40 protein-coding genes, 1 tRNA gene and 14 pseudogenes (1 of these 55 running past the window's edge) are annotated in these 57,671 nt (G+C 54.4%); 42 read left to right on the top strand and 13 right to left on the bottom strand.

The genetic code is table 11. The features are described 5' to 3' along the window. The 6 genes and pseudogenes from GM30_RS04855 to dinB form a co-directional block, all read left to right on the top strand. On the top strand, positions 1–557 hold the 3' portion of the coding sequence (locus tag GM30_RS04855; RefSeq protein ID WP_049847712.1) for a Na(+)-translocating NADH-quinone reductase subunit C. The gene continues 238 nt to the left of window position 1, outside the view; the window shows 557 of its 795 coding nt (coding positions 239–795); its start codon lies beyond the left edge, outside the window; the stop codon is at positions 555–557. After that, the gene (locus GM30_RS04850; protein WP_049847711.1) at positions 550–1,188 is read left to right on the top strand and encodes an NADH:ubiquinone reductase (Na(+)-transporting) subunit D; all 639 of its coding nucleotides are present in this window, start codon (positions 550–552) and stop codon (positions 1,186–1,188) included. Before GM30_RS04855 ends, GM30_RS04850 begins: the two co-directional genes overlap by 8 nt. 6 nt (positions 1,189–1,194) lie before the next feature. Continuing rightward, positions 1,195–1,791, top strand: coding sequence for an NADH:ubiquinone reductase (Na(+)-transporting) subunit E (gene nqrE, locus GM30_RS04845; RefSeq protein WP_049847710.1), 597 nt, complete (start codon positions 1,195–1,197; stop codon positions 1,789–1,791). A 12-nt stretch (positions 1,792–1,803) separates the two neighbouring features. Next, positions 1,804–2,993, top strand: a pseudogene (gene nqrF / locus GM30_RS04840) (NADH:ubiquinone reductase (Na(+)-transporting) subunit F). Between the two features lie 2 nt (positions 2,994–2,995). Next, positions 2,996–3,211: a (Na+)-NQR maturation NqrM gene (gene nqrM / locus GM30_RS04835; protein ID WP_049847731.1), complete on the top strand. Its 216-nt coding sequence runs from the start codon at positions 2,996–2,998 to the stop codon at positions 3,209–3,211. 90 nt (positions 3,212–3,301) lie between these two features. Further along, positions 3,302–4,357 (top strand): DNA polymerase IV, encoded by a 1,056-nt coding sequence (gene dinB, locus GM30_RS04830; RefSeq protein ID WP_049847709.1) that lies wholly within the window; start codon positions 3,302–3,304, stop codon positions 4,355–4,357. Between the two features lie 60 nt (positions 4,358–4,417). Here dinB and GM30_RS04825 read toward each other — a convergent pair. Next, a pseudogene (locus GM30_RS04825) lies at positions 4,418–5,801 on the bottom strand (M20/M25/M40 family metallo-hydrolase). A 238-nt stretch (positions 5,802–6,039) separates the two neighbouring features. Between GM30_RS04825 and gpt the strand changes: the two are divergent. The 3 genes from gpt (at position 6,040) to crl (ending at position 8,300) form a co-directional block, all read left to right on the top strand. After that, the gene (gene gpt / locus GM30_RS04820; RefSeq protein WP_038155455.1) at positions 6,040–6,498 is read left to right on the top strand and encodes a xanthine phosphoribosyltransferase; all 459 of its coding nucleotides are present in this window, start codon (positions 6,040–6,042) and stop codon (positions 6,496–6,498) included. Between the two features lie 98 nt (positions 6,499–6,596). Then, positions 6,597–7,841, top strand: a complete 1,245-nt coding sequence (frsA, locus tag GM30_RS04815) for an esterase FrsA (RefSeq protein ID WP_049847708.1) — start codon at positions 6,597–6,599, stop codon at positions 7,839–7,841. 57 nt (positions 7,842–7,898) lie between these two features. After that, positions 7,899–8,300 (top strand): sigma factor-binding protein Crl, encoded by a 402-nt coding sequence (gene crl, locus GM30_RS04810; RefSeq protein WP_049847707.1) that lies wholly within the window; start codon positions 7,899–7,901, stop codon positions 8,298–8,300. A 55-nt stretch (positions 8,301–8,355) separates the two neighbouring features. On the opposite strand, the gene GM30_RS04805 is transcribed toward crl, so the two are convergent. Then, the gene (locus tag GM30_RS04805) at positions 8,356–9,453 is read right to left on the bottom strand and encodes a porin (protein ID WP_049847706.1); all 1,098 of its coding nucleotides are present in this window, start codon (positions 9,451–9,453) and stop codon (positions 8,356–8,358) included. 292 nt (positions 9,454–9,745) lie between these two features. Here GM30_RS04805 and proB point away from each other — a divergent pair, with 292 nt between their 5' ends. The 3 genes from proB (at position 9,746) to GM30_RS04790 (ending at position 12,301) form a co-directional block, all read left to right on the top strand. Next, on the top strand, positions 9,746–10,849 hold the full coding sequence (gene proB, locus GM30_RS04800) for a glutamate 5-kinase (RefSeq protein ID WP_049847705.1): 1,104 nt from the start codon (positions 9,746–9,748) through the stop codon (positions 10,847–10,849). A 10-nt stretch (positions 10,850–10,859) separates the two neighbouring features. Continuing rightward, positions 10,860–12,113 carry a glutamate-5-semialdehyde dehydrogenase gene (proA, locus tag GM30_RS04795; protein ID WP_049847704.1) on the top strand — a complete coding sequence of 418 codons (1,254 nt, stop codon included), beginning with the start codon at positions 10,860–10,862 and terminating at the stop codon, positions 12,111–12,113. Between the two features lie 112 nt (positions 12,114–12,225). After that, positions 12,226–12,301, top strand: a tRNA-Thr gene (locus GM30_RS04790). 84 nt (positions 12,302–12,385) lie between these two features. Here GM30_RS04790 and GM30_RS23765 read toward each other — a convergent pair. Beyond that, positions 12,386–12,771 (bottom strand): annotated as a pseudogene (locus GM30_RS23765) (tyrosine-type recombinase/integrase). Between the two features lie 48 nt (positions 12,772–12,819). On the opposite strand from GM30_RS23765, the pseudogene GM30_RS04780 reads away from it, so the two are divergent. The 4 genes and pseudogenes from GM30_RS04780 to GM30_RS04770 all read left to right on the top strand — a co-directional run. Further along, positions 12,820–13,317 (top strand): annotated as a pseudogene (locus GM30_RS04780) (alkaline-shock protein); the annotation flags it as partial. Between the two features lie 277 nt (positions 13,318–13,594). After that, positions 13,595–13,867, top strand: a pseudogene (locus tag GM30_RS27020) (Ogr/Delta-like zinc finger protein). 553 nt (positions 13,868–14,420) lie between these two features. After that, positions 14,421–14,990 (top strand): SLATT domain-containing protein, encoded by a 570-nt coding sequence (locus GM30_RS04775; protein ID WP_154123171.1) that lies wholly within the window; start codon positions 14,421–14,423, stop codon positions 14,988–14,990. Between the two features lie 2 nt (positions 14,991–14,992). Beyond that, positions 14,993–16,333, top strand: coding sequence for a reverse transcriptase domain-containing protein (locus GM30_RS04770; RefSeq protein ID WP_049847701.1), 1,341 nt, complete (start codon positions 14,993–14,995; stop codon positions 16,331–16,333). A gap of 479 nt (positions 16,334–16,812) precedes the next feature. Here the strand turns inward: GM30_RS04770 and GM30_RS04760 are convergent. Beyond that, positions 16,813–17,773, bottom strand: a pseudogene (locus tag GM30_RS04760) (autotransporter outer membrane beta-barrel domain-containing protein); the annotation flags it as partial. 570 nt (positions 17,774–18,343) lie between these two features. On the opposite strand from GM30_RS04760, the gene GM30_RS04755 reads away from it, so the two are divergent. The 5 genes and pseudogenes from GM30_RS04755 (at position 18,344) to GM30_RS04735 (ending at position 22,935) form a co-directional block, all read left to right on the top strand. Continuing rightward, positions 18,344–19,300, top strand: coding sequence for an arsenic resistance protein (locus GM30_RS04755; protein ID WP_049847699.1), 957 nt, complete (start codon positions 18,344–18,346; stop codon positions 19,298–19,300). 402 nt (positions 19,301–19,702) lie between these two features. Continuing rightward, positions 19,703–20,606, top strand: a pseudogene (gene tauA, locus GM30_RS04750) (taurine ABC transporter substrate-binding protein). A 10-nt stretch (positions 20,607–20,616) separates the two neighbouring features. Further along, positions 20,617–21,384 (top strand): taurine ABC transporter ATP-binding subunit, encoded by a 768-nt coding sequence (gene tauB / locus GM30_RS04745; RefSeq protein WP_049847698.1) that lies wholly within the window; start codon positions 20,617–20,619, stop codon positions 21,382–21,384. Then, the gene (gene tauC / locus GM30_RS04740) at positions 21,381–22,208 is read left to right on the top strand and encodes a taurine ABC transporter permease TauC (RefSeq protein ID WP_049847697.1); all 828 of its coding nucleotides are present in this window, start codon (positions 21,381–21,383) and stop codon (positions 22,206–22,208) included. Before tauB ends, tauC begins: the two co-directional genes overlap by 4 nt. Further along, a pseudogene (locus GM30_RS04735) lies at positions 22,205–22,935 on the top strand (TauD/TfdA family dioxygenase). Before tauC ends, GM30_RS04735 begins: the two are co-directional and overlap by 4 nt. Positions 22,936–22,969: 34 nt before the next feature. Here the strand turns inward: GM30_RS04735 and GM30_RS04730 are convergent. After that, positions 22,970–24,557, bottom strand: a pseudogene (locus GM30_RS04730) (lysophospholipid acyltransferase family protein). Between the two features lie 123 nt (positions 24,558–24,680). Then, on the bottom strand, positions 24,681–25,655 hold the full coding sequence (hemB, locus tag GM30_RS04725) for a porphobilinogen synthase (protein WP_049847696.1): 975 nt from the start codon (positions 25,653–25,655) through the stop codon (positions 24,681–24,683). A 407-nt stretch (positions 25,656–26,062) separates the two neighbouring features. Here hemB and GM30_RS04720 point away from each other — a divergent pair, with 407 nt between their 5' ends. Together GM30_RS04720 and GM30_RS04715 are read left to right on the top strand one after the other, a co-directional pair. Then, positions 26,063–28,870 (top strand): autotransporter outer membrane beta-barrel domain-containing protein, encoded by a 2,808-nt coding sequence (locus tag GM30_RS04720; RefSeq protein ID WP_049847695.1) that lies wholly within the window; start codon positions 26,063–26,065, stop codon positions 28,868–28,870. A gap of 92 nt (positions 28,871–28,962) precedes the next feature. Next, complete coding sequence (locus GM30_RS04715; protein ID WP_049847730.1) at positions 28,963–29,589, top strand: helix-turn-helix domain-containing protein; 627 nt, start codon at positions 28,963–28,965, stop codon at positions 29,587–29,589. Between the two features lie 2 nt (positions 29,590–29,591). On the opposite strand, the pseudogene ampH reads toward GM30_RS04715, so the two are convergent. Continuing rightward, positions 29,592–30,681, bottom strand: a pseudogene (ampH, locus tag GM30_RS04710) (D-alanyl-D-alanine-carboxypeptidase/endopeptidase AmpH). Positions 30,682–30,883: 202 nt separating this feature from the next. Between ampH and GM30_RS04705 the strand changes: the two are divergent. The 3 genes from GM30_RS04705 (at position 30,884) to GM30_RS04695 (ending at position 33,885) form a co-directional block, all read left to right on the top strand. Then, positions 30,884–31,417, top strand: a complete 534-nt coding sequence (locus GM30_RS04705) for an isochorismatase family protein (RefSeq protein WP_049847694.1) — start codon at positions 30,884–30,886, stop codon at positions 31,415–31,417. Positions 31,418–31,547: 130 nt separating this feature from the next. Continuing rightward, positions 31,548–32,768: a peptide antibiotic transporter SbmA gene (gene sbmA, locus GM30_RS04700; protein WP_049847693.1), complete on the top strand. Its 1,221-nt coding sequence runs from the start codon at positions 31,548–31,550 to the stop codon at positions 32,766–32,768. Positions 32,769–32,781: 13 nt separating this feature from the next. Further along, positions 32,782–33,885 carry a DUF1615 domain-containing protein gene (locus GM30_RS04695; protein ID WP_049847692.1) on the top strand — a complete coding sequence of 368 codons (1,104 nt, stop codon included), beginning with the start codon at positions 32,782–32,784 and terminating at the stop codon, positions 33,883–33,885. On the opposite strand, the gene GM30_RS04690 is transcribed toward GM30_RS04695, so the two are convergent. Continuing rightward, positions 33,882–34,184 carry a YaiY family protein gene (locus tag GM30_RS04690; protein ID WP_049847691.1) on the bottom strand — a complete coding sequence of 101 codons (303 nt, stop codon included), beginning with the start codon at positions 34,182–34,184 and terminating at the stop codon, positions 33,882–33,884. The two genes, GM30_RS04695 and GM30_RS04690, sit on opposite strands and share 4 nt — an antisense overlap. A 252-nt stretch (positions 34,185–34,436) precedes the next feature. Here GM30_RS04690 and GM30_RS04685 point away from each other — a divergent pair, with 252 nt between their 5' ends. After that, entirely contained in the window at positions 34,437–34,649 is a 213-nt protein-coding gene (locus GM30_RS04685) for a DUF2754 domain-containing protein (RefSeq protein ID WP_049847690.1), read from the top strand. A gap of 39 nt (positions 34,650–34,688) precedes the next feature. On the opposite strand, the gene ddlA is transcribed toward GM30_RS04685, so the two are convergent. Next, the gene (gene ddlA, locus GM30_RS04680) at positions 34,689–35,783 is read right to left on the bottom strand and encodes a D-alanine--D-alanine ligase (protein WP_049847689.1); all 1,095 of its coding nucleotides are present in this window, start codon (positions 35,781–35,783) and stop codon (positions 34,689–34,691) included. Positions 35,784–36,055: 272 nt separating this feature from the next. Between ddlA and GM30_RS04675 the strand changes: the two genes are divergently transcribed. The 4 genes from GM30_RS04675 to psiF all read left to right on the top strand — a co-directional run bounded on the left by GM30_RS04675 (position 36,056) and on the right by psiF (position 39,641). Next, entirely contained in the window at positions 36,056–37,255 is a 1,200-nt protein-coding gene (locus GM30_RS04675; protein ID WP_049847688.1) for a multidrug efflux MFS transporter, read from the top strand. Positions 37,256–37,449: 194 nt separating this feature from the next. Next, on the top strand, positions 37,450–37,710 hold the full coding sequence (gene iraP / locus GM30_RS04670) for an anti-adapter protein IraP (protein WP_049847687.1): 261 nt from the start codon (positions 37,450–37,452) through the stop codon (positions 37,708–37,710). An 87-nt stretch (positions 37,711–37,797) separates the two neighbouring features. Next, positions 37,798–39,228 (top strand): alkaline phosphatase, encoded by a 1,431-nt coding sequence (gene phoA / locus GM30_RS04665; RefSeq protein WP_049847686.1) that lies wholly within the window; start codon positions 37,798–37,800, stop codon positions 39,226–39,228. Between the two features lie 92 nt (positions 39,229–39,320). Continuing rightward, complete coding sequence (gene psiF / locus GM30_RS04660) at positions 39,321–39,641, top strand: phosphate starvation-inducible protein PsiF (RefSeq protein WP_049847685.1); 321 nt, start codon at positions 39,321–39,323, stop codon at positions 39,639–39,641. Positions 39,642–39,675: 34 nt separating this feature from the next. On the opposite strand, the pseudogene proC reads toward psiF, so the two are convergent. Next, positions 39,676–40,408 (bottom strand): annotated as a pseudogene (gene proC, locus GM30_RS04655) (pyrroline-5-carboxylate reductase). A gap of 110 nt (positions 40,409–40,518) precedes the next feature. Between proC and GM30_RS04650 the strand changes: the two are divergent. The 4 genes from GM30_RS04650 to ppnP all read left to right on the top strand — a co-directional run bounded on the left by GM30_RS04650 (position 40,519) and on the right by ppnP (position 43,144). Beyond that, entirely contained in the window at positions 40,519–40,977 is a 459-nt protein-coding gene (locus GM30_RS04650; protein ID WP_049847684.1) for a YaiI/YqxD family protein, read from the top strand. A gap of 240 nt (positions 40,978–41,217) precedes the next feature. After that, positions 41,218–41,742 (top strand): shikimate kinase AroL, encoded by a 525-nt coding sequence (gene aroL / locus GM30_RS04645; protein WP_049847683.1) that lies wholly within the window; start codon positions 41,218–41,220, stop codon positions 41,740–41,742. 385 nt (positions 41,743–42,127) lie between these two features. Next, positions 42,128–42,778 carry an AroM family protein gene (locus GM30_RS04640; RefSeq protein WP_049847682.1) on the top strand — a complete coding sequence of 217 codons (651 nt, stop codon included), beginning with the start codon at positions 42,128–42,130 and terminating at the stop codon, positions 42,776–42,778. A gap of 78 nt (positions 42,779–42,856) precedes the next feature. After that, positions 42,857–43,144: a pyrimidine/purine nucleoside phosphorylase gene (gene ppnP, locus GM30_RS04635; RefSeq protein ID WP_049847681.1), complete on the top strand. Its 288-nt coding sequence runs from the start codon at positions 42,857–42,859 to the stop codon at positions 43,142–43,144. 29 nt (positions 43,145–43,173) lie between these two features. On the opposite strand, the gene rdgC is transcribed toward ppnP, so the two are convergent. After that, complete coding sequence (gene rdgC / locus GM30_RS04630) at positions 43,174–44,088, bottom strand: recombination-associated protein RdgC (protein ID WP_049847729.1); 915 nt, start codon at positions 44,086–44,088, stop codon at positions 43,174–43,176. Positions 44,089–44,181: 93 nt separating this feature from the next. On the opposite strand from rdgC, the gene mak reads away from it, so the two are divergent. After that, positions 44,182–45,087 (top strand): fructokinase, encoded by a 906-nt coding sequence (gene mak / locus GM30_RS04625; RefSeq protein WP_049847680.1) that lies wholly within the window; start codon positions 44,182–44,184, stop codon positions 45,085–45,087. A gap of 36 nt (positions 45,088–45,123) precedes the next feature. Here mak and sbcC read toward each other — a convergent pair. Continuing rightward, a pseudogene (sbcC, locus tag GM30_RS04620) lies at positions 45,124–48,136 on the bottom strand (exonuclease subunit SbcC). Beyond that, the gene (sbcD, locus tag GM30_RS04615) at positions 48,133–49,335 is read right to left on the bottom strand and encodes an exonuclease subunit SbcD (protein ID WP_049847679.1); all 1,203 of its coding nucleotides are present in this window, start codon (positions 49,333–49,335) and stop codon (positions 48,133–48,135) included. The pseudogene sbcC and the gene sbcD overlap by 4 nt, the downstream one beginning before the upstream one ends. A gap of 183 nt (positions 49,336–49,518) precedes the next feature. On the opposite strand from sbcD, the gene phoB reads away from it, so the two are divergent. From phoB to GM30_RS04585, 6 genes and pseudogenes are all read left to right on the top strand, one after another. Further along, a complete protein-coding gene (gene phoB, locus GM30_RS04610; protein ID WP_049847678.1) occupies positions 49,519–50,208 on the top strand; it encodes a phosphate response regulator transcription factor PhoB in 690 nt (229 codons plus the stop codon). 21 nt (positions 50,209–50,229) lie between these two features. After that, positions 50,230–51,525, top strand: a complete 1,296-nt coding sequence (gene phoR, locus GM30_RS04605; protein WP_049847677.1) for a phosphate regulon sensor histidine kinase PhoR — start codon at positions 50,230–50,232, stop codon at positions 51,523–51,525. A 410-nt stretch (positions 51,526–51,935) separates the two neighbouring features. Next, a complete protein-coding gene (brnQ, locus tag GM30_RS04600) occupies positions 51,936–53,255 on the top strand; it encodes a branched-chain amino acid transporter carrier protein BrnQ (protein ID WP_049847676.1) in 1,320 nt (439 codons plus the stop codon). 160 nt (positions 53,256–53,415) lie between these two features. Further along, positions 53,416–54,715 (top strand): annotated as a pseudogene (gene proY / locus GM30_RS04595) (proline-specific permease ProY). A 141-nt stretch (positions 54,716–54,856) separates the two neighbouring features. Beyond that, positions 54,857–56,511 (top strand): annotated as a pseudogene (locus GM30_RS04590) (alpha amylase N-terminal ig-like domain-containing protein). Between the two features lie 116 nt (positions 56,512–56,627). Continuing rightward, a partial coding sequence (locus tag GM30_RS04585; protein WP_155483923.1) for a DUF2339 domain-containing protein occupies positions 56,628–57,671 on the top strand: 1,044 nt, incomplete at its 3' end.

Below are 57,671 nucleotides of genomic sequence, written 5' to 3'. Positions count from 1 at the left end.
TGGATCTAAAAACCGGCACTTTGCTGGAGAAAGATCCCGCGTCGTTTAACCAGGCGCAGGCGCTGAAGGATGCCGAACAGAGCATCACGCTCGACGCCAGCCAGGATCTGGCCGGTATCAAACGCCGCAGCAACATTGTTGAAATTTATCTGGTGCGCGATGAACAACAGCAGGTGCAGGAGATCGTCCTGCCGGTATACGGCAATGGGCTGTGGTCAATGATGTACGCCTTTGTCGCGCTGGATACCGACGGACGCACGGTGAAAGGCATCACGTATTACGATCAGGGCGAAACGCCGGGGCTGGGGGGCGAAATCGAAAACCCCAACTGGCGCGCGCAGTTTATCGGTAAAAAAGTGGTGGATGACAACGGCATGCCGGCGCTGAAAGTGGTGAAAGGCAGCGCGCGTCAGGGCGATGAGTACGCGGTGGACGGCCTGTCCGGTGCCACGCTGACGTCCAATGGCGTGCAGCACAGTTTTGATTTCTGGATGGGCTCACTCGGTTTTGGCCCCTTCCTGAAGCAGGTTCGTGATGGAGGGCTGAACAATGGCTGAACTCGGTGATATGAAAGAAGTGAAACGGGTGCTGGTGGGGCCGTTTATCGCCAACAACCCGATCGCGTTACAGGTGCTGGGCGTCTGTTCGGCGCTGGCCGTGACCACCAAACTGGAAACCGCGTTCGTGATGACCATTGCGGTAACGCTGGTGACGGCGTTTTCCAGCATGTTTATCTCCATGATCCGTCATCATATTCCCAACAGCGTGCGCATCATCGTCCAGATGGCGATCATCGCGTCGCTGGTGATTGTCGTGGATCAGCTGCTGCGCGCCTTCGCGTATGAAGTGTCGAAACAGCTCTCAGTTTTTGTCGGGCTGATCATCACCAACTGCATCGTGATGGGTCGCGCGGAAGCCTACGCCATGAAGTCGCCGCCGCTGGCGAGTTTTATGGACGGGATCGGCAACGGTCTGGGCTATGGCGCGATCCTGCTGATTGTCGGTTTCCTGCGTGAGCTGATTGGCAGCGGCAAGCTGTTTGGCATCACGGTGCTGGATACGGTGCAGAACGGCGGCTGGTATCTGCCGAATGGCCTGTTCCTTCTGGCACCGAGCGCGTTTTTCATTATCGGTCTGCTGATCTGGGCGCTGCGTACGTGGAAGCCGGAACAGCAGGAGAAGGAGTAACCGATCATGGCTCATTACATCAGTCTGTTTGTACGCGCGGTGTTTGTCGAAAACATGGCGCTGGCGTTCTTCCTCGGCATGTGTACGTTCCTGGCGGTGTCGAAAAAGGTTTCCACCGCTTTTGGTCTGGGCGTGGCGGTCACCGTGGTGCTGGGAATTTCCGTGCCGGTGAATAACCTGGTCTACAACCTGGTGCTGCGCGATGGCGCGCTGGTAGACGGCGTGGATCTCAGCTTCCTCAACTTCATCACCTTTATTGGGGTGATTGCCGCGCTGGTGCAGATCCTTGAGATGATCCTCGATAAATACTTCCCGGCCCTCTATAACGCGCTGGGGATTTTCCTGCCGCTTATCACCGTTAACTGCGCCATCTTTGGCGGCGTCTCGTTTATGGTGCAGCGTGATTATAACTTTAGTGAATCTGTCGTTTACGGTTTCGGTTCCGGCATTGGCTGGCTGCTGGCGATCGTCGCCATGGCCGGTATTCGCGAAAAGATGAAATACGCCAACGTGCCGGCCGGTCTGCGCGGCCTTGGGATCACCTTCATTACCACCGGTTTGATGGCGCTGGGCTTTATGTCCTTCTCCGGTGTGCAGCTGTAAGGGCGGGATTATATGGAAATCTTACTTGGCGTAGGCATGTTTACGGCGATCGTACTGGCGCTGTCGGTGCTGATCCTATTTGCCAAATCGAAGCTGGTGAACGCCGGCGATGTACTGATTGAAATCAACGATGACGTGGATAAGCAGATCCGCACCCCGGCGGGCGACAAGCTGCTGAACACGCTGTCGGNGGTGGCTCCTGCGGTCAGTGCCGGGTAACGGTGAAAGCGGGCGGCGGCGATATCCTGCCAACGGAACTGTCGCACATCACCAAACGCGAAGCCAAAGCAGGTTGCCGTCTTGCGTGCCAGGTGGCGGTAAAGCAGGACATGAAAATCGAGCTGCCGGAAGACGTGTTTGGCGTGAAGAAGTGGGAATGCGAAGTTATTTCCAACGATAACAAAGCCACGTTTATCAAAGAGCTGAAGCTGGCGATTCCGCAGGGTGAAAGCGTGCCGTTCCGCGCGGGCGGCTATATTCAGATTGAGTGCCCGGCGCACACCGTGGCGTATGCCGATTTTGACGTCCCGGCGGAATACCGCGGCGACTGGGATAGATTCAACCTGTTCCGCTATGTCTCTGAGGTTAAAGAGCCGACGCTGCGCGCTTACTCGATGGCGAACTACCCGGACGAGAAGGGCATCATTATGCTCAATGTGCGTATCGCCACGCCGCCACCGTCGTTGCCAGACGTGCCGCCGGGGATCATGTCTTCCTACATCTGGTCGCTGAAGCCGGGCGATAAAGTGACGATTTCCGGGCCATTTGGCGAGTTCTTTGCCAAAGAGACTGACGCGGAAATGGTGTTCATCGGCGGTGGTGCCGGGATGGCGCCGATGCGTTCGCACATCTTTGATCAACTCAAACGCCTGAACAGCAAGCGTAAGATCAGCTTCTGGTACGGGGCGCGTTCCCTGCGTGAAATGTTCTATGACGACGAGTTTGAACAACTGGCGCGTGAAAACCCGAACTTTACCTTCCACGTCGCGCTGTCAGATGCGCAGCCGGAAGATAACTGGACGGGCTACACCGGCTTTATTCATAACGTGTTATATGAAAACTATTTGCGTGATCACCCGGCGCCTGAGGATTGTGAATTCTACATGTGCGGGCCGCCGGTAATGAACGCGGCGGTTATCAAAATGCTGAAGGATCTCGGCGTGGAAGATGAAAATATCCTGCTGGATGATTTCGGAGGCTGATGATGATTGTCGTTTTTCTGTCCACGTTCGCCATCTTTGCGCTGGTTTTCCTGGCGCTGTCGCTGGGGTATCTGATCAAGCGTAAAAGCATTCAGGGCAGTTGCGGCGGCATTTCGTCGCTCGGTCTTGAGAAGGTCTGCGACTGCCCTGAACCGTGCGACGCGCGGAAAAAACGCATGGCGCGGGACGCGCAGCGCCAGAACAACCGCATCCTCTGATTTTTCCCTCTCCCGTCGGGAGAGGGTTCTCCGCTTCTCTTTATCGATTATTTTGCTGTATACTTATCCAGTAGTGAGTGAGGGCTAACTATGCGCAAAATAATCCATGTCGATATGGACTGCTTTTTCGCTGCGGTCGAGATGCGAGACAATCCAGCGCTGCGTGATATCCCGATTGCCATTGGCGGCAGCCGGGAGCGCAGAGGCGTTATCAGTACCGCAAATTATCCGGCGCGGAAATACGGCGTGCGCAGTGCCATGCCAACGGCGATGGCGCTCAAACTCTGCCCGCACCTCACGCTGCTGCCGGGCCGCGGCGAAGCGTATAAAGAAGCCTCGCTGCACATCCGTGAAATATTCTCCCGTTACACCTCGCTGATTGAGCCGCTGTCCCTCGATGAGGCCTATCTGGATGTGACCGACAGCGTCCACTGTCATGGATCGGCAACGCTGATGGCGCAGGAGATCCGCCAGACCATCTTCAACGAGCTGCAACTGACCGCCTCGGCGGGCATCGCGCCGGTAAAGTTTCTCGCCAAGATCGCCTCCGATCTCAATAAACCCGACGGCCAGTATGTGATTACCCCGGCGGACGTGCCTGAGTTTCTGCGCACGCTGCCGCTCGGGAAAATCCCCGGTGTCGGCAAAGTCTCCGCCGCAAAGCTGGAAAGCATGGGGCTGCGCACCTGTGAGGACGTACAGAAAAGTGATCTTGCCGGGTTATTAAAACGGTTCGGGAAATTTGGCCGGGTGCTGTGGGAACGCAGCCAGGGCATCGACGAACGTAGCGTGAATAATGAACGGTTGCGGAAATCAGTCGGCGTTGAACGTACGCTGGCGGAAGATATTCATGACTGGTCAGATTGTGAAGCGATTATTGAACACCTCTATCCTGAGCTGGAGCGGCGTCTGGCGAAGGTGAAACCGGATCTGCTGATCGCGCGTCAGGGCGTCAAACTCAAGTTTAACGATTTCCAGCTCACCACCCAGGAACACGTCTGGCCGCAGCTGAACAAAGACGATCTCATCGCCACGGCCTATAAAACCTGGCATGACAGGCGGGCAGGGCGCGGTGTACGGCTGGTGGGGTTACACGTGACGTTGTTGGATCCGCAAATCGAGCGGCAGTTGGTGCTGGGATTGTAGGTCGGGTAAGCGAAGCGCCACCCGACAAAACAGGCAGCGCCACGCTTAATGCGGCAAAACTTACTTCGCCGGAATCGCTTTCAGCAGTTCCGTCAGCAGCGTCCAGTACTGGCCCACGCTTTCGATATGTACCTGTTCATCCGGGGAATGTGGACCGGTGATGGTTGGCCCGATGGAAACCATGTCCATATCCGGATACGGTTTTTTGAACAGACCGCATTCCAGACCGGCGTGAATGATCTGAATGTTCGGCGTCTTGTTGAACAGACGCTGGTAGGTTTCACGCACCAGATGCATAACCGGGGAATTGGCATCCGGCTGCCAGCCTGGGTACGCGCCTTTAGCTTCGGTTTTCGCACCCGCCAGTTTGCCCAGGGAATCCAGCATGCTGACCACATAGTCTTTGCCGCTGTCGATGAGGGAACGCACCAGGCAGTGGATCTGCACATTGTCGTCGGTCATGGTGACAACCCCGACGTTCAGGGAGGTTTCCACCACGCCTTTCGCAACGTCAGAATTGCGGATCACGCCGTTCGGGGTGGCATTCAGCAGGCGAATAAATCCGTCGCGGGATTGGGCGGTCAGCGCGGCTTTATCATTGCTGGCCGCGTCCAGCAGCACGACCAAATTCTTCTCTTTTGCTGCCAGTTCGTTTTTCAGGATCTCCTGATATTTACTGACCAGCGCTTTCAGTGCATCGACTTTATCTGCCGCCACCGCGACCGTCGCGAATGCCGGCCAGGAAGCGCGCCAGCAGCTTGTTGGCATTACCCAGACCGACGTGGATTTCACCGCCGGAGTGCCCGCCTTTCAGCCCTTTCAGGGTCAGTTTGAAGCTCTGGAAGCCCGCCGGCACCGCTTCACGGGTCAGCGGCAGGTTCGAGGTGAAGTCGATCCCACCGGCGCAACCCATGTAGATTTCGCCTTCTTCTTCGGAGTCGGTGTTGATCAGGATATCGGCCTGCAGCCAGTTCGCCTGAAGACCAAACGCGCCGTCCATACCGGCTTCTTCCGTCATGGTCAGCAGCACTTCCAGCGGCCCGTGCTGAACGGAATCGTCTGCCAGCACCGCCAGCGCGGAAGCCATACCGATGCCGTTGTCCGCGCCGAGCGTAGTGCCGCGCGCTTTGACCCACTCGCCATCGATGTACGGCTGAATCGGATCTTTGGTGAAATCATGCACGGTGTCGTTGTTTTTCTGCGGGACCATGTCGAGGTGCGCCTGCAGAACCACCGGCTTGCGATTTTCCATCCCGGCGGTGGCGCCTTTGCGAATCAGAATATTGCCAACCTGATCGCGTTCAGCGTGCAGGCCTTTTTCCTTCGCCCAGCCCATGATGTGTTCGGCCAGTTTTTCTTCGTGATAGGACGGGTGCGGAATGGAACAAATTTTGGCAAAAATATCCCACAGCGGTTGCGGGGATAATTGAGACAATTCAGACACGGTAAGTCTCCTTACGGCTTACTGCAAAAGTCGCTTGCAGGTAAAGGGTTAGCATAGTGCGATACAGGGGTGAGAATACCACTTTCTTCCTGTTCTGGTAGAACAAACCGGCTAAAAAGGCACTCGTGTTCCGCTTAACACTGGTTTTTAGTGCGTCAGATCTCTATAATCTCGCGCAACCTTTTCCCCCTCGAACACTTATTAAGCCGTAAATATACAGGCTGGGACTTCTTATATCATGAGCGAAAAATACGTCGTCACCTGGGACATGTTGCAGATCCACGCCCGTAAACTGGCCAGCCGTTTGCTGCCAGCTGAGCAATGGAAAGGCATCATTGCCGTTAGCCGTGGTGGTCTGGTACCGGGTGCGCTGCTGGCGCGTGAATTGGGCATTCGCTATGTTGATACCGTTTGCATTTCCAGCTATGACCATGACAACCAGCGCGAGCTGACCGTGGTGAAACGTGCAGAAGGCGATGGCGAAGGTTTCATTGTGATCGACGATCTGGTGGATACCGGCGGTACAGCGGTCGCTATTCGCGAAATGTATCCAAAAGCGCATTTCGTCACCATTTTCGCAAAACCGGCTGGTCGCCCGCTGGTGGATGATTATGTGATTGATATCCCGCAGGACACCTGGATTGAACAGCCGTGGGACATGGGTGTGGTTTTCGTACCGCCAATCTCAGGCCGTTAATCCTCTCCTTCTCCAGCGCCCGGTTTGACCGGGCGTTGTTCTTTTTGGCGCCTGACGCGTTACAATAGAGACAGTATCGTTCTCATGGAGGCTGCGCGATGTCAGAGGCTAACCTCAGCGAAACCTTGTTTAAACCCCGCTTCAAACATCCGGAAACGTCCACGCTGGTTCGTCGTTTTAACCAGGGGACACAACCCGCTGTCCAGTCCGCCCTGGACGGTAAAAACGTGCCGCACTGGTACCGGATGATGAACCGCCTGATGTGGATCTGGCGTGGCATCTCGCCGCAGGAGATCCTCGACGTCCAGTCGCGCATTGTCATGAGCGATGCCGAGCGTACCGATCCCGAACTGTACGACACGGTGGTGGGCTATCGCGGGGGCAACTGGATTTTCGAGTGGTCAAAGCAGGCGATGCTCTGGCAGCAAAAAGCGATGCAGGAAACGGATCCTGAACGTTGCGGTCGTTACTGGCTGCATGCGTCCAATCTTTACAGCATCGCGGCGTATCCGCATCTGAAAGGCGACGATCTGGCGGATCAGGCGCAGGCGCTGGCTAACCGCGCTTATGAAGAGGCGTCGCAGCGTTTGCCTGGTGAAATGCGCGAGCTGGAATTCGCCATCCCCGGCGGCGCCCCGGTGACCGGCTTTCTGCATATGCCGAAAGGCGAGGGACCGTTCCCGACGGTGCTGATGTGCGGAGGGCTGGATTCGCTGCAAAGCGATTATTACACCCTTTTTGAGAATTATCTGGCGCCACTGGGAATCGCAATGCTGACGCTGGACATGCCGTCCATCGGTTTCTCGTCGAAATGGAAACTCAGCCAGGACTCCAGCCTCCTGCACCAGCACGCGCTGAAAGCGCTGCCCAACATCCCCTGGATTGACCATACCCGCGTGGCGGCGTTTGGTTTCCGCTTTGGCGCCAACGTCGCCGTGCGGCTGGCCTATCTCGAATCACCGCGGCTGAAAGCCGTGGCCTGCCTTGGCCCGGTGGTGCACGGCCTGCTGGTGGACTCGCAGCGTCAGGGCAGCGTGCCGGAGATGTATCTCGATGTGCTGGCGTCGCGCCTGGGCATGCATGATGCATCCGACGAAGCGCTGCGTGTGGAGCTGAACCGCTACTCGCTAAAAACCCAGGGATTGCTGGGCCGCCGTTGCCCGACGCCGGTGCTGTCCGGCTACTGGCAAAACGATCCATTCAGCCCGGAAGAGGAATCCCGGTTAATCACCTCGTCATCCGCGCAAGGCAAAATGCTGCATATTCCTTTCAACCCGTTGTATCGTAATTTTGACAATGGACTGAAAGAAATTGCCAAATGGATTAACAAACAATTTGGTTAATAGTTTGCTAAATTTTATCGATTTGGTAAAACAGTTGCATCACTAAAGGAGATCGCAATGACGTTACCGAGTGGACACCCGAAGAGTAAACTGATTAAGAATTTCGCTGCGCTTGGCCCCTATATTCGCGAAGAACAGTGTAAAGACAACCACTTCTTTTTCGATTGCCTTGCTGTTTGTGTAAATGTTAAACCGGCACCGGAAAAGCGAGAATTCTGGGGCTGGTGGATGATAATGGAAGCGCAGGAAAAGCGTTTCACCTACCGCTACCAGTTCGGACTTTTTGACAAAGACGGAAACTGGCAGGCCACCGATATCAACGACAGTGAAGTGGCGGAACGACTTGAAAAAACGCGCAGCGACTTCCACGTTCGTGTGGCGGAGCTGCTGACCAAACTGTCATTGCGCTTAGAACCGGCGGATGACTTTAACGAAGAAGCGGTCAGACTGACGGCATGAGAATAAAATAAGGCGCTTCATCTGAAGCGCCTTATTTATTTCAGAGGTTAGCCGATTAGAACTGGTAAACCAGACCCATCGCCACCACGTCGTCGGTGTTCAGACCGAGTTTGTTGTCGTCGTCCAGCTGGTTAATTTTATAATCCACGAAGGCAGACATATTCTTATTGAAGTAGTAAGTGGCAGCCACGTCGATATATTTCACCAGATCGGCATCGCCTACGCCTTCAATATCCTTGCCTTTAGACTGGACATAACCCACGGACGGGCGCAGACCGAAATCGAACTGATATTGCGCCACGACTTCAAACGCCTGGTTTTTATTCGCGAAACCGCTAACGGAAGTATCAACACCGCCAATAGAAGCCGTGCCAGAAACCGGCGTCATGTTGCGGGTTTCCGCATAAATAGCCGCCAGGTAAACGCTGTTCGCATCATACTTCAGACCAGTGGTCCAGGCTTCAGCATTGGAACCATGACCAAAACTCTGGCCTTCCTGCGCCTTCGTACGGTCAGAGTTCGCGTAGGCTGCACCCAGCGTCAGGCCCGTGTCACCGAAGTCATAGCTCAGCGCCGTACCGAAACCATCGCCGTTTGCTTTGCTGGCGGCGCGACCGTCATTCTCGTTTTTGCCCTGATATTGCAGAGCCAGCTTCAGGCCATCAACCAGACCGAAGAAGTTATTGTTACGGTAGGTCGCCATACCGTTGCCACGACCGGTCATGAAGTTGTCGGTTTTAACAAAAGAGTCATCACCGAATTCTGGGATCATATCGGTATACGCGGCGACGGTATACAGGACGCCGTAGTTACGGCCATAGTCAAATGAACCGTAATCACCGGCTTTCAGACCGGCAAACGCCAGACGGGTTTTGGTGGTATTGGCATCGCCTTCCACTTTGTTCGCCGCGATCTGGTATTCCCACTGACCGTAACCCTGCAGCAGATCGTTAATCTGGGTGGCGCCTTTAAAGCCCAGACGCGCATAAGACTGGTCACCGTCAACAGCATCGTTATCGCTGATGTAGTGCTCAGCTTTCACACGACCGTACAGATCCAGCTTGTTGCCGTCTTTGTTATAGACTTCTGCAGCCTGAGCTGAAAGAGAAGCCATCGCGCCTACTATCATTAATGCCAGTGTGCTTTTTTTCATTTTCAATCCCGAGTTTAAAAAACGCGCTAATAGTCGTGAGGGGAACAAGCCCCGTGAAAATCAGAGAGGTTTTTAACCCGCAGGAATGAAAGTTTTATGACAATTTCGGAATACTTTTAAATAGTTGTGTTTTCATGTTTTCGTCATAAAGTTGTCAAATGCTGCCGTTACGCTTCCTGATCCCGCGCAATGAAATCTCACCCCTTTCGCCGTGAGAGTTGGCAAGCGGCGGGAGTCCTGTTAAAACGTCTGTTCGATACGGATTTTTTATTTTATTGAACGGCAGAGAATCATGAGTGACAGTCAGACGCTGGTGGTAAAACTGGGCACCAGTGTTTTAACGGGCGGATCGCGCCGCCTGAATCGCGCCCATATCGTCGAATTAGTGCGCCAGTGCGCGCAGCTGCATGCCGCAGGGCATCGTATTGTGATTGTCACCTCCGGGGCCATCGCTGCCGGACGTGAGCATCTGGGCTATCCTGAACTGCCAGCCACCATTGCTTCCAAACAGCTGCTCGCGGCGGTGGGGCAAAGTCGTCTGATCCAGCTGTGGGAGCAACTGTTTTCCATTTACGGTATTCATGTCGGACAGATGCTGCTGACCCGCGCTGATATGGAAGATCGCGAGCGTTTCCTGAACGCCCGCGACACGCTCCGCGCGCTGCTCGATAACAACATCGTGCCGGTGATTAACGAAAACGACGCGGTCGCCACCGCTGAAATCAAAGTTGGCGATAACGATAACCTTTCCGCGCTGGCTGCCATCCTTGCCGGGGCTGATAAACTGCTGCTGTTGACCGATCAGCAGGGGCTGTTTACCGCCGACCCGCGCACCAACCCGCAGGCAGAACTGATCCCGGACGTGTACGGCATTGACGATGCGCTGCGTGCCATCGCGGGCGACAGCGTCTCCGGTCTGGGCACCGGCGGCATGGGCACCAAGCTTCAGGCGGCCGACATCGCCTGCCGCGCAGGCATCGATACCATCATCGCTGCGGGCAGCCGTCCGGGCGTTATTGGCGATGTGATGGAAGGGCTTTCCGTTGGCACGCGTTTCCACGCGCAAGCCTCGCCGCTGGAAAACCGCAAGCGCTGGATTTTTGGCGCGCCGCCGGCGGGGGAAATTACCGTTGACGAAGGGGCAACCCGCGCGATTCTGGAAAGAGGGAGTTCATTACTTCCTAAAGGCATTAAAAGCGTGACAGGTAACTTCTCCCGTGGTGAAGTGATTCGTATCTGTAATCTTGAAGGTCGCGATATTGCCCACGGCGTCACCCGCTACAACAGCGACGCGCTGCGCCGTATTGCAGGGCACCACTCGCAGCAAATCGACGCCATTCTCGGCTACGAGTACGGCCCGGTGGCTGTCCATCGCGACGATATGATCACCCGTTAAGGAGTCTGACATGCTGGAACAAATGGGTATGGCGGCCAAAGCGGCCTCTTACCAGCTGGCGTTACTCTCCAGCCGCGAAAAAAATCGGGTGCTGGAAAAAATTGCTGATTATCTGGAAGCGCAGACCGACGACATTCTACGCGCCAACGAGCAGGATCTTGCCGACGCGCGCGCCAACGGCCTGAGCGAGGCGATGCTCGATCGCCTTGCGCTGAACCCGGCGCGACTGCAGGGAATAGCTAACGACGTTCGTCAGGTCTGCCAGCTGGCCGATCCGGTCGGGCAGGTGATTGACGGCGGACTGCTGGACAGCGGCCTGCGCATTGAACGTCGCCGCGTGCCACTCGGCGTGATTGGCGTGATCTACGAAGCGCGCCCGAACGTGACCGTCGATGTCGCGTCGCTGTGCCTGAAAACCGGCAATGCGGCCATCCTGCGCGGTGGCAAAGAGACCTGGCGCACCAACGCTGCAACGGTAAAAGTCATCCAGCAGGCGCTGGAAGAGTGCGGATTGCCTGCGGGTGCGGTGCAGGCCATTGAAAGCCCGGATCGTGCACTGGTCAGCGAAATGCTGCGTCTGGATAAATACATCGACATGATCATTCCCCGCGGCGGCGCTGGTTTACACAAACTTTGCCGCGAACAGTCGACGATCCCGGTGATCACCGGCGGTATCGGCGTGTGCCATATTTTTGTGGATGAAAGTGCGGAAATCGACCCCGCGCTGAAGATTATCGTCAACGCGAAAACCCAGCGTCCAAGCACTTGTAACACCGTTGAGACGCTGCTGGTGCATCAGAAAATTGCTGCTGCATTTCTGCCTGCGCTCAGCCAGCAAATGGCGAAAAGCGGCGTCACGTTGCATGCTGCCGACAACGCCATGGCGCAACTGAACGGTGGGCCTGCGAACGTGGTGCCGGTAGAGGCGGCGCAGTATGACGATGAATATTTGTCGTTGGATCTGAACGTCAACGTGGTCAGCGATCTTGATGAGGCCATTGCGCACATTCGCCAGCATGGCACGCAGCATTCCGATGCCATTCTGACGCGCACGCTACGCAACGCCGATCGCTTTATCAACGAAGTGGATTCGTCTGCGGTGTATGTGAACGCCTCCACCCGCTTCACCGACGGCGGGCAGTTTGGGCTGGGGGCGGAAGTGGCTGTCAGCACGCAAAAACTGCACGCGCGCGGTCCGATGGGGCTGGAAGCGCTAACGACCTACAAGTGGATTGGCTTCGGCGACGATACGATTCGTGCTTAAATGAAACAGGGTGATGCAAAAACAGGCAGTTGGTTACCTGGGTTATTGACGCATCACCCGGTTAGATTTACCCTTCTACACCGTGATTCGCTTTCGTGGATCACTTCACAGGGCCGATATAGCTCAGTTGGTAGAGCAGCGCATTCGTAATGCGAAGGTCGTAGGTTCGACTCCTATTATCGGCACCATATAATTCAATGGATTACCGTGCTTTCAGGTAAACAACTTTTTCATCTTATGCCATATTTGTGACTCTCCGGCCAATAATCGCATCAATTTTGCTGCGTGTTCGGTAAGGTGCCCAGCAGACAAATGCGCATATCTCTGTACAATTTCCAGCGTTTCCCATCCCCCATTTCCTTTAAGGTCAGCAGAGCGACGCCAGACTGAACCAGCCAACTTGACCAGCTATGGCGAAGATCATGGAAACGAAAGTTGGTTATGCCTGAGCGTTTGAGTGCCCCCTCCATGCCTTGTTGCTGTCGGTTTGCATTTTCCTTACCGCCGGTGTTTTCGTCCCATCGTTTCGCCAGGCCGCTTTAGTGTGGACAAATACACAACGTTTATGTTTGCCCTGTTGCGCCTTCAGGATCTGGAGTGCCGTTTCGTTAAGCGGTACCCCGATCGCATTTCCAGCTTTAGTCTCATCGGGATGCATCCAGGCTATCCGTTTATCGAGGTCCACCTGAGACCATTCAAGATCGGTACCCGTTTTGCGCTGGTTGCTAAGGCCGGAGAACTGGCCACACAAGCCGGGATAACCGGATGGCCTGAAGGGGAGGCGTTCAGGGCTGCTGAATGCTGTCTGGCTTCATGGATGGCTGACCGTGGGCATACTGCGAACCAGGAGGATAAAACCGCACTGGAGCAGGTTCGGGATTATATGACCCGTAACCAGTTCAGCCGCTTTGCTGACTGGCACGACGACAAGAACCGTCCACTGTCGATGATGAGGTTCAGGAAAGTGGACAAGGGCGACAACGTGACAGAATCCACTGTGACCTTCTACGTATTGCCATCTGGCTGGAAAGAAATTTGTAAAGGGTTCGATTCGCGAAAGGTAGCCAGATTGTGTGTTGAGGCGGGCTGGCTGAAAGCCGGGGAAGACGGGAGAACGCAAAACAGCGTTCGCCTGCCAGAAATAGGGCTTAAGCGCGTGTACCAGTTTAATACGCAAGTACTGGGTAGCGCCGATCCCGAATAGTTATCGCGTGAGTCTTATTTTTATGAGGTAACACTGGTAACAGAGGTAACAGGCAGTAATGACGAGGCTTGCTACTGTTACCAGTCAGAAATATCCACTGGTAACAGTGGTAACAAAAACCAGTGTGTTACCACGCGTTACCTCTTTATTTGGCTCACTGGTAACAGATTAATTTCAATTAAATCAACGATGTTACACGTGTTACCAGTGTTACACGTTCAGAACAAGAGGGAGGGAACCAAAATCCCTTCTTCTGGCAGGCAACAGAGGTTTAGCTATGCGAGTGATGAAAATTTACTGCCCGGAGTGTATGTCTGCGGCAACGGTGAGGAAAACAAACCGAAAGCACCCCAAATTATCAGATGTGTACTGTTATTGATCAAATGTAGAGTGTGGGCACACGTTTGTGATGAACGTTTCCTTCTCACACACGATTAGTCCCAGCGCTTTGCGCGGCCAGGGACGGATTAAAGATCTAATGGATGCCCTGCCACCGGACGAGCGACAAAAAGCATTAGAACTCCTGATGGCAGCCATAGAGAGTCACTGAACGGTCGCCGGGAGTAACTAAAATTTTCCCGGCTTCGGTTCATTAAATTTCAGCTGCTTAAGGAAAAATGTCTATAAGAATCAGTTTGTTAACTTTTAAGTGTGCCGTCAGTTATCATGAAAAATCTCACCTAAAAATTTATATCCCTTTACTATCAATAGCTTAATTCAAGTGCTTACGATTTTGGAGTAAAGCTAAACTGAAAAAAGCTGAAATTCTTTTCACTCTTTTCAGTTCTCTGCTCGCTGTAAATCCCCAGTTGTGGCGCGGTCTGGCGCTATCATTTGTAAAAAATCCCAACTGAAAAATTTTTGCGATCAGAAAACCGCAGGCGGGTGCGGTGTAGTGCGATTTTGGTCGGTTTCATTTTTGATTTGTTTAACAATGCTATACGTGTAAAATGTTAGTGAGGCGTATCGCTTAGGCGATCATCCAGTGATGGGTGCAACTAATTTTGGGAGGCTTTGCCTCTGGTTTTTCCAGTCTGCTAGCGCAGGCGTTACTATTACTACTATTTTTGACGCCTCCTTACTTCAATTAAGGGCGAATCCTCGTGAGTGATTTCTCGAATCAAATTTGGTGGACAAAGAAAGCAAGAATTAAGGCAGAAAAGCGCTTGCTTAGAATGGATGCTATCTCACAATCATTATTGCTGTGGTATTCATTTTTTCTTGTGGCATATTCAATAATTACTCTTGTTGTAAAAGTTGCTAGCTTAACGGAAACAGCAATAATGGTTGCTTTGTCTGTTTTAGTTTTGCTTTTGACGTTGTATGTTAATAACATGCGATTTAAAGAGAGAGCAATGTTGATGAAACAGTGCTATGAGCAACTTGGGTTAATATATGGGGCAATTGGTAGCTCTTCTGATATTGATAGTTTAAAAAAAGAGTTTCATTCAATACTTTCAATATCTGAAAATCACAAGGAAATTGATTATTACAGGGCTATTGATGGCGAGTATGAAAGCGCATCTGATAAGAGTAAATTAAGCAAGCACCCTACGGAGGAACAAAAAAACTCTATACGTATGAGCAATAATGGATGGTGTGTGTCAGTTTTAGTACTAATACTTCTTCCATTCATAATCGTTGCATTTATCAGACACTATTCTCAGGTTTAAATATGGACGAGCATAAGGGTTTCGATAATTATATCTCGATTAACAATCTCCGGGATATATATGATAATCACGTGATATTATCGGCTTCAACCGGCATTGATAATATGTCGCATAAAATCCTCCTGGGTATAATCGATGAACAATTGTCTATAATTAATAGGAAATTTAACTCAAAATCCTATGTGTTTACAAAGTACAAATTAAAATTAATAAGTAAGGGGAGAGGTAAGCCACCAAGGGAAATATCTATCCCAACAATCAGAGATAAAATTGCATTACGTGCAATTTGTGATTATTTGAAAAGTACGTATGATAATGAGTTGCGTTTTAAGCTTCCCCAAGATGTCATAAAATCAGTTAAGGCAGATATTGAATCGGGGGAGTATAACTACTTTTTAAAGCTCGACGTTGCTAACTTTTTCCCTTCTGTGCAACATGATAAATTAATTGAGCAACTTTGTCATAGGATAGATGATAATAGAGTGCTGACATTAATATCTAGCGCCATCAAATCACCAACAGTTATAAAGCCTTCAAAGAGCGATGTCCCGAATGTAAACGGCATACCCCAAGGACTATCTATATCAAGCATATTAGCATCAATCTATTTACATACATTAGATAATAAATATAAAGATGAAAATGATTTCAAATATTATAGGTACGTAGATGATGTGCTGATTTTCATAAAATCAAAAGAGGTTGATGAGGTAATTAAAGAGGTTGTTTCGGATTTTGAAGGGTTAGGGCTTAAAGTCTATGACCCTAACGCTAATCCAGAAAAATCGTCAAAAGGAGTAATCTCAAAAGATGCCTTCGGCTATCTGGGGTATGATTTTAATTGTGGAGTGGTTAGCCCAAGAATCGGGTCTGTAGAAAAACTTCGCGAGTCACTTCTCTCTATATTTTCAGGTTACAAGTATTCAAAATTAAAAAGATTAGAGTTCTTAGAGTGGCGAGTTAATCTAAGAATTACAGGTTGTATTTTTCAGGGTAAATCAAAAGGGTGGATGTGCTTTTTCTCAGAAATAAATAACGAAAGATTGCTTCATGAACTCGATGCATTTGTGGATAACTTATGTATTCGATTTAACGTAGAGTTGAAAGTTAAATCTTTCGTGAGAGCATTCTTCCAAATAAAGCATAATAGACGTGAAACTAAATACGTTCCAAACTTTGATAGTTACTCTGAAGAAGAAAAAACATATGTTTTAGAGTATTATTTTTCTAAAAATACCGAGAATTTGACATCGAGAGAGATTGACTATCAATTTAAGAAAAGAATATCTCGGCAGGTTAAGGATATTGAAACCGATTTAAGAGATGCTGGTTTTTCTTCATGAGTTCATGTTTTCCTTGATTCTTATGCTAATAGGGCTCATAGATAGTTTTACCAGCATGAAACAAAAAGCCAAACCACTGCACATAATCAGTGACCATGATGTTGCTGATTGTGGTGGTGGTAAGGTTATGGATGTTAATGTTGGGGGCATTATAGGGGGCACTTGTATTCATTGTTTTTATTTTTACGTTATAAAACAGTTTGTTAATTGATTGTTTTGTTCCTATTATCGGCACCATTTTTATCCTATAAAAATCATCTCATTACTGAAGCGGCATCATCACGCAGTAGCTCATCACTACCGACCTGTATCAGTACAATGCGAATTCTTTTTTTTATTATACGATTGTTTTTTCGCTAATGGCATTTTGTCGATCTCTATTTGAAATCACTACACTCTATTGTAAGTCTCCGTAAACAAAGCAAAAATGGGCAACTGAATCAGTTGCCCATTTTTTGCTTTGTTACCCGGATAATCACTCAGAACGACGCTTTAACCCCCAGCATCCCTTGCAGATCGCTGTACTTTCTCGGGCCGACAAACTGCACGCCAGCGTTGCCCCAGAGGCTCAAATTATCATTCAGCTTCGCTTCCAGACCTGCGCGGACTTCTGCGAGATTGTTTGCGTCATTCCGGGTGAGGTTATAACCCGGACTTGAGACACCATAGGTTTCGGTATTGTGGAGCCAGTTCACTTCCAGATAGGGCTGGAACTCGCGGTGTAGACCTTCATCCATCTGGTGATGACTGTTGATATACGTTCTGATGCCGAGGCGCGTCTGAATATTGTCGTCGCCCTGTGTCTCAATGCGCACATCGTCATGTCTGGAATGAGACTCATCATCCACGCCCATCCACGTGATCTGCACCTGCGGCTGGATATACCAGCTATTCAGCGTACCTTTGCTACCGGTGAACTCCGCGACTTTAAAGGTGTGTCCACCCTCGATCGAGGCGGTCAGTCCGTCGGAGTGGTAATCATCCCTGTCATTGTGATTCGAGGTCACGCTGCTGTTGAACCAGTTATACAGCAGCCAGATGTCGATATAGGGGCCCGTATTAGCCGTACCGTTCTGGAACCAGGTTCCATAAAGCCCAGCGCTGTAACCGCTGACGCGCCCGTCAGAACCGTTTGTGGAATGATAACTGTGGGTGTTGCTGCGAACATTCGCATACCCTCCCATTATGCCAAGATGCCAGCGATCCTGATTATTGCTGCTCCACTGTGCCAGGTCGCCGCCCATCTGCATCACATAGCGGTTGCTACGGGTGAATTGCCCGTTATCAAGAGTGNGACCCGCCAACGTGCCGCATCCACAGGCTGCTGACGCTGGCTTCGCCATTATGCAGCGCTTCTGTATAGCCCGGTTCACCAAGGCGATCGTGCAGACGATGATTAAAAACCCGGTTTGCTGAAGCCAGGTTGTTGATATAGCTGCCGCCAGCAGAAATATCCGTCGCCTGGGCCGGTAAACATAGTGCTGCGACTGATAATGTGAGCACGGTTAAACCTGTATTATAATAACCGATAAAATGTCTCTTTCCATTTTTTGACATATTAGCCATCCTTATAATATCCATTATGCATTATTTTATTTTTAGCGACCGGTAACATTTATTTGCCATTCACGGCAGAATGAACACACATGCTATTCTTAATAACTAAGAAGTCAGATATGATTACTACTATTTTTCCAGGAATATTTAAGTATTAATAAGTCAGCGTTCATGCTGTTTGTCGCCAAATGAGACGGGCTGCTGAGTCGTTATAATCCACGGGCCATGACTGCAAGGTAAAGAAGAATATCAGTAAACTCTGTTCTAAGCGGAAATAACCACTTCCGTTTGCAATATTGCATCGGTCTCCAGCGGTGTCAATTCAGCTAAAATGACACGATGGCGAGAAATTTAAGATTCCACGCGTTAATGAGTAAAAGCCTTATTTCCTCTTTAAGGAGGAAAATGCGGTATGCTGTTGCCTGTTTTTTCTTTGATTGGTAGCTTTGTTATATGGGAAATTTGCGCGATACCCTGGAGCAGCGTCAGGTCATTATTTACTTCACGACGGTCGCCGTCGCGGCGCTGGCCGCGTTACTGATCCCCGGGACGGAACATCTCGAACAGCTGGTGAACCCGGCGCTGGCGATGATGCTGTTCGTGACTTTCCTGCAGGTGCCGGTTACTGAACTCGGCAGGGCAATGACGCAGCTGCGTTTTCTGGTTTCCTTGCTGCTGACCAATTTCATCGCCGTGCCGTTGTTAGTGGTGGTGCTGTCGCCGCTGTTGCCTGACGATCCGCTACTGCAACTCGGCGTATTGATGGTGTTGCTCTGTCCGTGTATCGATTATGTCGTGACCTTTTCACAGCTCGGGCGAGCGGATTCGCGTCTGTTGCTGGCGGCGACACCGGCGCTTTTGTTCATGCAAATTATCCTGCTGCCTTTATACCTCCATCTCTTCCCTGGTGAAAATACCGCACAGTACGTTCAGCCCGAACCCTTTTTCCATGCATTTCTGTGGCTGATTGTTGTTCCGCTTGCAGCCGCCGCGCTGATGCAACAGTGGGCAAAACGTAATGAGACCGGCGAGCGCGTCAGCGACAAACTCGGACTGCTGCCGGTTCCGGCAACGGCGCTGGTGCTGTTTGTGGTGGTTGCCTCCGTTGTGCCGCAGATGGGCAATGCGATAAGCGCCGCGATGCACGCCGCGCCGGTCTATATCCTGTACGCCATCATCGCCCCCCTGTTGGGCTGGATTATTGCCCGCCTGTTTCGGCTCGAAAGCGCAGCGGGGAGGGCAGTGGCATTCAGCGCCGGTACGCGAAACTCGCTGGTGATTCTACCGCTGGCGCTGGTGGTTCCCGGCGCGATCCCGGTATTGCCTGCGGTGATCGTTACCCAAACCCTGGTTGAACTGGTGGCGGAGCTGATTTATATCCGTGTAATGCCGCGGCTGGGACGAGCGTGAGGGCTCTCACAAAAGCTTCAAATAATTCACTCACTTTTAGAGTGGATTAACAGATGTTTTATTACTGATGCATAAGTATTAACGGACAGAGTCGCATTACGACGTTGTGCTGAAGGTAAACAGCACCTTTAGCGCACAGCATTAGCATTAAACAATGCTGGAGGTGTTTATGGCCTGGCGACCGTTTCTGTTTGTGATCATGACCTCTCACCCGCGGCTGAGCGCACGGAGAGCAAAGTTGCATCTGGTGCGCGGCTAAGGGGGGTTTCTGCAGTAAATCGCTAAGGATTTCCGTTTTTTTTCTAAAAACCATTTGGAATTAAACAGAAGTTTTAATTCCTTTATCAAATACCCGCCCGCCGGAAATACTGCCCTTCATAACAATACGAGAGGGCAGACACTATGGGATTCACATCGCGTTTTTCAGTTATCACCGCACTGGCTTTACTGACGTTCCAGGCGCAGGCCGTTAACGTCACCGTCGCGTATCAGACGTCAGCGGAGCCCGCCAAAGTGGCGCAGGCAGACAACACCTTCGCCAAAGAAAGCGGCGCAACGGTGGACTGGCGTAAATTCGACAGCGGCTCCAGCGTNGGTGCCCCCCAGCCAACAGGTGCCGATAGAGGTGTTCCTGCTGGCGTCACAACTGGGCGATTCCGAAGCGCTGGTGGTGAAAAAAGGCATCACCAAACCGGAAGACTTGATCGGCAAACGCATCGCCGTGCCGTTTATCTCCACCACCCATTACAGCCTGCTGGCAGCCCTCAAACACTGGGGTATCAAGCCCGGCCAGGTGCAAATCCTTAATCTGCAGCCACCCGCGATTATTGCCGCCTGGCAACGTGGTGACATTGATGGCGCGTATGTCTGGGCGCCAGCGGTCAATGAGCTCGAAAAAGATGGCACCGTGCTGACCGACTCGGCAAAAGTCGCGCAGTGGGGCGCGCCAACGCTGGATGTCTGGGTCGTGCGGAAAGATTTCGCCGAGCAGCATCCTGAGGTGGTGAAAGCCTTCGCCAAAAGCGCCATCGACGCGCAGCGTCCTTACATTGATAACCCGGATGAATGGCTGAAACAGCCTGACAATCTGAACAAGCTGTCGCGGCTGAGCGGCGTGCCGGAAGCGGACGTACCGGGGCTGGTGAAGGGCAATACCTATCTCACGACCGATCAGCAGGTTCAACAGCTTTCCGGTCCGGTCAATAAAGCGATTATCGACACCGCGCAGTTCCTGAAAGAGCAGGGGAAAGTACCTGCCGTTGCCACTGATTACAGCCAGTACGTTACCGATCGCTTTGTAAAATAAGGAGAACATGATGCTGCAGGTTTCTCACTTATCGGCCCGATACGGCGGTAAAGCCGCGCTTGAAGATATCAACCTGACGGTGGACAGCGGCGAACTGCTGGTGGTGCTCGGGCCCTCGGGCTGCGGAAAAACCACGCTGCTGAATCTGATTGCGGGCTTTTTGCCCTACGACACCGGCAGCATCCAGCTTGACGGCAAAACTGTTAACGGACCCGGCGCCGAGCGCGGCGTGGTCTTCCAGAATGAAGGGCTGCTGCCGTGGCGCAACGTGCAGGATAACGTGGCGCTGGGGCTGCAACTGGCGGGTGTCGCGCAGGCGGAACGCCAGCAGACGGCGCGTCAGATGCTGAAAAGGGTCGGGCTGGAGGGCGCAGAAAAACGCTATATCTGGCAGCTTTCCGGTGGTCAGCGTCAGCGCGTCGGCATTGCCCGCGCGCTGGCGGCAAACCCGCAACTGCTGTTGCTGGATGAGCCCTTTGGCGCGCTCGATGCGTTCACCCGTGAGCAGATGCAAACCCTGCTGCTGCGCCTGTGGCATGAGACCGGCAAACAGGTTCTGCTGATTACGCATGATATCGAAGAGGCTATTTTTATGGCGACGGAACTGGTGCTGCTGTCGCCAGGGCCGGGGCGCGTGCTGGAGCGTTTGTCGCTGGATTTCGCCCGTCGTTTCGTCACCGGGGAGTCCTGCCGCAGCATCAAATCCGATCCTGATTTTATCGCCCGACGCGAATATGTATTGAGTCGTGTCTTCGACCAGCGGGAGGCTTTCTCATGAGCATTGTGATCAACGATAAACCACGCCGCCTGATTGTGGCGTGGCGCTGGCCGTTTTCCCGTCAGCTGACGCTGAGCGCGGCCACGCTGCTGGTATTGCTGGCGCTCTGGTGGGGCGTTGCGTCGCTGCAACTGATTAGTCCGCTGTTTCTGCCTCCGCCCGCGCAGGTCTTGCAGAAACTGCTGACCATTGCCGGGCCGCAGGGCTTCATGGACGCCACGCTGTGGCAGCATCTGGCCGCCAGCCTGACGCGCATTCTGGTAGCGCTGCTCGCCGCCGTGGTGCTGGGCATTCCTGTCGGCATTGCGATGGGACTCAGCCCGACGGTGCGCGGGATCCTCGATCCGCTGATCGAACTGTACCGCCCCGTGCCGCCGCTGGCTTATCTGCCGCTGATGGTGATCTGGTTCGGCATCGGCGAGACGTCAAAAATCCTGCTGATTTACCTGGCGATTTTCGCTCCGGTGGCAATGTCGGCGCTGGCTGGCGTGAAAAGTGCGCAGCAGGTACGGATCCGCGCGGCACAGGCGCTGGGTGCCAGCCGCTTTCAGGTGCTGTGGCTGGTGATTTTGCCCGGCGCGTTGCCTGAGATTTTAACCGGTTTACGCATCGGTCTTGGCGTCGGCTGGTCAACGCTGGTGGCCGCAGAGCTGATTGCCGCCACGCGCGGGCTTGGTTTTATGGTGCAGTCAGCCGGGGAATTTCTGGCAACCGACGTGGTGCTGGCCGGGATCGCGGTGATTGCGGTGATCGCATTTGCATTAGAATTGGGGCTGCGCGCGCTACAACGTCGCCTGACGCCCTGGCATGGAGAAATAGCATGAGTGAACGTCTGACGATTACCCCGCTGGGGCCGTACATTGGCGCGCAGGTGTCTGGCATTGATGTCAGCCGACCGCTGAGCGATAACCAGTTCGAGCAGTTGTATCACGCGCTGCTGCGCCATCAGGTGGTTTTCCTGCGTGAACAGGTGATTTCACCCGCACAACAGCGCGCGCTGGCGCTGCGCTTTGGCGATTTACATATTCACCCGGTCTATCCGCACGCCGAGGGCGTGGAAGAGATCATCGTGCTGGACACGCACAATGACAATCCGCCGGACAATGACAACTGGCACACGGACGTCACCTTTATCGACACGCCGCCCGCCGGAGCGATCCTGGCGGCCAAAGAACTGCCGTCAACGGGTGGCGATACGCTGTGGACCAGCGGCATTGCGGCGTTTGAAGCGCTCTCCGCGCCGCTTCAGCAGCTGTTAAGCGGGTTACAGGCCGAGCATGATTTCAGAAAGTCGTTCCCGGAATATAAGCATCGTAAGACGGAAGCGGAGCATCAGCGCTGGCTGGAGGCCGNNACACGCTGCTGAGCTTTCTGTTTGCCCATATCACGAAACCAGAGTTTCAGGTGCGCTGGCGCTGGCAGCCGAACGATCTCGCTATCTGGGATAACCGGGTGACGCAGCACTACGCCAACGCGGATTATCTGCCGCAGCGGCGGATCATGCACCGGGCGACCATTCTTGGCGATAAGCCGTACTACCGGGCGGGCTGACAATACGCTCCTCTCCCGCAGGAGAGGAGCAGCATTACAGGTGCGCGCCGATATAGCGCTGGTAGCGATTGGCTTTCAGTAAGGTCAGATCGACCAGCACTAAACCATCGATACAGTCGTTGAAATCCGGGTCGCTGCCGAAATCGATAAACTGGACGCCGCCGGGTTCACACACCTCGGAATACTGTTTATACAGCGGCGGAATGCCACAGCCGAGGTTGCCGAGCAGCGATTTCAGCCGCGTCAGATCCTCGGTGTAATCCTCACCGCTAAACTGCGCCAGCGCTTCAGGCAGACTGGCAGGATACGGACGGCGTGATTCGGCCAGCGGATGCATCGCCGGGAACCAGAGACGGTAGAAGGCGACCAGCAAATCACGTGCGGCAGGCGGCAGACCGCCAGAAATCGATACCGGGCCAAACAGGTAGCGATACTGCGGGTAACGCGCCAGATACGCGCCGATGCCAAACCAGAGATAGTCCAGCCCACGACGGCCCCAGTAACGTGGCTGAATGAAGCTGCGACCCAGTTCAATGCCTTCGCGCAGAATATCATTCATCCGTTCGTCGTAATGAAACAGGCTGTGGCTGTATAACCCTTCCACACCACGCTTTTCAAGCTGCATGGCACCGGGCATAAAGCGGTAGGCGCCGACGATTTCCAGATCGACCTCATCCCACAGGATCAGGTGCAGATAGTCGTCGTCATAGCTGTCAACATCGCGGCGTTTGCCGCTGCCTTCACCGACGGCGCGGAAAGCAATTTCGCGCAGGCGGCCCAGCTCTCTCAGTAGCGGGGCCTCTTCCTGACCGTTACGCTGCCACAGATAAATCGTTTTGCCATCGGCGGTGGTGCCGAGGCATTCCGCTTTGTTCAGTTCGCGACGAAGCAGAGCGCGCTCTTCCGGGCGCGCGATCGCGCTTTCGGTTCTGAATTTCCCCGGCAAGCCTTTCCCCAGCAGCCCGACATGCTGACGACATTTTTTCGCCAGCTCGCGGGCGGGCGTTTGCGCGCTATGCCAGCTTTCCCACGCGATGCGTTGGCCGATGGTGACCGGCAGGGTGGAGTTGCGGCGGCGAAACATCTGCTGCATTAACAGCAACAGCGCCAGCGTTGGCGAGATCAGCGTGCTGGCATAAAACAGCGGGCTATTTTTGCCATGAATAAATNACCACCACCCCGCCGTTCTGTAGCTGCTGTTCCATCAGCGAAAGCGAGGATTTGCGCGTACCGCCGTTGATGTTGTCGACCGGAATAAACAGATTGCTCAACGGCTCAAGGTGGCTGAGCATGCGGTTGGTGACGACTTTTACATCGCGACGCACGCGGGACACCGCATATAACAATGCCAGCCCGTCCAGCGTACCGGTAGGGTGATTGGAGACGATCACCAGAGGGCCAGTTTCGGGGATGTTTTCAAGTTCGCGGGGGGCAATATTGCAGCGGATTTGTAAGTGTTCAAGAACCTGTTCGACCATATCCAGTCCGCGTAAGTGCGGGTGGCGGGTGGCAAACGCCTGAAACTCTTCCTCGTGAAGCAGGCGCCTGAGCACACTTTTTTGCCACGGCGCGGGCCTCACCTGGGGCCAGAGGTCATCAAGTACATTATCGAGGCTAAACATGGTGGTTCCTCCTGCAGTCCTGAGGCAGACAGTAGAAGGTCAACGTGTCGTTTGTATTGCAGTTTAATGAAGCTTTATGCGAGGGGAAAAGGCCCGGTTGCGCGCGGCTTCCGGGCCGGATAATCAACGAAGCAGTTTGCGTTCAGCGAGGTCGAGAGCGAAGTAGCTGAAGATCAGATCCGCACCAGCGCGCTTNNTGGCGCCGAGGCTTTCCATTACCACTTTGTCTTCATCAATCGCACCCGCCATGGCGGCGAATTTGATCATCGCGTATTCACCGCTGACCTGATAGGCACCCAGCGGTAAGTCGGTACGCTCGCGGATATCACGCAGGATATCCAGATACGCGCCTGCCGGTTTCACCATCAGGCAGTCCGCGCCCTGCGCTTCGTCGAGCAGCGATTCACGGATCGCTTCGCGACGGTTCAGCGGATGCATCTGATACGTTTTGCGGTCGCCTTTCAGCGCCGTACCCGCCGCTTCACGGAACGGGCCATAGAAAGAAGAGGCGAATTTGGTGGAGTAAGACATGATCGCGGTATCGGTGAAACCGGCGGCATCCAGCGCTTCGCGGATGGCCTGCACCTGACCGTCCATCGCCGCTGACGGGGCGATGAAGTCAGCCCCTGCGGCAGCGGCAACCACCGCCTGTTTGCCGAGGTTGATGAGGGTCGCGTCGTTATCCACGCCGTGATCGCACAGCACGCCGCAGTGGCCGTGGGAGGTGTATTCGCAGAAGCAGGTGTCGGACATGACTACCATTTCCGGCACCGTCTGTTTGCTGATGCGCGACATCCGCGCCACCAGACCATCTTCTTTCCAGGCATCGCTGCCGGTGGCGTCGGTGTGGTGGGAGATACCAAAGGTCATGATGGAACGGATCCCGGCGTTGGCGATGCGTTCGATTTCGCGAGCCAGATGTTTCTCGGGAATACGCATCACGCCAGGCATGGCCTCGATAGGCTTGTAGTCGTCGATTTCTTCTTCAACAAAGATCGGCAACACCAGATCGTTTAAGGTCAGTGTTGTCTCTTCAAACATGGCGCGCAGCGCAGCGGTTTTGCGCAGGCGACGTGGGCGATTAAGTAGAGCTGTCATGGTATGCCTGATGTTTGTGGAACATTCCGGCTAGTTTACCCCATATGCGGCCTGATTGTTTATCAAAGTGGGGCGTATCACCCTTGTGAATTTGTTCGCACGATCACACTCCCGCAAAATATATTAAATTAAAGAATAACAATAAACCTTGAAATATAGTTAATGAATGCGTTGTTTTTATTTTAAATATCTATGGGATATATAATGTTAATTATATTTAACTGTAACTCATTGAAAATCGTAAATTAAAAATTCTGTTCCTTTAAATGTATGACGATATATTGCGTCCGGTTTCGAACTTCTACCAAAGATTAATTGAACTACCTTGTATCAGGAACGCATAATTCAACCGCAATTTAATCTTATTTGATGGACCAACATAATAAGTCCCTGAGGAGGGATAACAAATGCACTCGTGGAAAAAGAAAGTTGTGGTATCTCAATTAGCAATGGCCTGTGCGCTCGCAATCGCTTCTCAGGCCAATGCAACGACGGATATATCGAATACGGATTACACTACATTCATTCATTATAATGATGCATCTTATGCTGACGGCGTTTATTATCATGGTTATGTCGGCTGGAATAACTACGGCGTTGATAGTATTTATAATGGTGATATTTATCCGGTCATTAATAATGCAACAGTTAACGGCGTTATCTCTACTTATTACCTCGATGACGGCCTCTCTACTGACAGCAATCCCAACAGCCTCACCATCAGCAACAGCACCATTCATGGTATGATCACCTCCGCGTGTATGACCACTGAATGCGATAATCGTAGCGGTACAGATTATTATTATGACCGTCTGGCGTTAACGGTTGATCATTCAACCATTGATGACAATTATGAACATTACACCTATAACGGCACCTGGAATGACGCGCCGGATACGCATGTCGTCGATGTTTATAATCTCGGCACGGCCATTACCCTCGATCAGGAAGTTGATCTCTCCATTCAAAATAATTCCCATGTCGCCGGTATTACGCTGACGCAGGGTTATGAATGGGAAGATACCGACAACAATACCGTCAGCACCGGTGTTAACAGCAGCGAAGTGTTTAATAACACCATTAACGTGAAAGACTCCGTGGTGACCTCGGGTTCCTGGTCAGACGAAGGCACTGAAGGCTTCTTTGGTCGCTCCGGCAATGCCAGCGATTACGACGGTAAAGCCTGGACGGCAGACGACGTTGCGCTGGCGGTTGTCGCCAATTCTTATGCCGATAACGCCATGCAGACTACCGCTAACTTCAGCAATTCCACCTTAACCGGTGACGTGGTCTTCTCCAGCAATTTCGACGAAAACTTCTTCCCGAACGGCGCAGACAGCTATCGCGATACCGATGCTAATCCGGACACCAACGGCTGGGACGGCACTGACAAACTGGACCTGACGCTGGACAACGGCAGCAAATGGGTCGGCGCGGCGGTGTCCGTGCATGAAGTGGACAGCGATGGCGATGGTGTTTACGACAGCTTTGCCGCTGGCACCGAAGCAACCGCAACGCTGTATGACGTGACCGCCAACAGCCTGTGGCCAACCTCCACCTACGGCATTGACAACGACAAAACCGCTTTCAGCGAAGGCAACCACGTGACCGGCAACGAGGTGTACCAGAGCGGTCTGTTCAACGTCACACTGGATCACGCGTCTGAGTGGGATACCCGCAAAGAGTCTCTGATTGATACGTTAACCGTTAACAACGCTTCTCAGGTCAATGTTGAGGCCTCCGAACTGCTGTCTGATAACGTGACTCTGAACACCGCGTCTTCGCTGAATATTGGCGATTCCGGCTTTGTGGCAACCGACAGCGTAAACCTCAACAGCTACAGCACGGCGACGCTGACCGAAGAAACCGCGGAGCTGTACGCCAACACCATTACCGTTGACGGCGGTGCGCAGCTGAATCTGGGGCTGGGCCAGGTTGATACCGCAAAACTGGTACTGACCAACGGCGGGACGTTCAACGTTGCCAGCCGCGATTACGTACTGAATGGCGATATGCTTAACGGTCACAGCAACGATAAAGCGCAAACCAACTACGGTTACGGCGTGGTGGCGCTGAATTCAGACGGTCATCTGGCGGTAAATGGCGATGTGGCGGGCAACTACAAAGTCCGTATCGACAACGCTACCGGCGCAGGCTCCATCGCGGATTACAAAAATAACGAAGTGATTCGCGTGTATGACAATGATGCTGACACTGCAGCCACTTTCACTGCAGCGAACCGTGCTGACCTTGGTGCGTATACCTATGAAGCGCAGCAACAGGGCGACACCGTGATCCTGCATCAGGATCGTCTGACCGATTACGCCAACATGGCGCTGAGCATTCCGTCTGCGAATACCAACATCTGGAACCTGCAGCAGGATACGCTGACCAACCGTCTGACCAGCGCGCGTCACGGCTTTGAAGACAACGGTGGCGCCTGGGTGAGCTACTTTGGCGGCAGCTTCAACGGCGACAACGGCGTGATCAACTACGATCAGGACGTTAACGGCCTGATGGTCGGTCTGGATACCAAAGTGGATGGCAACAACGCGAAGTGGATTGTCGGTGCGGCGGCGGGCTTTGCCAAAGGCGACCTCAACGATCGTACCGGCCAGGTGGATCAGGACAGCCAGTCGGCTTACCTCTACTCGTCAGCACGCTTTGCGAACAACGTCTTCTTTGACAGCAACCTGAACTACACCCGCTTCAACAACGATCTGACAGCGACCATGAGCAACGGTGAATACGTTGATGGTAACACCACGTCAGACGCCTGGGGCTTCGGGCTGAAACTGGGTTATGACTGGCAGATTAACAACACCGGTTACGTCACGCCGTACGGCAGCATCTCCGGCCTGTTCCAGTCTGGCGACAGCTATCGTCTGAGCAATGATATGCGCGTCAATAGCCAGGATTACGACAGCCTGCGTTACGAGCTGGGCGTAGATGCCGGTTATACCTTCAACTTTGGCGATCAGGCAATGACACCGTACTTCAAGCTGGCATACGTCTATGACGATTCCAACAACGACGCTGACATCAACGGCGATACCATTGATAACGGCGTTGAAGGCTCTGCGGTACGTGTCGGTGTGGGTAGCCAGTTCAGCTTCACCAAAAACTTTAGCGCCTATACTGGTGTTAACTACCTCGGTGGCGGTGATGTTGATCAGGACTGGGCTGCTAACGCCGGGGTGAAATACACCTGGTAATACCGTCTGGCAGGAAGCGTTTCCTTCCTGATGGAGTTAACACGCGGATGCCCGTCATGCAAATGGCGGGCATTGTTGTAGGACTACCTGATATGCCGCAACTGAACAAACCACTCATTGAATTTGATACCCTGAATCAACATCTCCACGCGTACGGTACGCCGTTTGTCGTCGCGGAAGGCGAGAGCATTTTACCTGCTGATAAGCAGGCGAATCAGTACACCATTATCATTTTGCAGGGGTGCGCTTCCCTGACCCGTAAACACAACGACGTGCTGCTTGGCTTTGCTCAGGCACCCTGTGTGATTGGCCTCGCCGCAGGCGTGATGCCGAACCAGACCGACTACCAGATCGCCACCGAAATGCAGTGTAGTGGCTATTATCTTCCCGCCGCGCAGGCGCTGGAACTGCTGGAAAAACACCATCTCTGGCGCGAAGCCTTTCACTGGATGACCTGGCAGCACCGGGTGCTCGAAATGCGCGATAACCAACTGGTGGGCAGCAACAGCTACAACCAGATCCGCGCGTCGCTGCTCACCATGGCGAAATGGGATGAATCATTGCGCTTACGCGTCGGGGTGATGAATTACATCCAGCGCAGAACGCGGATCTCACGTTCGGTGATTGCCGAGGTGCTCGCGGCGCTGCGGCAAGGGGAATATATCAGAATGCATAAAGGCAAGCTGTTGAGTATCAACCGCTTGCCTTTAGATTATTAAACTCAGGAGGCGGGAACGATGGCGGGCTTGTTGTTGCTCAGCTCTGTCACCAGGTCGTTAATGCCATCGCTCATGTTGGCAAAGCGCGTCAGCGGCGAACGGGTCACCACCACGAACGCGCCGATATTATGCTGAGGGATCATCGCCATATAGGTAATGAAACCGCCGCCGCCGCCGGTTTTCTGAATGATCCCCGGATGTCCATTTTTAGGTGCCATATAGACCCACCCCAGACCCAGCGCATCGGCTTTGCCTGGCACATCCATACCGATGACGCGCGTGAGCTGGCTGCGCTGGTAAATCAGCGTCTGCATCCGATCCGCTTGTGAAGTTCGGGCGTAGAAATCGGAAGAAAGGAACTGCTGCATCCAGCGCACCCCCCCCCCTGCCGATGGCCGCCAGCGTGTTATTACACGGGCTGGCCCCTTTCTCTGCCACCATCAGACGCTGGCACTGGTCCGGCGAGGGGGTAAACGTGGTGTCTTTCATCCCCAGCGGGCGGGTGATGCGCTCTTCGAAAAGCTGCGGGTAGGGTTTCCCGGCAGCGTTGGAAAGCGCATCCGCCAGCAGATCAAACGCCAGGTTCGAGTAAGCGGCCTGCGAGCCAGGAGTGGTTTTGAGGGTGGCGGTTGAAAGCCAGTTCCAGCGCTGCTCGCGGGTCGGCCAGACGAAGACCGGGCGATGCGCCGCGCCGCCAGGCTGCTCGCGTGGCAACGCGCTGCTGGGTACGCGCGCGCCCGGAGGCGCATATTTACTTAACGGATCGTTAAGTTTCACGATGCCCTGATCGAGCAGTTTCACCAGCATTTCGCTGGTCATCAGCTTGGTCAGGGAAGCAATACGGATCACTGAGTCCAGTTGTGGACGTACGTTATTTCCCGGGCGAGTCTCACCAAAGCTGCGGAACACCCGCTGGTTACCATCAATCACAACGAGAGCCATGCCCGTTGCACCGCTGCCATAGAAGATGTGATTGGCATAACGGTCAACAATATCAGAGGCAAAAACAGGATCGGGGGAAGTCTGAGCGGCATGTGCCACAGACAGGGTTGACGCAAACAGCGCAATACTCAACAACAGACTACGTTTCAACGGGTGTGTCCATGAATTGAAAGAGAAAGATAATGCGTATTTATACTACTTACCGGCGCGATGCAAAGCCCCTTTCACAGCAATCATTCTGATAAAAACGTAACGACGCGTAAATTTAACGGTTTTTACCGCGACGGGGCATCCACTTTTGTGATCTGGCGCTTATCATAGTCGTCGTGCTGATACTTTTACGGAGAAGAAAATGGTCGGAAAACGAGCAGTCATGGTCGTGGATATGCAAAATGGGGTATTCGCCACACCGCGTCTCCAGCCGGAACGATGCGTCGCGCAAATCAATCGCCTGACACGCGTGGCGGATGTCGTCATTTTCATCCAGCATGCGGAAGCGGGCGGCCTGGAAGAAGGGAGTGAAGGGTTCGCGCTGTTGCCCGATCTGTGGCAGCCGGACAATTCACTGTATGTCACAAAAACCGCGTGTGATGCCTTCTGGCGCACGACGCTCGCCGACGTGCTTGCTGAACACGACATTCGCGCTTTCGTCATTTGCGGATGCGCCAGCGACTATTGTGTTGACACCACCATCAGGGTCGGCGCCAGCCGCGGCTATGCCATCACCGTGGCGGAAGATGCGCACACCACTGCCAATCGTCCCGCAGCACCCGCCGAAACGCTGATTGCCCATCATAATGATGTCTGGCGAGATCTCATCGTGCCCGACAATCCCGTTCGCGTGAAACCCGTCGAAACAATTCTACAGGAATGGTTGACGAACTAAGCCGCTCATTTTCGGTCTGATTGAGCGGTCTGACCGTTTGGTTCCCCCTGATTTTCCGCAGCATGGCTGCGGTTGGCGATGCATTGACACAGCAACAGCCAGAACAATAAGAAGTGAGCAGGAGAGTAATATGTTTAAGTCTTTTTTCCCAAAGCCGGGGCCGTTTTTCCTTTCGGCATTTATTTGGGCACTCATTGCCGTGGTGTTCTGGCAAGCGGGCGGTAGCGCCTTTTTTGAGCGACTCGCCCACGTCAGCAATAACGTTCCCATCAGCGCCGCGCGCTTCTGGTCCGGCAGCTATCTGTTGTTTTACGGTTATTACGCGTTTTGTGTGGCAGCGTTTGCCCTGTTCTGGTTCACCTATAGCCCGCATCGCTGGCAATACTGGTCGATTCTTGGGTCATCGCTCATCATCTTTGTCACCTGGTTTCTGGTCGAAGTGGGCGTCGCCGTCAACGCGTGGTACGCGCCGTTTTTCGATCTGATTCAAACCGCGCTCAGCTCGCCGCATAAGATCCCCATCGGACGCTTTTACAGTGAAGTCGGTGTGTTTCTGGGGATCGCGTTGATCGCGGTAGTGGTGGGCGTGTTGAATAACTTTTTCATCAGCCATTACGTGTTTCGCTGGCGTACGGCGATGAACGAATATTACATGACGCACTGGCAGCGTTTGCGCCACATCGAAGGGGCGGCGCAGCGTGTGCAGGAAGACACCATGCGTTTTGCCTCCACACTGGAAGATATGGGCGTGAGCTTTATCCAGGCGGTGATGACGCTGATCGCGTTTCTGCCAGTGCTGGTGGCGCTGTCGCCGCACGTTGAGGAACTGCCGGTTGTCGGGCACATTCCTTACGCGCTGGTGGTCGCGGCTATTGTCTGGTCACTCATGGGCACCGGCCTGCTGGCCGTTGTCGGGATCAAGCTGCCCGGTCTGGCCTTCAAAAACCAGCGAGTGGAAGCCGCGTATCGTAAGGAACTGGTGTACGGTGAAGACGATCCGGAACGTGCCACGCCGCCCACCGTGCGCGAGCTGTTCGACGCCGTGCGCCGCAACTATTTCCGCCTCTATTTCCACTACATGTATTTCAACATCGCCCGCATTCTCTACCTGCAGGTGGATAACGTTTTCGGCGTGTTCCTGCTTTTCCCGTCGATTGTCGCGGGTACAATCACGCTGGGGTTGATGCAGCAGATCACCAATGCCTTTGGGCAAGTCAGGGGATCGTTCCAGTATCTCATCAGTTCGTGGACCACGCTGGTGGAGCTGATGTCCATCTACAAACGTCTGCGGAGCTTTGAGCGCGAACTGGATAACCCGGATAATCAGCCCGCGACGCCATCTTTTAGCTAAACAGGGAAGCCTTATGACCATCGCCGCACCACGTTTTTATACTGCCTCGTTAACGCTGCTGGCAGGGGTGATCCTCAGCGCCTGTACCAGCAAAGCGCCGGTACTGAAGGAAGGTGAGAAGGCCGTTGATGTCGCGGCGGTGGTGCGGCAGAAAATGCCTGCCAGCGTTAAGAACCGCGAGGCATGGGCGCAGAACATGGCGAAAACGTTCGAAAGCCAGAAGCTGGCACCCACGGTGGAAAACGTCTGCTCAGTGCTGGCGGTCGCGCAGCAGGAGTCTAACTATCAGGCCGATCCCACCGTACCGGGGCTGAACAATATCGCCTGGAAAGAGATAGACCGGCGTGCGGCACGCCTGCACATTCCTGCCGTGCTGGTGCATACCGCGCTGAAAATAACGTCCCCCAACGGCAAAAGCTACAGCGAGCGGCTGGACAACGTGAAAACGGAAAAGCAGCTCAGCGAGATTTTTGACGACTTCATCAACATGGTGCCGATGGGGCAAACGCTGTTTGGCTCGCTGAACCCGGTGCATACCGGCGGCCCGATGCAGGTCAGCATTGCGTTTGCTGAGGCACATACCGATGGATATCCGTGGAAAATGACGGGAACGGTGCGGCAGGAGGTCTTTTCCCTGCGCGGCGGTCTCTGGTTTGGTACGTACCATCTGCTGAATTACCCGGCGAACTACAGCGTGCCGCTGTACCGTTTTGCCGATTTCAATGCTGGCTGGTACGCCAGCCGCAACGCCGCTTTCCAGAACGCGGTGAGCAAAGCGACTGGCGTGAAGCTGGCGCTTGATGGCGATCTCATCCGCTATGACAGCGATGAACCCGGAACGACGGAAATGGCGGTTCGCAAGCTGGCGTCACGTCTGTCGTTAAGCCACAGCGACATCCACCGTCAGTTACAGAAAGGCGACAGCCTGGCATTTGAAAAGACAACGGTTTACGAAGGGGTATTCAGAATAGCAGAGGCAAAAACCGGAAAAGTCCTGCCGAAGGAAGTCTTGCCGGGAATTCAGCTTGAGAGCCCGAAGATCACGCGTAACTTAACCACAGCATGGTTTGCGAAACGCGTGGACGATCGTCGGGCCCGTTGTATGGCGCAGAATTAATGATACTGGCGCCAGCGCAGGAACAGGGCAATGACGCCAAACAGCGCACAGCCCGTCAGGAACGGCACTAAACCAAACAGCGTGCCGACCGCCAGGCCCATTTCCACGCGCGGACGACCGGTGTCCTGCATTTGCATAAGATGTTCGTATACACCCGGCGCATGTACCAGCATATTGAGGAGCTGAGCACCTGCCCAAAAGCAAAGCAATACGAACAGCGCGTAGGCGATATTGCCTGGCGCGGAAGATTCCCTTTTTTGCCCACTGATAATGGGCTTCGACATGGTGAAATCAGTCATAAACGCCTCCCGGACATACGGTGCTGGATTCCTGTCCAGTGAATATGACTTAAGTGTGACAGCGGTTGTCGTTTGTCAATATCAGATTTATGGTAATTTCAGCTCAGGATTCGTCTGAGTTGAAGGAATTTTGTCGGCGATCACAAATGCGTCAATATAAGCCAAAATGATAACCTTTTCAGATTTGTCGCGGGGTCCGCAGACGTTTTGAGCGGAATATGTGATGATACGTTTTTCTTATCCGGAGCGACCATGAACCTGCCTGTAAAAATTCGCCGTGACTGGCACTATTATGCCTTTGCGATTGGCCTGATCTTTATTCTTAACGGTGTTGTCGGGCTGCTCGGATTTGAAGCGAAGGGCTGGCAGACGTACGCGGTCGGTCTGGTGACCTGGGTCGTTAGCTTCTGGCTGGCCGGGTTGATTATTCGCCGTCGTCCGGACGAAGAAACCCCGGCAGAGTGACTCGCCAGGCAGCGACGCTGCCGCCTGGCGGCGATGCGGTTACATCGACGTTTTCAGCGCGCTGTCTGCCTGATGTCGCTCCAGCGCCAGTTCAATCAGCCGGGTAATCAGCGACGTGTAATCCAGTCCGCTGGCCTGCCATAACTTCGGGTACATGCTGATATTGGTAAAGCCGGGCAGGGTATTGATCTCGTTGATGATCACGTCGTTGTCCGCCGTCAGGAACACATCGACGCGCGCCATGCCGCTGCAGCCCAGCGTCTGATACGCTTTTACTGCGATATCGCGGATCTTGTCGTTCACGTCCGGGGCGATCGCCGCCGGGATCACCACTTTCGCGCCGTTATCATCAATGTACTTGGTGTCGTAGGCGTAAAACTCGCTATTGAGGACGATCTCGCCACAGGTGCTGGCCTGCGGGAAGTCATTGCCTAAAACCGCACATTCGATTTCACGGCCTTTAATGCCCTGTTCTACCACCACTTTATGGTCAAATTCAAAAGCCAGTGCGACAGCCTGATGATATTGCGCTTCGCTGGTCACTTTGCTGACGCCAACGGAGGAGCCCTGATTCGCCGGTTTCACAAACAGTGGCAACCCGAGCTGCGCTTCAACATCCGCAAAGCGAATACGTTCTCGGTTGGCGCGAGTCAGCGTAATGAATGGCGCGATGGCGAGCCCCGCGTCGCGCAGCAGGCGCTTGGTGACGTCTTTATCCATGCAGGCGGCAGAGCCGAGCACGTCGGAACCCACGTAAGGCAGATTCGCCATCCGCAGCATGCCCTGTAGCGAACCGTCTTCCCCCAGCGTGCCGTGAACAATCGGGAAAATCACATCAATGGCGGGCAGCGGCTGTCCGTTATCCGCGTCAATCAGCTGTTGCGCGGCTTTCCCGGGAATCTGCGCCAGCGTAACGTCGGAAGGGCGCAGCGCAATGTGTGCCGGATCCTGGGCGTTTAACAGATAGTTGCTGGCATCGTTAATATGCCACTGGCCTTGCTTGTCGATCCCGAGCAGGGTCACGTCAAACTTTGTTTTATCAATTGCTTCGACGATGTTTTTCGCCGACTGCAACGACACTTCGTGTTCTGCTGATTTACCACCAAAAACAATGCCTACCCGCAACTTTGCCATTTCAACATTCATCCGCTAAAAAAACCAAAGCACATACGATACCACGTCAATTTCGGTGCATCTGCCATAATCTTTAAGGCATTCATTTCACGGTGTGGCGCTGAGAATAACGCGCTGTGAAAGAAGAAAATAAACGTGATAAAGTTCACAAAATTATGTGGAGGAAAAATAAAAACCTGAATTCATCCGCAACGCATCTAACGCAATACTTCCATATCAGTGTATTGCTAAGCTGGCTAATCAATTCATAAGGTGAAGAAAAACGTGTAGTTATGGAATCGTGGAAGGTTAACCTCATTTCAGTCTGGTTTGGGTGTTTCTTTACCGGGCTGGCTATTAGCCAAATCTTACCGTTTCTTCCCCTGTATGTGTCCCAACTGGGCGTCACGTCTCACGAAGCCCTGTCGATGTGGTCCGGGTTAACTTTCAGCGTCACGTTTCTGGTTTCCGCTATTGTGTCTCCGATGTGGGGCAGCCTTGCAGATCGTAAAGGCCGTAAGCTTATGCTGCTGCGCGCGTCGCTCGGCATGGCGATTGCGATCCTGCTGCAGGCATTTGCCACCAACGTCTGGCAGTTGTTTATCCTGCGCGCGGTCATGGGGCTGACTTCCGGGTACATTCCGAATGCGATGGCACTCGTCGCCTCTCAGGTGCCGCGCGAGCGCAGCGGCTGGGCGCTCAGCACGTTGTCGACGGCGCAAATCAGTGGCGTGATCGGCGGCCCGCTACTGGGCGGGTTTCTGGCAGACCACGTTGGCCTGCGCGCAGTCTTTTTCATTACGGCGATCCTGCTGACGATCAGTTTTCTGGTGACGCTGTTCCTCATCAAAGAGGGGGCGCGTCCGTCGATTAGCAAAGCGGATCGCCTGAGCGGAAAGGCCGTCTTCGCCACGTTGCCGTACCCGGGGCTGGTGATTTGCCTGTTCGTTACGACGATGGTCATACAGTTGTGTAATGGGTCGATTGGCCCGATTCTGGCGTTGTTTATCAAATCCATGGCGCCCGACAGCAATAACATCGCGTTCCTGAGCGGGATGATCGCCGCCGTGCCGGGAATTTCAGCGCTGATATCCGCACCCCGGTTGGGTAAACTCGGCGACCGCATCGGCACTGGCCGCATTCTGCTCGCCACGCTGTGCTGCGCCGTCGTGATGTTTTTTGCCATGTCGTTTGTCACCTCGCCGTTTCAGCTCGGGGTTCTGCGTTTCCTGTTAGGTTTCGCTGATGGCGCCATGTTGCCGGCGGTGCAAACGTTGTTGCTTAAATATTCCAGCGATCAGGTGACGGGGCGTATATTTGGATATAACCAGTCGTTTATGTATCTGGGGAATGTCGCCGGTCCGTTGATGGGGGCGTCGGTATCCGCCATGGCGGGTTTCCGTTGGGTATTTATCGCCACTGCGATTGTGGTGCTGATCAATTTATTTCCGCTGCGTTTTGCGCTGCGTCGCACTACGAAAAATAATATTTAGCCGGACGTAAACTATTTCCTTATAGTATCAACGGATAAAATTCAAAGACGGCGTTTATTCGGCACCATAGAAACGTTTCGCTACCGCTTACGCCTGTAATTTTTCCTATTTCATGTAAAACATATGCGACTTTTACTAGGTGTATTCTGATAATAATGTTAACGTCGAATTCCTTCTGAAAAGGAAATAGCACCATGAAAAATCTCATAGCAGAGTTGTTGGTGAAGCTTGCAGAAAAAGAAGAAGAAGCGAAAGAGTTGACTGCACAAGTGGAGGCGCTGGAAATAGTCATGACCGCGCTGCTCCGACATATGGAAAAGAATCAGTTCGAGGCGCTGGTGACGGACGTTGAGTCCGCGCTCGATGCAGCAGAGCCGCGACCGAATGTCTCTGAACATGATACGGAAATCCTCCGGCAATATCTAAAGAAGCTGTTGCGGCATCCGCGTAGCTAACACGCCGCGCTGGCGTTGCGAATGCTGTCATAAGAATGTCATCTGGCTTTTATAAAGTCTCCCTGTTAATAAAAAAGTAGTAATTACATGGAGAAGATAAAAGTGAGATACAGCGTAATACTCATCGCATTATTACCTCTGCTTACCGCTCCGGTTATTGGTGCCGAAACCGCATCAACCACGGTGCTGGATAATCGTGCTGCGCAGGGGGATATCACTACGCCTGGCGGTGCCCGTCGTTTATCCGCCGATCAGGCCGACGCGATCCGCGCTTCAATTAATAGTGGCAAGGCAAAGAATATTATTCTGCTGATTGGCGACGGAATGGGCGATTCAGAAATTACCGCTGCCCGAAATTATGCCGAAGGGGCAGGTGGTTATTTTAAAGGGATTGATGCATTACCGCTGACCGGTCAATACACGCATTACGCGTTAGATAAGAAAACCGGTAAACCGGATTACGTCACGGATTCCGCAGCCTCAGCAACGGCGTGGAGCACTGGGGTGAAAACCTATAACGGTGCGCTGGGTGTCGATATTCACGCAAAAGATCACACCACTATTCTGGAAATGGCAAAAGCTGCCGGGCTGAAAACGGGGAATGTCTCCACAGCGGAATTACAGGATGCCACGCCTGCCGCGCTGGTTTCCCATGTCACGTCGCGTAAATGCTACGGCCCGAGCGTGACCAGCGAAAAATGCCCGACCAACGCGCTGGAAAAAGGCGGAAAAGGCTCGATTACCGAACAACTGCTGAATGCGCGCGCTGACGTCACCCTCGGCGGCGGCGCGAAAACCTTCTCTGAAACGGCGACCGCAGGCGAATGGCAGGGTAAAACTCTGCGCGAGCAGGCGCAGGCGCGTGGCTACCAGTTAGTCAGCGATGCCAGTTCGCTGGCGGCCATCACCGAAGCCAGCCAGGATAAACCGCTGCTCGGTCTGTTCTCTGACGGCAACATGCCGGTGCGCTGGGAAGGGCCGAAGGCCTCTTATCATGGCAATCTCGATAAACCGGCCGTAACCTGTACGCCTAACCCGCAGCGTGGCGCGAGCATGCCGACGCTGGCGCAAATGACCGGGAAGGCCATTTCTCTGCTCAGCAATGGCGACAAAGGTTTCTTCCTGCAGGTTGAAGGCGCGTCCATTGATAAGCAGGACCACGCGGCAAATCCGTGTGGTCAGATTGGCGAAACGGTGGATCTGGACGAAGCGGTTCAGAAGGCGCTGGAATTTGCTAAAAAAGACGGCAACACGCTGGTTATCGTCACCGCTGACCATGCGCATGCCAGCCAGATTATCCCGCCAGAAACCAAAGCCCCTGGCCTGACGCAGGCGCTGAACACCAAAGACGGCGCGGTGATGGCCATCAGCTACGGCAACTCGGAAGAAGAGTCGATGGAGCACACCGGCACGCAGTTGCGCATCGCCGCCTACGGCCCGCATGCGGCGAATGTCGTTGGCTTAACTGATCAGACCGATCTCTTCTACACCATGAAAGACGCGCTTGCGCTGAAATAACCGTGAACCCGGCAGCGAAAACAGACTGCCGGGTGGTTTTTTTGCCGTAACCAACCAGACTTACAGGGAATAACCCGCAGAAGGATGGTGTGATGAAAATAACATTACTGGTGACGCTGCTCTTTGGCATGGTGGTGATGACAACGGTGAATGCGGCGGAGAAAACCTTAACGCCGCAGCAGCAGAGAATGACCACCTGCAATCAGCAGGCGACCGCAAAGGCGCTGAAAGGCGATGCGCGGAAAACCTATATGAGTGACTGCCTGAAAAACGGCTCGTCGGCCTCTAATGAGAAAAGCCTGACGCCGCAGCAGCAGAAAATGCGTGAATGCAACTCGCAGGCAACGCAGCAGTCACTCAAAGGGGACGATCGCAGTAAATTTATGAGTGCCTGCCNNTACCGCGTCGGGTGAACGGTTTTGCGTGTCACCCGACGCGACTCCCACCTTACGATTTGCTCAGCTGTTCCGATTTTTCCATGCACTTCGTCATCGCTTCAATCACTGCCGCGCGGAATCCTCGCTCTTCCAGCACGCGTACGGCCTCAATGGTCGTCCCGGCAGGGGAGCACACCATATCTTTTAATTCGCCAGGGTGTTTACCGGTTTCCAGCACCATTTTGGCGGAACCCATCACCGCCTGCGCGGCAAATTTGTAGGCCTGCGCGCGGGGCATTCCACCGAGCACGGCGGCGTCGGCCATCGCTTCGATAAACATAAACATAGGCTGGAGCAGAGCCGCTGACGCCAACCACCGGGTGGATCATCGGCTCGGCAATCACTTCCGCTTCGCCGAAGCAGCGGAAAATATTCACCACATCGGCGGTATCTTCCGGCGTGACCAGCGCGTTTGGCGTTACGGAGGTCATGCCCGCTTTTACCAGCGAGGGGGTATTTGGCATGGCGCGGACGATTTTACGATCGTGGCCCAGCGCGCGCGCCAGTTGCTCAAGCGTCACGCCTGCGGCGATGGAGACAACCAGGGAGTCTTTGTTCAGGCTGGAGGCGATTTCACTCAGCACTTTGACCATAATGCCCGGTTTGACGGCGCCAAAGACGATGTCCGCAATCTGCGCCACTTCCTGAGCGCTTTGCGCGGCGTTGACGCCGAACTCATCGTGCAGGGCGGCAACCTTATCTGGCGATGGCCCCCAGCCGATAAAACCGATCTTCTTCTCCATCACGTTCTCCCTCAGCTCGTTTTATAGCGATATAGCTTAACATCTTGTGACTATCTCTGGCGGGAAAAGCACGAGATAATAGCCTGTTGTCAGGATCTACAGGAGTCATAATGGCCATTTGGGTTGATGCGGACGCATGTCCGAACGTTATCAAAGACGTGCTTTATCGTGCGGCCGACCGGGCGCAAATTGCGCTTACGCTGGTGGCGAATCAGAATTTGCGGGTGCCGCCGTCGCGTTTCATCCGCACGCTGCGCGTCGCTGCCGGGTTTGACGTCGCAGATAATGAGATTGTGCGGCTGTGCCAGCCCGGCGATCTGGTGATCACCGCCGATATTCCGCTGGCGGCGGAAGTGCTGGCAAAAGGCGGCGTGGCGCTGAATCCGCGCGGTGAGCGTTACAGCGAGGCGACGATCCGCGAACGGTTGACGATGCGCGATTTTATGGACACACTTCGCGCCAGCGGCATTCAGACCGGCGGCCCGGATAGCCTGTCGCAGCGAGATCGGCAGCAGTTTGCCTCCGAGCTGGAAAAGTGGTTGCTAAGCGTTAAGCGCCAGCAAGGGTAATCGCTTCCAGCCAGAGGACTTGTCAAAAGACAACGCTTTAATGTAATGTTGCCGAAACATAAATTGACCTAAAATGTTTACACTTTCACGAACGTAAACTGCTGGAATAGAGCTTATTAGTGAAGGTGTTAACGTTGAAATGTAATATTTATTTTACACTCAGGCATGTACGCGTTTAATGGTGCCCTTTTCTTTGAACGACCATCCCGCGCTTTGCGGTACCAGGGGGATCCCCAGGTTATGACACAACCTATATTTCTGATCGGCGCCCGCGGTTGCGGAAAAACGACCGTTGGTGAGGCGCTGACCCGCGCCTGTGGCTTTGCTTTTATCGACACCGACCAGGCATTACAGGCGAAGGCGCAGCGATCAATCGCCGAGATTGTTGAAGATGAGGGCTGGTCTGCTTTTCGCGCGCGTGAAACGGCGACGCTGCAATCGGTCACGCAACCCGCAACGGTGATTGCCACCGGCGGCGGCATTATCCTTTCCCCGATTAACTGCGATTTTATGCGCAATAATGGCGTGGTTATCTATCTGAACGCGCCGGTTTCCGTGCTGGCTGAACGGCTGGAAGCCTTTCCGGAAGAAGCTCAGCGTCCTACTCTGACCGGTAAGCCCATCAGCGAAGAGGTGCATGAGGTACTGGCGCAGCGCGACGCGCTTTATCGCCAGACCGCACATCACGTTGTGGATGCCAGTGGTTCTCCGGAGCAGGTGGTGCGTGAAATCCTGACCGCGTTACAGGTCGCCCACGCCAGCTAATCTCCCTTCCTGCAGCCCCGCTTTGCCGGGGCCACATCGCTTTGATTTCCTTTCATATCCTTTTTTTGTTTGCCGGGATTTATCATAAGTGAGCAAAAACTGCGCCATTTATGTCTTTCCTGCGGTCCGAAATACGCCCGATCGGCGATGAATCACACTTTTCACTAATCGAAAGTGTTAATGAGAGGTTAAGCTCAAGATATTTCAGGTGAGTTTTGGAATCATTTGGAATCTTTACATTTCGAAGGCCAGTGGAGATGCTACGCTTCTGAACGGTTGGTTTTTCACCCTATAAGGGCGTTTATCTGTCGTAAGCCTGTATCAAAGTAGTGGTGAGACTGTGTTCTGCCAGGGCGGTGCGCAGTCTGAAAGAAAGGTACATAACATGAGTGCAAACCTGGCGATTCTTACTATTGGTGTCGTGCCGGTTAATGAGGCATTACCCTATCTGACCGAGAATATCAGGGAAGACCAAATCACTCATATCAGCCTGCTGGGCAAAATGACCCGTGAAGAGGTCATTGAGGACTATGCCGCCGAACCTGGCGAAGAGATGATCGTGACGTTACTGAATGACAACGAAAGAGCCTACGTGTCGAAAGCAAAGGTAGAACGCGATCTTCAGGCCGTCATCGAAGTTCTTGATCAGCAGCATTATGATGTGATTCTGTTTATGAGTACTGCACCAATTACCGGTCTTATCGCGCGTAACGCGATCCTGCTGGAGCCGTTGCGGATTATTCCACCGCTGGTGGCGTCGATCGTCGACGGTCATCATGTCGGGGTGCTCGTTCCATTGAAAGAGCTGATCCCGAAACCCCCGCCACAATTTGCGCTGGCGGATCCGATGCAGCATACCGATGCGCAACTCGTTGACGCAGGACGAGAATTAATTGAAAAAGGTGCGGACGTATTGATGCTGGACTGTCTCGGTTATAGTCAAAAACATCGCGATCTCCTGCAAAAGGTGTTGGATGTCCCGGTGCTGTTGTCAAATATCCTGGTGGCGCGACTGGCGGCGGAACTGCTGGTGTAAGGCCTGTTTTTTTTGCGTGACAGTGATTGATGCTGACCCCTATATTGAAAGCTTAACTCAAGCGATAAGGGCCAGTTTATGCTTCAAAGTAATGAATACTTTTCCGGTAAAGTGAAGTCTATTGGGTTTACCAGCAGCAGTACGGGCAAAGCCAGCGTGGGTGTGATGGCGGAAGGGGAGTACACCTTCGGAACCGCAGAGCCGGAAGAGATGACGGTGGTGAGCGGTGCGCTGCGCGTTTTGTTGCCTGGGGAAACCGAATGGAAAACCTATGAAGCCGGAGCCGTATTCCATGTGCCTGGCCACAGTGAGTTTTATCTGCAGGTCGCCGAGCCGACCTCGTATCTTTGCCGTTATCTGAAATAAAAAATCCCGGCCTTGCGCCGGGACGTTTCTTAGCGCTGGGCTTCGCCGCCCAGACCTTCCACCAGATTCTGAATCAACGCGGCCAGTTCGCCGGTCATCAGAATGAAATCCGCATCAAAGCGCTGGGCGTAATCTTCACGGTCGATGTCATCGTTCTGATCGCGCAGTTCATCGCTGAACTTCAGGCGTTTCAGCGAACCATCGTCGCACAGCACAAACTGGATGCGCTGCTGCCAGTCAAGCGCCAGTTTAGTGACCACTTTCCCGGCTTCGATATGCACGGCGATTTCGTCGCTGACCAGATCCTGTTTCTTCGCGCGGATCACGCCGCCATCTTCCAGCATCGCTTTCAGTTCGGCTTCGTCCAGCAACTGGAACCCTTGCGCAACTGTACCGGAACGGACCCATTCGGTCAGCGTCAGTTCGATCGGGTTTTCCAGCGACAGCGGTACCACCGGCAATGAGCCAAGCGTTTTACGCAGCAGGGCGAGGGTGTCTTCGGCTTTTTTCGCGCTGGCGCAGTCGACCATGATCAGCCCGTTGACGGTATCAATCCACATCATCGTCTGGCTGAAGCGGCTGAAGGCACGCGGCAGCAACGAGTGGAGCACTTCGTCTTTCAGGGAGTCTTTTTCGGTTTTCTTCAGTTTGCGGCTCTGCTCAGCTTCCAGCTTCTGAATTTTGGCTTCCAGCGCCTGTTTGATCACCGGCGAAGGGAGAATTTTTTCCTCTTTGCGCGCGCAGATGACAATCTGACCGTTCGCTGTGTGCGTCAGCGAGTCACTGTTGTGTGAACCCATCGGCGGCACCCAGCCGGTTTTTGCCATATCCTGGCTACCGCAGGGGGTGAACGCCAGTCCGGCTAACTGTTTCTCCATCTCTTCAGCACGCAGCGTGATGTCGCGGCTGAGACGGTAAACCATTACATTTTTGAACCACAGCATGTTAATTTCCACGGCGTTGTCATTAAAACCAGCGGGCATGATAGCGAATTGTCGCTACGCTTGCATTGTTAATCCGGATCGGGGGATCGTTCTGTGCGAATTGGAATTGATTTAGGCGGCACTAAAACCGAAGTGGTGGCGCTCAGCGACCAGGGGGAGCAGCTTTTTCGTCATCGCCTGCCGACGCCGCGTGATGACTATCACCAGACCATCGAAACCATTGCCACGCTGGTGGCGATGGCGGAAAAAGAGACCGGCCAGCAGGGCTCCGTCGGGATGGGCATTCCCGGCTCTATTTCGCCCTACACCGGGGTGGTGAAAAATGCCAACTCCACCTGGCTGAACGGCAAACCGTTCGATAAAGATTTGAGCCAGCGTCTTAATCGCGAAGTACGTCTGGCGAACGATGCCAACTGCCTGGCGGTGTCGGAAGCCATTGACGGCGCGGCGGCCGGGGCGCAAACAGTATTTGCGGTGATTATTGGCACCGGCTGCGGTGCGGGCGTGGCGATCGGCGGTCGTTCGCATATCGGCGGTAACGGCACCGCGGGCGAGTGGGGGCACAACCCGCTACCGTGGATGGACGACGATGAGCTGCGCTACCGCGCAGAAGTGCCGTGCTATTGCGGCAAACAAGGCTGTATTGAAACGTTTATTTCCGGTACCGGGTTTGCCACTGATTATCAACGCATTAGCGGTCAGACGCTGAAGGGAAGCGAAATCATGCGGCTGGTGGAGGCGCAGGATCCGGTCGCGGAACTGGCACTCAGCCGCTACGAACTGCGGCTGGCAAAATCGCTGGCGCATGTGGTGAACATCCTCGACCCGGACGTGATTGTCCTCGGCGGTGGCATGAGCAATGTCGATCGTTTGTACAAAACGGTGCCCGGTCTGGTGAAAAACTGGGTGTTTGGCGGCGAGTGTGAAACGCCGATCCGCAAGGCCGTGCATGGCGATTCCAGCGGCGTGCGCGGCGCTGCCTGGCTGTGGCCGCTGTAATCGAACAGCATCCTCTCCCGAAAGGGAGAGGAAAACTCATTCCACGGCGAAGGATTTATCCAGTCGGCTGTAACCCAGTCCGTTAATTTTTCGCACTTTGATCTGCACCGGAATGCGCTCTTTCATCGCCTCAACGTGGCTGATGACGCCGATGATTTTGCCGCTGGCATTCAGCGCATCCAGCGCATCCAGCGCGGTGTCGAGCGTTTCACTATCCAGTGTGCCGAAGCCTTCGTCAAGAAACAGCGAATCGATCCGCGTTTTGTGACTGACCAGATCGGAAAGCGCCAGCGCCAGCGCGAGGCTGACAAGGAAGCTCTCTCCGCCGGATAGCGTGCGGGTATCGCGCACCGCGTCGGCCTGCCAGGTATCGACCACTTCCAGCNNTCCCCCCCAGCCACACCAGATTATCGAGCGTCAGCCCCTGGGCGAATTTGCGGAACTTATCCCCCTCTTTTGAGCCGATCAGCGCATTGAGATAACTCCAGTCTTCCACCTGCTGCGCGGCCAGCGTGATTTTTTCCATCAGCGCCTGTTGATGCCGCCGGTTGTCGGCATCCTGTTTCAGTTGCTGGCGAATTTCACCCTGTTGCGAGGTGTTTTCACGCAGTTGCTGCGCCAGTTGCTGAAGCTGCTGCTGGAGTGCGTCGGGCGGCTGCGTGATATCCAGCGCGGCGGGCGGTGTTTGCTGATGCTGCTGTAACGCCGTTTGTGCCTGCTCAGCCAGCGTCTGCCCCTGCTGTATTGCTTTCTCCAGCCGTTCTTTTAGCTGTTCCAGCGTCTGGCGGGTGCTTTCATCGAGCAGCGCGGCCTGAAATGCGTCTTGATCGGCAAACGGGCTGGCGGCCAGCGCGTCGGTAAACTGTTTCCCGAACGCCGTCAGTCGTTCATTTTCCCGCGCTTCCTGCTGCTGATGCGTTTGCCACTGGCTGTGCAACGACACGCAGTCATGATGCACCTGCTGCCAGCCATCGAGCGGCGCGGGTTCCAGCGTCTCGTCGGTGGCGGGTTTCGGCAGCGTTTGCAAAAGTGGCTCCAGCGCCCCACGCTGTTGCTGGAGCGTCTGCTGTTCTGTTTGCCGGGCTTGCCACTGACGGGCATCTTCACTGCGTGCCGCCAGCCAGCGGTCTTCTTCACCGTCGGCGGGGAGCGTCAGGTTAAAGGTGCTGAGCGCGTCGCCGAGCGTCTGTAAACGCGCCTCGCGTTCTTGTGTCAGCGTGTTGAGTTCCTGCTGTATATCATTAATTTGATTTTGCAGGCTGAGCCGCTGGCTCGACTGCCACAGCTGCTGTTCGTAATCGTCCTGCTGTTGCAGCCAGGTGGCGATATCGTCCGCGGGTGACAGCGCGATCTGCAGTTCGCCCGTGACCTGCTCCTGCTGGCGCAGGGTGTTCGCTTCCTGCGTGTCGTTATGCGTCTGTTTCTGCAATGCCTCCAGCTGACCGCGCAGCGTCGCACCTTCCTCTTTCAACTGATTGACCTCGCGTTCCAGCGCGTCGCGGCGAGCCTGATTGACGCCGGGAACGAGAGCCTGATATTCCGCCACCGCCGGGTGTGCCGTTGACCCGCAAAGCGGACAGGGCAGACCGGCCTGCAGACGCGCGCGTTCTGCTTCCAGTTTAACGATGGTCGCTTCCTGTTCACACAGGGTGCGCACGTCGACGTACTGCTGATACTTCTCTTTATAGTGCTGACGGCGCTGTTGCAGCAGGGTTTCCATCTGCGCCTGCTCGTCCTGCCGCGCGTTTAGTACTTTCTGCAATTGTTGCAGACGCAGCTGTAGCGGTAAAAACTGGCTGTGCAGCGTAGCGAGCTGCTGCCGCTGCGGTCGCAGAGCGCCATGCTGTGCGAGAGACTGTGCCAGCGCGTCGGCATCCAGCGCCAGCGCGGACACCGGCAGCGTCTGCAGTTTTTGCTGCTGCTCACGCTGCTTTTGCCGGAGCGTGGCGAGCTGTGCGGTGTCTCGCGCAAGCTGCGCGAAGGTGGCCTGCCAGCCACTCAGCGCGTTGCCCAACTGGCGAAAATGCTCGTGCTGCCCGAGCCAGTCGGTCACGCGTTTTTCCTGTTCGTGCAGGGCGCTATGCTGCTGTTCAGCGCTGCGGGCGATCCGGTCGCGCAGGCGCAGCGAGGCACCCGTGGCGGTTTGTTCCTGTAAGCGCGTCCATAGCGGGCGTAACTGTTCGGCGGGCTGCGCGCGGGTCAGGGTGTCCAGTTGAGGCTGCGCCGCAGCCAGTGCCTGTTGTGCGTCACTTAAACGGGTCAGGCTGAGCTGTTGTTGGGTTTCCAGCTCCTGCCGACGCGTCAGCCACTGCAACTGCGTTTGCAACTGCGCCTGGGCGGTCAGCGTCTGCTGTTCTTCCGTAGTAAGCGCCTGCAAACGTTGCTGCAGCGCCTGCTGTTGTTCATCGCTGAGCATTTGCACGCCGGACGCCTGCGCCTGCCATTTCTCCAGTTCGGTGCGGGCGTTTTTGTGCTTTTCAAACACCATCGCCGAAATCTGCCCGTAGATTTCCGTGCCGGTCAGTTCTTCGAGCAGCTCTGCGCGCTCCTTGGGTTTCGCATTGAGAAAGGCGGCGAACTGCCCCTGCGACAGTAACATCGAGCGGGTGAAGCGGCCGTAATCCAGCCCGGTCAGCGATGCGGTCAGATCCAGCTTATCCTTGACTTTATCGGCCAGAATTTTGCCATCGGCGATGCGCGCCAGCTCCACGCGCGGCGCCTGTAAATTGCCGTCCGGCTGGTTGCGGGCGCGATTCTGACTCCAGAAGGCACGGTAGTGGGTGCCTTTGACTTCAAATTCCACCTCCGCCAGACACTCGGCGGTATCGCGGGTCATCAGATCGTTTTGCGATTGCGAAACCGTATTCAGGCGCGGCGTCTCGTGGTACAGCGCCAGACAGATGGCGTCCAGCAGCGTGGTTTTCCCTGCGCCGGTCGGGCCGGTAATGGCAAACAGACCGTTGCTGGCAAACGGCTCAGCGGTGAAGTCGATTTTCCATTCGCCTTTCAGCGAATTGATGTTTTTTAACCGCAGGCTGAGGATTTTCATGCGTTTTCCTCCCCGGACAGGCTGTGCAGGGTCTCATCGAACAACTGCCGCAATCGCGCCTGCTGATCCGCCTCCATCGTTTCCAGCGCCAGGCGACGGGCAAACACCTCTTCAACGTGTAGTTCGCTCAGGGATTCACGCTTTTCACTGGCGATAATGCGTTCCCGCTGTTCGCGGCTGCGGCGGATGAGCAGCACTTCCACCGGCAAATCTTCGGTGAGGGTCTGAATTTTGCGCTGTAAATCATGCAGATATTCGTCGCTGTTGATTTCGATATCCAGCCAGACCGGCTCCGTCTCAGAACGGTCGCGCCATTCGGCAAGCTGAGCGCTGATGCTGGCAAAATCGCCTTTAATGACCGCCAGCGGCTGCGTGACCGGCACGTCCAGCGTCTCGATCTGCGCCAGTTTGCCGTTGCTGAAACTTACCAGGTGAACGCTTTTATTTTTGCCGGTTTCGTCAAAACTGAGGGCAATCGGTGAGCCGCAGTAGCGGATGTGCTCGTAGCCGCCGATCTGCTGCGCGCGGTGGATATGGCCGAGGGCGATGTAATCCGCAGCAGGGAAATGCTGTGCCGGGAAGGCGTCGAGGGTGCCGATGTAAATGTCGCGCACCGCATCGCTTTTGCTGGCGCCGACGGTGGTGAGATGGCCGCTGGCGATAATCGGCAGGAGACGATCGCCGCGCAGCGCCACGGCCTGCTCATGCTGTTGCTGATAGTAATCGGTAATGGCGGCCAGCAGCAGCTGCTGTTTTTCGCTGCCGGAATGCCCGGCCTGGCTGAGGACAATATCGCGTGGGCGCAGAAAAGGCACCGGGCAAAAAATCGCCCCGACCGTGCCGTCACGACGCTTCAGTTCAAAGGGGGCGCTGCCCGCACTGGCGACAACCGTGGTATTCAGAAAAGCGAGAATATCGCGTGATTCATTTAGCGTGGCGACGGAGTCGTGGTTCCCGGCAAGTACGATCAGATGACAGCCGGTGTGCTGGAGCTTCACCACAAAGCGGTTATAGAGTTCACGCGCATAGCTGGGCGGTGAGCCGGTATCAAAAATATCGCCCGCCACCACGATCGCATCGACCTCTTTTTCTTCTGCGGTCCGGAGCAGCCAGTCAAGAAAGGCGTCGTGTTCGGCGGCACGGCTCTTGCTGTAAAAGTTCTGGCCAAGGTGCCAGTCCGAGGTGTGGATGATGCGCATAGCGGGTCCGTAGCAGAAAAGCGTAACGCCGATTATAAACACGCAAGGCGTGCAGGGTCGATGGGTGTCATAAACGCCTTGAAGGACTATCATAAGACGGTCATCTTTTCATAAATCTGTCATAAATCTGACGCATAATGGCGCCGCACTCTAAAATTGCTACTAAAAAATACAGGGTAAATAATGGCGAGACGAATTCTGGTCGTTGAAGATGAAGCACCTATCCGCGAGATGGTGTGCTTCGTGCTGGAGCAAAATGGCTTTCAGCCGGTTGAGGCCGAGGATTATGACAGTGCAGTGAATCAACTCAACGAACCCTGGCCTGATTTGATTCTGCTCGACTGGATGTTGCCGGGGGGCTCGGGGCTTCAGTTCATCAAACATATGAAACGCGAAGCGATGACGCGTGAAATTCCCGTTGTCATGCTCACGGCGCGTGGCGAAGAAGAAGATCGTGTGCGCGGGCTGGAAACCGGCGCGGATGATTACATTACCAAACCCTTTTCTCCAAAAGAGCTGGTGGCCCGTATTAAGGCCGTGATGCGCCGTATTTCACCGATGGCGGTGGAAGAGGTGATTGAAATGCAGGGGCTGAGTCTCGACCCGACTTCGCATCGCGTCATGACCGGCGAAAATCCGCTCGACATGGGGCCTACCGAATTTAAGCTTTTGCACTTCTTTATGACGCATCCGGAACGGGTTTACAGTCGCGAACAACTGTTGAATCATGTCTGGGGCACCAATGTGTATGTCGAAGACCGGACGGTCGACGTTCACATTCGTCGTTTACGTAAGGCGCTGGAACATAGCGGTCACGATCGTATGGTTCAAACCGTTCGCGGTACGGGCTATCGTTTTTCCGCTCGTTTCTAAAAATTTGACAGGAGTAGACCCGTGCTGGAACGGCTGTCATGGAGAAGGCTGGCGCTTGAGCTGATCTTATGTTGTATCCCGGCGTTCATCCTGGGGGCTATTTTTGGTTATCTGCCGTGGTTTTTACTGGCGGCGGTGACCGGGCTGTTAATCTGGCATTTCTGGAATTTACTGCGTCTTTCCTGGTGGTTATGGGTCGATCGCAGCATGACGCCGCCACCCGGGCTCGGCAGCTGGGAGCCCCTGTTATACGGTCTGCATCAGATGCAGATGCGTAATAAAAAACGGCGGCGCGAGCTGGGAAGCCTGATCAAACGCTTTCGCAGCGGTGCCGAATCGCTGCCGGATGCGGTGATCCTCACCACCGAAGAGGGCACCATTTTCTGGTGTAACGGTCTGGCGCAACAGGTACTGGGTCTGCGCTGGCCCGACGACAGCGGGCAGAACATTCTTAACCTGCTCCGTTATCCCGAATTCGCGCAGTATCTTAAACACCGCGATTTCTCAAAGCCGCTGAATCTGGTGCTGAATACCGGGCGACATCTGGAAATCCGCGTGATGCCTTACAGCGATCATCAGTGGCTGATGGTGGCGCGCGACGTCACGCAAATGCACCAGCTGGAAGGCGCACGGCGTAACTTCTTCGCTAACGTCAGCCATGAATTACGCACGCCGCTGACGGTACTGCAGGGATATCTTGAGATGATGCAGGAGCAAACCCTGGAAGGCGCGCTGCGTGATAAAGCTCTGCATACTATGCGCGAGCAGACTTACCGAATGGAAGGGCTGGTGAAACAGCTACTGACCTTATCGAAGATTGAGGCCGCGCCGAAAATGGCCTTGAATGACTGCATCGACGTACCGATGATGCTGCGCGTTGTGGAGCGGGAAGCGCAAACCCTCAGCCAGCAGAAGCATATTCTTCATTTCGACGTGGATGATTCCCTGAAAGTGATGGGCAATGAAGAGCAGTTGCGCAGCGCTATTTCGAACCTGGTGTACAACGCGATCAACCACACCCCTGCCGGGACGGAAGTGACCGTGCGCTGGGAGCGGGTGATGCACGGCGCGCAGTTCAGCGTGGAAGATAACGGCCCGGGGATCGCGTCGGAGCATATTCCGCGCCTGACCGAGCGTTTCTACCGTGTGGATAAAGCACGTTCACGGCAAACGGGCGGCAGCGGTCTGGGGCTGGCGATTGTGAAGCATGCGATAAGCCATCACGACAGCCGTCTGGATATTGAAAGCACCGTCGGAAAAGGCACCCGTTTTAGCTTTGTCCTGCCGGAACGTTTGATTGCCAAAAAAGCCGGTTAATCACGTCGTTGTCAGCTTTTCTTTCCGGGACCAGCGCAGGCTGGTCCTTTTTATTTGCAGCTGATCGTTAGTCTGATGGATTAATGCGCGTCTGATGTTTTTTTGTTCGCATGATTAGCCATAGGTTTTTTGTCTGACTGGCTTAAAATTCCATGTCTGAAATTACTATCAGCATAATCATCTGGTTTTGCGATCCCTTCTTGCTTTAAAACGTTATAAGCGTTTAAATTGCGCCCTTGCAGACTTTTACGCACTGCATTCGCGCGGTAATTCGAAAAACAATTCTTCGCTGCGTGGATTCGGGAGAATATCCCGCTGAGTTACTCAATCATTGCCGCGGTATTATCCCATCGGGAAAAACGCGAACGGTTTCATTTTTACAACACCACATCCACAGGCAGTCAGACACTATGACCCATCAGTTAAAATCTCGCGACATCATCGCCCTGGGCTTTATGACCTTTGCGTTGTTTGTTGGCGCTGGCAATATTATTTTCCCTCCTATGGTTGGTTTGCAGGCTGGCGAACACGTCTGGACGGCGGCATTTGGTTTTTTGATTACGGCTGTGGGTCTACCGGTTCTGACGGTGGTGGCGCTGGCGAAAGTCGGCGGTGGTGTGGACAGCCTCAGTACGCCGATCGGTAAAGTAGCAGGCATCCTGCTGGCGACCGTCTGTTATCTGGCCGTCGGGCCGCTGTTTGCCACGCCGCGTACGGCGACGGTGTCCTTTGAAGTGGGGATTGCTCCGCTGACCGGTGACGGCGCGATGCCGCTGTTCATCTACAGTCTGGTCTATTTCGCGCTGGTGATCCTTGTGTCGCTTTACCCGGGCAAGCTGCTGGATACCGTCGGTAACTTCCTGGCGCCGCTGAAAATCATCGCGCTGCTGATCCTCTCCATTGCTGCTATCGTCTGGCCCGCCGGGCCGATCAGCCATGCGCTGGAAGCCTACCAGACCGCACCGTTCTCCAATGGTTTTGTGAACGGCTATCTGACGATGGATACGCTTGGGGCGATGGTCTTCGGCATTGTTATTGTTAACGCCGCGCGTTCCCGTGGCGTGACGGAAGCGCGTTTGCTGACCCGCTACACCATCTGGGCCGGTCTGATGGCCGGTGTGGGCCTGACGCTGCTCTACCTGGCGCTGTTCCGCCTCGGCTCTGACAGTTCACTGCTGGTTGAGCAGTCCGCTAACGGCGCGGCCATTCTGCACGCGTACGTTCAGCACACCTTCGGTGGCGCAGGAAGCTTCCTGTTAGCGGCGCTGATTTTCATCGCCTGTATGGTGACGGCGGTAGGCCTGACCTGCGCCTGCGCGGAGTTTTTCTCGCAGTATCTGCCGTTCTCCTACCGCACGCTGGTGCTGGTGCTGGGCGTTTTCTCAATGGCCGTGTCTAACCTGGGTCTGAGCCATTTGATTCAGATTTCCATTCCGGTACTGACCGCCATCTATCCGCCGTGTATTGCGCTGGTGGTTCTGAGCTTCACCCGCAACTGGTGGCACAGCACCACCCGTGTGATTGCGCCGCCGATGTTTATCAGCCTGATTTTTGGTATCCTTGACGGCGTTAAGGCATCCGCCTTTGCGGATATGCTGCCGGGCTGGACCGCGCGTCTGCCGCTGGCAGAGCAGGGGCTTGCCTGGTTGATGCCAACGATGGTGATGGTGATACTGGCTGTTATCTGGGATCGCACGGCGGGCCGCCAGGTAACGTCGAACGCCCACTAATCCGGCGCAGACAGGGTTATTTAACCACGGGGTGTGACACTCCGTGGTTTTTGTTTTTGAACATTTGGCATTTTTGGCAGTGGAGTCGATGGAAAGTACAAATAAGCTAAAACGCGGGCTAAGCACGCGCCACATCCGCTTTATGGCGCTCGGGTCCGCGATTGGTACGGGGCTTTTTTATGGTTCGGCTGACGCCATTAAAATGGCCGGTCCGAGCGTACTGCTGGCGTATATCATTGGCGGTGTCGCCGCTTACATCATTATGCGTGCGCTGGGCGAAATGTCCGTGCATAACCCTTCTGCCAGCTCCTTTTCGCGCTATGCGCAGGAAAACCTCGGCCCGCTCGCGGGCTACATCACCGGCTGGACCTACTGTTTCGAAATCCTGATTGTAGCGATCGCGGACGTCACAGCCTTCGGCATTTATATGGGCGTCTGGTTCCCGGCGGTGCCGCACTGGATCTGGGTGCTGAGCGTGGTGCTGATCATCTGCGCCATTAACCTGATGAGCGTGAAGGTATTCGGCGAACTGGAGTTCTGGTTCTCCTTCTTCAAAGTCGCCACCATTATCATCATGATCGTCGCCGGTTTCGGCATCATTATCGGGTATTGGCAACGGCGGCCAACCGACCGGGATCCACAACCTCTGGAGCAACGGTGGCTTCTTTAGCAACGGCTGGCTCGGGATGGTGATGTCTTTGCAGATGGTGATGTTCGCCTACGGCGGGATTGAAATTATCGGTATCACCGCTGGTGAAGCGAAAGATCCCGAGAAGTCGATTCCGCGCGCCATCAACTCGGTGCCGATGCGCATCCTGGTCTTTTATGTCGGCACGCTGTTTGTGATCATGTCGATTTATCCGTGGAACCAGGTGGGCACCAACGGCAGTCCGTTTGTGCTGACTTTCCAGCATATGGGCATTACGTTTGCCGCCAGCATTCTTAACTTTGTGGTGCTCACCGCCTCGCTCTCTGCCATCAACAGCGATGTGTTTGGCGTGGGCCGCATGCTGCATGGCATGGCGGAGCAGGGCAGCGCCCCGAAAGTCTTTGCAAAAACCTCGCGCCGCGGCATTCCGTGGGTAACGGTAATGGTGATGACCATCGCGCTGCTGTTTGCGGTGTACCTCAATTACATCATGCCGGAAAACGTGTTCCTGGTGATTGCTTCGCTGGCGACCTTCGCCACCGTCTGGGTGTGGATCATGATCCTGCTGTCGCAAATCGCGTTCCGTCGTCGTCTGCCGCCGGAAGAGGTGAAAGCGCTGAAATTCAAAGTGCCGGGCGGTGTCGTCACCACGGTAATTGGTCTTGTGTTCCTGGTGTTTATTATCGCGCTGATTGGCTATCACCCGGATACGCGTATCTCGCTGTATGTGGGCGTTGCGTGGATTATCCTGCTGCTGATTGGCTGGGGCATCAAGTCTCGCCGCCAGCGCCAGTTAGCTGAAAATAACTGATTTTTATCGCCCCTTTCCCAAACCGGAACGGGGCGATTTTCTCCTCCCCCAAACTCCTCCCCCAATAAACCGCGTCATGATGAGTTATCCTTTTCACTGCTATGGCATGGTGGAAGCATTTTGTAATGAGGGGATCTGACGATGTTGAAGGCCTGGCATCTTCCTGTTGCGCCGTTTGTGAAAGCGCGCCAGGACCGGCTGTCGATTACGCTGTGGTTGCGTGGTGACAATCTTCCGACGCGAATTACGCTCCGCGCGGAGCAGGATAATGAAGAACTGACGCTGCCGATGCATCGCCTGCGCCGTTCGCCACACGATGGCGTGGTGGCCTGGCGCGGGGATATCGATCTCACACAGGGGCAGCCCCGTCGCCGCTACAGTTTTAAGCTGTTGTGGGATAACCGCCAGCTCTGGTTTTCGCCGCAGGGCTTCAGCCGTTTTCCACCTGCAAAGCTGGAGCAGTTTGCCATCGATCTCCCCGATCACGGCCCGCAGTGGGTCGCAGACCAGGTCTTTTATCAAATCTTCCCCGATCGTTTTGCCCGCAGCCAGTCACGCAAGCCCGCACAGGATCAGCGCTATTATCACCATGCCGCCGGGCGCGACATTGAACTGCGCGACTGGAACGAACCGCTCACCGACGAGGGTGCCGGATCGACGTTTTATGGCGGCGATCTCGACGGCATCAGCGAAAAGCTGCTTTACCTGAAAACGCTTGGCGTCACGGCGCTCTATCTGAACCCGGTATTCACCGCGCCGAGCGTACATAAATACGATACGGAAGATTATCGCCACGTTGACCCGCAGTTTGGTGGCGATGAGGCGCTGCTGCGCTTACGGCACAACACGCGGCAGGAAGGGATGCGGCTGATCCTCGACGGCGTTTTTAACCACAGCGGCGATTCGCACCCGTGGTTTGAACTGGCTGGGCTATTCGAGCCTGCCGAAACTGGATTATGCCTCGCCGACGCTGGTGGAGGAGATCTACCGTGGTGAAGACAGCATCGTTCGCCACTGGCTGAGGGAACCGTGGCAGATGGACGGCTGGCGTCTTGACGTGGTGCATATGCTGGGCGAATCCGGCGGCGCGGAAAACAACCTCAAACACGTCGTTGGGGCCCCCCCCGCCAGTGGCTACAGACCGACGCGGAAGACGCGGCGATGAATTACCGCGGCTTTACCTATCCGCTGTGGGGATTCCTCGCCAATACCGATATCTCCTACGATCCGCAGCACATGGACGCCCAGACCTGCATGGCGTGGATGGAAAACTATCGCGCCGGATTATCTCACCAGCAACAACTGCGGATGTTCAATCAGCTCGACAGCCACGACACGGCGCGTTTTAAATCGTTGCTGGGTAAAGACGTGGCGCGACTGCCATTGGCGGTGGTCTGGCTGTTTGCCTGGCCGGGCGTTCCCTGCATTTACTATGGTGACGAAGTGGGGCTGGACGGCAATAACGATCCGTTCTGCCGCANGACAAACGCCAGCAGGACGATCAGCTTCTGGCGCTTTATCAGCGGATGGCGAAACTGCGTAAAAGCAGCAAATCGCTGCGCTATGGTGGCTGCCACGTGGTGTATGCGGAGGACAACGTGGTGGTATTCCTGCGCGTCTGGCAGCAGCAACGCATGCTGGTGGCAATCAACCGCGGTGATGCCTGCGAAGTGGTGCTGGAGAAAACGCCGCTGATGGCGGTGAATGCGTGGCACAACCGCGAAGGCAAGGGCATCATTCATGACAATATCCTGACGCTACCGCCCATTTCCGCCACGGTGTGGTCGGGACGTTAAAACGCTGCCGCAGGACAGATCTTTTTTCTGATTTTCATCGCGCCTCGCTGGCAAATACGTACAAATGAGCGATTTTGTGCCACTGTAAAGGGATTGCTCACAGTGAAGGTGAACACATGGATGAACTTCTTTTCCTTGGCAGCGTCATTCTGTTTTTTGCGCTGGTGGTGGTTCCGGCAATGGCCATTATCGCCATCCGGCGCAGCGGAGCCGTGCGGGATGAGTTGATGGCGCTGCGTCGTCGGGTTGAACAACTCGAGCAGCGGAAGCCTGAACTGGCACCGGTGGTGCAACCGACGCCAACCGTACAGGCCGCAACGGTACCGCGAGCGGCGCCGGAACCCGCTGTGGTTCGCGCGCCACCTCCTGCGGCTGAACCTAAACCGGAGTCTGCCTGGCTCCCGGCATTAAAACCACTGCCTGAGGGAAAACCGTCGGCGTTTGGCGGCATGGTCACCTCGCTGGTGCGCTGGTTTATGCAGGGGAATCCGCTGGCGAAACTGGGGATCATTCTGTTGTTCCTCGGCCTGTCTTTCCTGATCCGTTATTCCGTTGAGCACCAACTCCTCTCCCTCGAACTGCGGCTGACGTTTACGGCGCTGGCGGCGGTGGGGCTTCTCGCCTTTGGCTGGTTTTTGCGCCACAAACAGCGTGTTTATGCCCTGATATTGCAGGGCGGCGGCACCGGTGTGCTCTATCTGACGGTTTTTGGTGCGTTCCGGCTGTGGAATATGTTGCCTGTCTCGCTGGCGTTCGGGCTGCTGGTGCTGATTTGTGCCACCAGCGTTGGCCTGGCGATCCTGCAAAAGGCGCTCAGTCTGGCGATGCTGGCCAGCCTCGGCGGTTATCTGACGCCGCTTCTGCTCTCCTCAGGAAGTGGAAACTACGTGGCGCTGTTCTCATTTTATCTGCTGCTTTCAGTCGGGATTCTCGCCATTAGCGTGTGGCAACACTGGAGGGAGCTGAACCTGTTAGGGCTGCTGTTCACCTTTGGGATCGGCACTCTGTGGGGCATGCAATCGTATAAACCTGCGTTTTACCTCAACAGCCAGCTGTTTCTGATTGCCAATATTCTGCTGTTTGGCGTGCTGAGCGTTGTGCTGTCGTTGCGGGCGCAGAACCGCGGCCAGCGGGTGGTGGATGGTATTCTGCTTTTTGCC

The sequence above is a fragment of the Trabulsiella odontotermitis genome, from assembly GCF_001188485.1.
In the GTDB taxonomy this organism is placed as follows: Bacteria; Pseudomonadota; Gammaproteobacteria; order Enterobacterales; family Enterobacteriaceae; genus Trabulsiella; species Trabulsiella odontotermitis_A.
This window is presented reverse-complemented; position numbering and strand designations above follow the sequence as displayed.

Coding starts and splice junctions, on each gene's coding strand:
- frsA (WP_049847708.1), top strand. CDS start 6,597: ATGTCAGAGGCTAACCTCAGCGAAACCTTGTTTAAACCCCGCTTCAAA.
- GM30_RS04720 (WP_049847695.1), top strand. CDS start 26,063: ATGCACTCGTGGAAAAAGAAAGTTGTGGTATCTCAATTAGCAATGGCC.
- iraP (WP_049847687.1), top strand. CDS start 37,450: ATGAAAAATCTCATAGCAGAGTTGTTGGTGAAGCTTGCAGAAAAAGAA.
- GM30_RS04675 (WP_049847688.1), top strand. CDS start 36,056: ATGGAATCGTGGAAGGTTAACCTCATTTCAGTCTGGTTTGGGTGTTTC.
- rdgC (WP_049847729.1), bottom strand. CDS start 44,088: ATGCTGTGGTTCAAAAATGTAATGGTTTACCGTCTCAGCCGCGACATC.
- sbmA (WP_049847693.1), top strand. CDS start 31,548: ATGTTTAAGTCTTTTTTCCCAAAGCCGGGGCCGTTTTTCCTTTCGGCA.
- gpt (WP_038155455.1), top strand. CDS start 6,040: ATGAGCGAAAAATACGTCGTCACCTGGGACATGTTGCAGATCCACGCC.
- GM30_RS04805 (WP_049847706.1), bottom strand. CDS start 9,453: ATGAAAAAAAGCACACTGGCATTAATGATAGTAGGCGCGATGGCTTCT.
- nqrM (WP_049847731.1), top strand. CDS start 2,996: ATGATTGTCGTTTTTCTGTCCACGTTCGCCATCTTTGCGCTGGTTTTC.
- crl (WP_049847707.1), top strand. CDS start 7,899: ATGACGTTACCGAGTGGACACCCGAAGAGTAAACTGATTAAGAATTTC.
- GM30_RS04755 (WP_049847699.1), top strand. CDS start 18,344: ATGGGAAATTTGCGCGATACCCTGGAGCAGCGTCAGGTCATTATTTAC.
- GM30_RS04715 (WP_049847730.1), top strand. CDS start 28,963: ATGCCGCAACTGAACAAACCACTCATTGAATTTGATACCCTGAATCAA.
- nqrE (WP_049847710.1), top strand. CDS start 1,195: ATGGCTCATTACATCAGTCTGTTTGTACGCGCGGTGTTTGTCGAAAAC.
- GM30_RS04650 (WP_049847684.1), top strand. CDS start 40,519: ATGGCCATTTGGGTTGATGCGGACGCATGTCCGAACGTTATCAAAGAC.
- GM30_RS04690 (WP_049847691.1), bottom strand. CDS start 34,184: ATGACTGATTTCACCATGTCGAAGCCCATTATCAGTGGGCAAAAAAGG.
- ppnP (WP_049847681.1), top strand. CDS start 42,857: ATGCTTCAAAGTAATGAATACTTTTCCGGTAAAGTGAAGTCTATTGGG.
- tauB (WP_049847698.1), top strand. CDS start 20,617: ATGCTGCAGGTTTCTCACTTATCGGCCCGATACGGCGGTAAAGCCGCG.
- GM30_RS04685 (WP_049847690.1), top strand. CDS start 34,437: ATGAACCTGCCTGTAAAAATTCGCCGTGACTGGCACTATTATGCCTTT.
- GM30_RS04705 (WP_049847694.1), top strand. CDS start 30,884: ATGGTCGGAAAACGAGCAGTCATGGTCGTGGATATGCAAAATGGGGTA.
- GM30_RS04640 (WP_049847682.1), top strand. CDS start 42,128: ATGAGTGCAAACCTGGCGATTCTTACTATTGGTGTCGTGCCGGTTAAT.
- sbcD (WP_049847679.1), bottom strand. CDS start 49,335: ATGCGCATCATCCACACCTCGGACTGGCACCTTGGCCAGAACTTTTAC.
- tauC (WP_049847697.1), top strand. CDS start 21,381: ATGAGCATTGTGATCAACGATAAACCACGCCGCCTGATTGTGGCGTGG.
- phoB (WP_049847678.1), top strand. CDS start 49,519: ATGGCGAGACGAATTCTGGTCGTTGAAGATGAAGCACCTATCCGCGAG.
- GM30_RS04770 (WP_049847701.1), top strand. CDS start 14,993: ATGGACGAGCATAAGGGTTTCGATAATTATATCTCGATTAACAATCTC.
- brnQ (WP_049847676.1), top strand. CDS start 51,936: ATGACCCATCAGTTAAAATCTCGCGACATCATCGCCCTGGGCTTTATG.
- phoA (WP_049847686.1), top strand. CDS start 37,798: ATGGAGAAGATAAAAGTGAGATACAGCGTAATACTCATCGCATTATTA.
- GM30_RS04850 (WP_049847711.1), top strand. CDS start 550: ATGGCTGAACTCGGTGATATGAAAGAAGTGAAACGGGTGCTGGTGGGG.
- ddlA (WP_049847689.1), bottom strand. CDS start 35,783: ATGGCAAAGTTGCGGGTAGGCATTGTTTTTGGTGGTAAATCAGCAGAA.
- GM30_RS04695 (WP_049847692.1), top strand. CDS start 32,782: ATGACCATCGCCGCACCACGTTTTTATACTGCCTCGTTAACGCTGCTG.
- dinB (WP_049847709.1), top strand. CDS start 3,302: ATGCGCAAAATAATCCATGTCGATATGGACTGCTTTTTCGCTGCGGTC.
- aroL (WP_049847683.1), top strand. CDS start 41,218: ATGACACAACCTATATTTCTGATCGGCGCCCGCGGTTGCGGAAAAACG.
- proA (WP_049847704.1), top strand. CDS start 10,860: ATGCTGGAACAAATGGGTATGGCGGCCAAAGCGGCCTCTTACCAGCTG.
- proB (WP_049847705.1), top strand. CDS start 9,746: ATGAGTGACAGTCAGACGCTGGTGGTAAAACTGGGCACCAGTGTTTTA.